At 60.4% G+C, this 55,713-nt stretch carries 54 protein-coding genes, 2 pseudogenes and 1 riboswitch (2 of these 57 cut by a window edge); of the genes and pseudogenes, 33 read left to right on the forward strand and 23 right to left on the reverse strand.

Features of this window, described 5'->3' with window-relative positions:
- Positions 1 to 94, forward strand: partial view of an inositol monophosphatase family protein gene (locus CPH57_RS08965; RefSeq protein ID WP_033643158.1) — the end only. It extends 752 nt beyond the left edge of the window; 94 of the gene's 846 nt are visible here — the last part of the coding sequence; its start codon lies off the left edge, out of view; the stop codon is at positions 92 to 94.
- Here CPH57_RS08965 and CPH57_RS08970 read toward each other — a convergent pair.
- The 6 genes from CPH57_RS08970 to CPH57_RS08990 all read right to left on the reverse strand — a co-directional run bounded on the left by CPH57_RS08970 (position 37) and on the right by CPH57_RS08990 (position 5,429).
- Positions 37 to 1,413 (reverse strand): cation diffusion facilitator family transporter, encoded by a 1,377-nt coding sequence (locus tag CPH57_RS08970; protein WP_033643159.1) that lies wholly within the window; start codon positions 1,411 to 1,413, stop codon positions 37 to 39. The two genes, CPH57_RS08965 and CPH57_RS08970, sit on opposite strands and share 58 nt — an antisense overlap.
- Before the next feature lie 26 nt (positions 1,414 to 1,439).
- Entirely contained in the window at positions 1,440 to 1,619 is a 180-nt protein-coding gene (locus CPH57_RS08975; RefSeq protein WP_004938106.1) for a hypothetical protein, read from the reverse strand.
- Positions 1,620 to 1,726: 107 nt separating this feature from the next.
- Positions 1,727 to 1,819 carry a protein MgtS gene (gene mgtS / locus CPH57_RS24320; RefSeq protein ID WP_004938109.1) on the reverse strand — a complete coding sequence of 31 codons (93 nt, stop codon included), beginning with the start codon at positions 1,817 to 1,819 and terminating at the stop codon, positions 1,727 to 1,729.
- A 132-nt stretch (positions 1,820 to 1,951) separates the two neighbouring features.
- On the reverse strand, positions 1,952 to 2,974 hold the full coding sequence (locus CPH57_RS08980) for a magnesium transporter (RefSeq protein ID WP_033643160.1): 1,023 nt from the start codon (positions 2,972 to 2,974) through the stop codon (positions 1,952 to 1,954).
- A 75-nt stretch (positions 2,975 to 3,049) separates the two neighbouring features.
- A riboswitch (M-box (ykoK) riboswitch) is annotated at positions 3,050 to 3,223 on the reverse strand.
- Between the two features lie 142 nt (positions 3,224 to 3,365).
- Positions 3,366 to 4,985, reverse strand: coding sequence for an ABC transporter substrate-binding protein (locus CPH57_RS08985; RefSeq protein ID WP_096242834.1), 1,620 nt, complete (start codon positions 4,983 to 4,985; stop codon positions 3,366 to 3,368).
- A gap of 174 nt (positions 4,986 to 5,159) precedes the next feature.
- The gene (locus CPH57_RS08990; RefSeq protein ID WP_096242276.1) at positions 5,160 to 5,429 is read right to left on the reverse strand and encodes a hypothetical protein; all 270 of its coding nucleotides are present in this window, start codon (positions 5,427 to 5,429) and stop codon (positions 5,160 to 5,162) included.
- Positions 5,430 to 6,137: 708 nt separating this feature from the next.
- Here CPH57_RS08990 and CPH57_RS08995 point away from each other — a divergent pair.
- The 5 genes from CPH57_RS08995 to CPH57_RS09015 all read left to right on the forward strand — a co-directional run bounded on the left by CPH57_RS08995 (position 6,138) and on the right by CPH57_RS09015 (position 11,420).
- On the forward strand, positions 6,138 to 6,713 hold the full coding sequence (locus tag CPH57_RS08995) for a hypothetical protein (protein ID WP_033643163.1): 576 nt from the start codon (positions 6,138 to 6,140) through the stop codon (positions 6,711 to 6,713).
- A 274-nt stretch (positions 6,714 to 6,987) separates the two neighbouring features.
- The gene (locus tag CPH57_RS09000; RefSeq protein WP_060660681.1) at positions 6,988 to 8,004 is read left to right on the forward strand and encodes an iron ABC transporter substrate-binding protein; all 1,017 of its coding nucleotides are present in this window, start codon (positions 6,988 to 6,990) and stop codon (positions 8,002 to 8,004) included.
- Positions 8,005 to 8,037: 33 nt separating this feature from the next.
- Positions 8,038 to 9,621, forward strand: coding sequence for an iron ABC transporter permease (locus tag CPH57_RS09005; protein WP_060660680.1), 1,584 nt, complete (start codon positions 8,038 to 8,040; stop codon positions 9,619 to 9,621).
- Entirely contained in the window at positions 9,618 to 10,655 is a 1,038-nt protein-coding gene (locus CPH57_RS09010) for an ABC transporter ATP-binding protein (protein WP_047575113.1), read from the forward strand. The genes CPH57_RS09005 and CPH57_RS09010 overlap by 4 nt, the downstream gene beginning before the upstream one ends.
- 219 nt (positions 10,656 to 10,874) lie before the next feature.
- Positions 10,875 to 11,420, forward strand: coding sequence for a cysteine hydrolase family protein (locus CPH57_RS09015; RefSeq protein ID WP_096242277.1), 546 nt, complete (start codon positions 10,875 to 10,877; stop codon positions 11,418 to 11,420).
- Between the two features lie 45 nt (positions 11,421 to 11,465).
- On the opposite strand, the gene CPH57_RS09020 is transcribed toward CPH57_RS09015, so the two are convergent.
- Positions 11,466 to 12,962, reverse strand: a complete 1,497-nt coding sequence (locus tag CPH57_RS09020) for an alpha/beta hydrolase (protein WP_033643169.1) — start codon at positions 12,960 to 12,962, stop codon at positions 11,466 to 11,468.
- A gap of 221 nt (positions 12,963 to 13,183) precedes the next feature.
- Here CPH57_RS09020 and CPH57_RS09025 point away from each other — a divergent pair, with 221 nt between their 5' ends.
- Positions 13,184 to 13,432, forward strand: a complete 249-nt coding sequence (locus tag CPH57_RS09025; RefSeq protein ID WP_004938127.1) for a DUF883 family protein — start codon at positions 13,184 to 13,186, stop codon at positions 13,430 to 13,432.
- Between the two features lie 248 nt (positions 13,433 to 13,680).
- Positions 13,681 to 15,786, forward strand: a complete 2,106-nt coding sequence (gene fusA, locus CPH57_RS09030) for an elongation factor G (protein ID WP_033643170.1) — start codon at positions 13,681 to 13,683, stop codon at positions 15,784 to 15,786.
- Between the two features lie 27 nt (positions 15,787 to 15,813).
- Here the strand turns inward: fusA and CPH57_RS09035 are convergent, their stop codons facing one another.
- A complete protein-coding gene (locus tag CPH57_RS09035; RefSeq protein ID WP_096242278.1) occupies positions 15,814 to 16,782 on the reverse strand; it encodes a DMT family transporter in 969 nt (322 codons plus the stop codon).
- 98 nt (positions 16,783 to 16,880) lie between these two features.
- A complete protein-coding gene (locus CPH57_RS09040) occupies positions 16,881 to 17,708 on the reverse strand; it encodes an AraC family transcriptional regulator (protein WP_096242279.1) in 828 nt (275 codons plus the stop codon).
- A 196-nt stretch (positions 17,709 to 17,904) separates the two neighbouring features.
- On the opposite strand from CPH57_RS09040, the gene CPH57_RS09045 reads away from it, so the two are divergent.
- Positions 17,905 to 19,338, forward strand: a complete 1,434-nt coding sequence (locus CPH57_RS09045) for an NAD-dependent succinate-semialdehyde dehydrogenase (protein WP_033643173.1) — start codon at positions 17,905 to 17,907, stop codon at positions 19,336 to 19,338.
- 428 nt (positions 19,339 to 19,766) lie between these two features.
- Here the strand turns inward: CPH57_RS09045 and CPH57_RS09050 are convergent, their stop codons facing one another.
- The 3 genes from CPH57_RS09050 to CPH57_RS09060 are packed head-to-tail and all read right to left on the reverse strand — an operon-like array spanning position 19,767 to position 22,634.
- A complete protein-coding gene (locus CPH57_RS09050) occupies positions 19,767 to 20,669 on the reverse strand; it encodes an alpha/beta hydrolase (protein ID WP_096242280.1) in 903 nt (300 codons plus the stop codon).
- A complete protein-coding gene (locus tag CPH57_RS09055) occupies positions 20,656 to 21,552 on the reverse strand; it encodes an alpha/beta fold hydrolase (RefSeq protein ID WP_096242281.1) in 897 nt (298 codons plus the stop codon). Before CPH57_RS09055 ends, CPH57_RS09050 begins: the two co-directional genes overlap by 14 nt.
- A 26-nt stretch (positions 21,553 to 21,578) precedes the next feature.
- Positions 21,579 to 22,634 (reverse strand): sugar phosphate isomerase/epimerase, encoded by a 1,056-nt coding sequence (locus CPH57_RS09060; RefSeq protein ID WP_033643176.1) that lies wholly within the window; start codon positions 22,632 to 22,634, stop codon positions 21,579 to 21,581.
- A 140-nt stretch (positions 22,635 to 22,774) separates the two neighbouring features.
- Here CPH57_RS09060 and CPH57_RS09065 point away from each other — a divergent pair, with 140 nt between their 5' ends.
- Positions 22,775 to 23,368 (forward strand): TetR/AcrR family transcriptional regulator, encoded by a 594-nt coding sequence (locus tag CPH57_RS09065; protein ID WP_096242282.1) that lies wholly within the window; start codon positions 22,775 to 22,777, stop codon positions 23,366 to 23,368.
- Positions 23,369 to 23,407: 39 nt separating this feature from the next.
- On the opposite strand, the gene CPH57_RS09070 is transcribed toward CPH57_RS09065, so the two are convergent.
- Positions 23,408 to 24,301 carry a LysR family transcriptional regulator gene (locus tag CPH57_RS09070; RefSeq protein WP_046687103.1) on the reverse strand — a complete coding sequence of 298 codons (894 nt, stop codon included), beginning with the start codon at positions 24,299 to 24,301 and terminating at the stop codon, positions 23,408 to 23,410.
- Between the two features lie 64 nt (positions 24,302 to 24,365).
- Between CPH57_RS09070 and CPH57_RS09075 the strand changes: the two genes are divergently transcribed.
- Positions 24,366 to 25,523: an alpha/beta fold hydrolase gene (locus CPH57_RS09075; protein ID WP_197705153.1), complete on the forward strand. Its 1,158-nt coding sequence runs from the start codon at positions 24,366 to 24,368 to the stop codon at positions 25,521 to 25,523.
- On the opposite strand, the pseudogene CPH57_RS09080 reads toward CPH57_RS09075, so the two are convergent.
- The 4 genes and pseudogenes from CPH57_RS09080 to CPH57_RS09095 form a co-directional block, all read right to left on the reverse strand.
- Positions 25,502 to 25,821 (reverse strand): annotated as a pseudogene (locus CPH57_RS09080) (cupin domain-containing protein). The gene CPH57_RS09075 and the pseudogene CPH57_RS09080 sit on opposite strands and share 22 nt — an antisense overlap.
- Before the next feature lie 118 nt (positions 25,822 to 25,939).
- Positions 25,940 to 26,659, reverse strand: a complete 720-nt coding sequence (locus CPH57_RS09085; protein ID WP_033643180.1) for a glucosamine-6-phosphate deaminase — start codon at positions 26,657 to 26,659, stop codon at positions 25,940 to 25,942.
- A 191-nt stretch (positions 26,660 to 26,850) separates the two neighbouring features.
- On the reverse strand, positions 26,851 to 28,731 hold the full coding sequence (locus CPH57_RS09090) for a potassium transporter Kup (RefSeq protein ID WP_096242283.1): 1,881 nt from the start codon (positions 28,729 to 28,731) through the stop codon (positions 26,851 to 26,853).
- A gap of 256 nt (positions 28,732 to 28,987) precedes the next feature.
- Positions 28,988 to 29,917 carry a LysR substrate-binding domain-containing protein gene (locus CPH57_RS09095; RefSeq protein ID WP_096242284.1) on the reverse strand — a complete coding sequence of 310 codons (930 nt, stop codon included), beginning with the start codon at positions 29,915 to 29,917 and terminating at the stop codon, positions 28,988 to 28,990.
- Between the two features lie 170 nt (positions 29,918 to 30,087).
- Here CPH57_RS09095 and CPH57_RS09100 point away from each other — a divergent pair, with 170 nt between their 5' ends.
- From CPH57_RS09100 to CPH57_RS09140, 9 genes are all read left to right on the forward strand, one after another.
- Positions 30,088 to 31,038 carry a branched-chain amino acid ABC transporter permease gene (locus tag CPH57_RS09100; protein ID WP_042784607.1) on the forward strand — a complete coding sequence of 317 codons (951 nt, stop codon included), beginning with the start codon at positions 30,088 to 30,090 and terminating at the stop codon, positions 31,036 to 31,038.
- Between the two features lie 10 nt (positions 31,039 to 31,048).
- Entirely contained in the window at positions 31,049 to 32,161 is a 1,113-nt protein-coding gene (locus CPH57_RS09105) for an ABC transporter ATP-binding protein (RefSeq protein ID WP_033643184.1), read from the forward strand.
- Positions 32,158 to 32,928: an ABC transporter ATP-binding protein gene (locus tag CPH57_RS09110; protein ID WP_096242285.1), complete on the forward strand. Its 771-nt coding sequence runs from the start codon at positions 32,158 to 32,160 to the stop codon at positions 32,926 to 32,928. Before CPH57_RS09105 ends, CPH57_RS09110 begins: the two co-directional genes overlap by 4 nt.
- Positions 32,921 to 33,634 (forward strand): ABC transporter ATP-binding protein, encoded by a 714-nt coding sequence (locus tag CPH57_RS09115; protein WP_033643186.1) that lies wholly within the window; start codon positions 32,921 to 32,923, stop codon positions 33,632 to 33,634. The genes CPH57_RS09110 and CPH57_RS09115 overlap by 8 nt, the downstream gene beginning before the upstream one ends.
- 76 nt (positions 33,635 to 33,710) lie before the next feature.
- Positions 33,711 to 34,820 carry a branched-chain amino acid ABC transporter substrate-binding protein gene (locus CPH57_RS09120; RefSeq protein ID WP_369825820.1) on the forward strand — a complete coding sequence of 370 codons (1,110 nt, stop codon included), beginning with the start codon at positions 33,711 to 33,713 and terminating at the stop codon, positions 34,818 to 34,820.
- 18 nt (positions 34,821 to 34,838) lie between these two features.
- Entirely contained in the window at positions 34,839 to 35,330 is a 492-nt protein-coding gene (locus CPH57_RS09125) for an L-2-amino-thiazoline-4-carboxylic acid hydrolase (RefSeq protein WP_033643188.1), read from the forward strand.
- Positions 35,327 to 36,553, forward strand: coding sequence for a Zn-dependent hydrolase (locus CPH57_RS09130; RefSeq protein ID WP_096242286.1), 1,227 nt, complete (start codon positions 35,327 to 35,329; stop codon positions 36,551 to 36,553). The genes CPH57_RS09125 and CPH57_RS09130 overlap by 4 nt, the downstream gene beginning before the upstream one ends.
- Before the next feature lie 82 nt (positions 36,554 to 36,635).
- The gene (locus tag CPH57_RS09135; RefSeq protein ID WP_004938187.1) at positions 36,636 to 36,983 is read left to right on the forward strand and encodes a helix-turn-helix transcriptional regulator; all 348 of its coding nucleotides are present in this window, start codon (positions 36,636 to 36,638) and stop codon (positions 36,981 to 36,983) included.
- A gap of 3 nt (positions 36,984 to 36,986) precedes the next feature.
- Positions 36,987 to 37,520, forward strand: a complete 534-nt coding sequence (locus CPH57_RS09140) for an SRPBCC family protein (protein ID WP_033643190.1) — start codon at positions 36,987 to 36,989, stop codon at positions 37,518 to 37,520.
- Here CPH57_RS09140 and CPH57_RS09145 read toward each other — a convergent pair whose 3' ends face one another.
- The gene (locus CPH57_RS09145) at positions 37,521 to 38,549 is read right to left on the reverse strand and encodes a transporter (protein ID WP_033643191.1); all 1,029 of its coding nucleotides are present in this window, start codon (positions 38,547 to 38,549) and stop codon (positions 37,521 to 37,523) included. It abuts the gene before it with no gap.
- A gap of 256 nt (positions 38,550 to 38,805) precedes the next feature.
- On the opposite strand from CPH57_RS09145, the gene CPH57_RS09150 reads away from it, so the two are divergent.
- On the forward strand, positions 38,806 to 39,558 hold the full coding sequence (locus CPH57_RS09150; RefSeq protein ID WP_096242287.1) for a hypothetical protein: 753 nt from the start codon (positions 38,806 to 38,808) through the stop codon (positions 39,556 to 39,558).
- A gap of 68 nt (positions 39,559 to 39,626) precedes the next feature.
- Here the strand turns inward: CPH57_RS09150 and CPH57_RS09155 are convergent, their stop codons facing one another.
- A complete protein-coding gene (locus tag CPH57_RS09155) occupies positions 39,627 to 41,057 on the reverse strand; it encodes an SH3 domain-containing C40 family peptidase (protein ID WP_096242288.1) in 1,431 nt (476 codons plus the stop codon).
- Positions 41,058 to 41,292: 235 nt separating this feature from the next.
- Here CPH57_RS09155 and nudI point away from each other — a divergent pair, with 235 nt between their 5' ends.
- The 3 genes from nudI to CPH57_RS09170 all read left to right on the forward strand — a co-directional run bounded on the left by nudI (position 41,293) and on the right by CPH57_RS09170 (position 43,774).
- Complete coding sequence (gene nudI, locus CPH57_RS09160) at positions 41,293 to 41,718, forward strand: nucleoside triphosphatase NudI (RefSeq protein WP_047575083.1); 426 nt, start codon at positions 41,293 to 41,295, stop codon at positions 41,716 to 41,718.
- 93 nt (positions 41,719 to 41,811) lie between these two features.
- Positions 41,812 to 42,648 (forward strand): D-alanyl-D-alanine endopeptidase, encoded by an 837-nt coding sequence (gene pbpG / locus CPH57_RS09165; RefSeq protein ID WP_069100962.1) that lies wholly within the window; start codon positions 41,812 to 41,814, stop codon positions 42,646 to 42,648.
- Between the two features lie 139 nt (positions 42,649 to 42,787).
- Positions 42,788 to 43,774: an MsnO8 family LLM class oxidoreductase gene (locus CPH57_RS09170; protein WP_096242289.1), complete on the forward strand. Its 987-nt coding sequence runs from the start codon at positions 42,788 to 42,790 to the stop codon at positions 43,772 to 43,774.
- Here CPH57_RS09170 and CPH57_RS09175 read toward each other — a convergent pair.
- Complete coding sequence (locus tag CPH57_RS09175) at positions 43,771 to 45,075, reverse strand: aminotransferase class I/II-fold pyridoxal phosphate-dependent enzyme (protein ID WP_096242290.1); 1,305 nt, start codon at positions 45,073 to 45,075, stop codon at positions 43,771 to 43,773. The two genes, CPH57_RS09170 and CPH57_RS09175, sit on opposite strands and share 4 nt — an antisense overlap.
- A gap of 66 nt (positions 45,076 to 45,141) precedes the next feature.
- On the opposite strand from CPH57_RS09175, the gene CPH57_RS09180 reads away from it, so the two are divergent.
- The 3 genes from CPH57_RS09180 to CPH57_RS09190 are packed head-to-tail and all read left to right on the forward strand — an operon-like array spanning position 45,142 to position 46,955.
- Positions 45,142 to 45,396: a hypothetical protein gene (locus CPH57_RS09180; RefSeq protein WP_046687116.1), complete on the forward strand. Its 255-nt coding sequence runs from the start codon at positions 45,142 to 45,144 to the stop codon at positions 45,394 to 45,396.
- Entirely contained in the window at positions 45,393 to 46,109 is a 717-nt protein-coding gene (locus CPH57_RS09185) for a glutamine amidotransferase (RefSeq protein WP_033643199.1), read from the forward strand. The genes CPH57_RS09180 and CPH57_RS09185 overlap by 4 nt, the downstream gene beginning before the upstream one ends.
- Before the next feature lie 3 nt (positions 46,110 to 46,112).
- Entirely contained in the window at positions 46,113 to 46,955 is an 843-nt protein-coding gene (locus CPH57_RS09190) for a PfkB family carbohydrate kinase (RefSeq protein ID WP_096242291.1), read from the forward strand.
- Between the two features lie 45 nt (positions 46,956 to 47,000).
- Here CPH57_RS09190 and CPH57_RS09195 read toward each other — a convergent pair whose 3' ends face one another.
- The 3 genes from CPH57_RS09195 to CPH57_RS09205 form a co-directional block, all read right to left on the reverse strand.
- Positions 47,001 to 47,714, reverse strand: a complete 714-nt coding sequence (locus CPH57_RS09195) for a flagellar brake protein (protein WP_033643201.1) — start codon at positions 47,712 to 47,714, stop codon at positions 47,001 to 47,003.
- A gap of 76 nt (positions 47,715 to 47,790) precedes the next feature.
- Complete coding sequence (locus tag CPH57_RS09200; RefSeq protein ID WP_042784616.1) at positions 47,791 to 48,573, reverse strand: N-formylglutamate amidohydrolase; 783 nt, start codon at positions 48,571 to 48,573, stop codon at positions 47,791 to 47,793.
- A 101-nt stretch (positions 48,574 to 48,674) separates the two neighbouring features.
- Complete coding sequence (locus tag CPH57_RS09205; RefSeq protein WP_033643203.1) at positions 48,675 to 50,396, reverse strand: lysophospholipid acyltransferase family protein; 1,722 nt, start codon at positions 50,394 to 50,396, stop codon at positions 48,675 to 48,677.
- A gap of 798 nt (positions 50,397 to 51,194) precedes the next feature.
- Here CPH57_RS09205 and CPH57_RS24830 point away from each other — a divergent pair.
- The 6 genes and pseudogenes from CPH57_RS24830 to CPH57_RS09235 form a co-directional block, all read left to right on the forward strand.
- Positions 51,195 to 51,346, forward strand: a pseudogene (locus tag CPH57_RS24830) (DeoR family transcriptional regulator); the annotation flags it as partial.
- Positions 51,347 to 51,372: 26 nt separating this feature from the next.
- Positions 51,373 to 52,539, forward strand: a complete 1,167-nt coding sequence (locus tag CPH57_RS09215) for an SIS domain-containing protein (protein ID WP_046687120.1) — start codon at positions 51,373 to 51,375, stop codon at positions 52,537 to 52,539.
- A 9-nt stretch (positions 52,540 to 52,548) separates the two neighbouring features.
- Complete coding sequence (locus tag CPH57_RS09220; protein WP_033650298.1) at positions 52,549 to 53,403, forward strand: tagatose bisphosphate family class II aldolase; 855 nt, start codon at positions 52,549 to 52,551, stop codon at positions 53,401 to 53,403.
- Between the two features lie 306 nt (positions 53,404 to 53,709).
- Positions 53,710 to 54,021, forward strand: coding sequence for a hypothetical protein (locus CPH57_RS09225; protein WP_033643206.1), 312 nt, complete (start codon positions 53,710 to 53,712; stop codon positions 54,019 to 54,021).
- A 219-nt stretch (positions 54,022 to 54,240) separates the two neighbouring features.
- Positions 54,241 to 54,765, forward strand: coding sequence for a methylated-DNA--[protein]-cysteine S-methyltransferase (gene ogt, locus CPH57_RS09230; RefSeq protein ID WP_004938274.1), 525 nt, complete (start codon positions 54,241 to 54,243; stop codon positions 54,763 to 54,765).
- 280 nt (positions 54,766 to 55,045) lie between these two features.
- Positions 55,046 to 55,713 carry the 5' portion of an FNR family transcription factor gene (locus CPH57_RS09235; protein ID WP_004938278.1) on the forward strand. It continues 97 nt past the right edge of the window, so only the first 668 of its 765 coding nucleotides appear in the window; the start codon lies at positions 55,046 to 55,048; its stop codon lies beyond the right edge, outside the window.

Here is a 55,713-nt window from a genome sequence, read left to right on the forward strand (position 1 = left end):
CAACGCGGCGCTCTATCCGCAATTGGCCGAGCTGATTCAAACGCCGGGCTTGATCGGCTCGACGTGCCCTATCGCGCGTGAGATGGCCGGATAAAGCGCGCGCAGCCGCCGCTCGACCCGATCGACCGCATCGTGCGCGGCGGCGATGGTTACCGCCGGCGACACCCGGCAGTGGAAGTTGACGATGATGCCGCCGTCGGTTCTGCGCGCCCGGATGTTGTGCACGTCTTGCACCTTATCCCCCTGCTCCAGCGCCGACTGCAAAATCAGCCGGATATCGGCCAGCTCGGCGGCGGAAACATCCTCGCTGGCCAGCCAGTGCGGCGTCTGCGGCTCCAGATGGGTCTCTATCTCGGTGTCCTCGCCGATCGCCTGACGCAGGATCCCTTCTATCTCCGTGGCGATATCATGCGCCTGCGCCACGCTGGCGTTGGCCGGCACCGCCAGATCCATGCCGATCGCCATGTGCGTCGGCAACTGCTGCAAGGTGACGTTCTGCACCTGCGCGCCGTGATTGGCGGCGATCGCCCGAATGCGCGTCGCCATGTCTTCGTCGCTGCGGGTCTGCGGCACCGCGATGACGGTAAACTCCGCCTTGGCATACTGCTGCCGCAGCCGTTCGACGATTTCTCGCTTCAACGCATCGATGCGCTCCAGCGGCAAGGTGCGGCACACCGCCACCGTGATCTCGACAAACAGTACGGCGCCGGCGTTGCGAATACGCACGCTGTCGCAGGCCAGCACCGCCGGGAAGCTGTCCAGCGTGGCGCGAATCGCCTCGGTGGCCCCGGCGGGCGCGGCATCCATCAGCGAGTCGAAGGAACGTTTACCCAGTTTGATTGCCGCGACAAAGATAAAACCGGCGACGATCAGCGCGGCGATGGCGTCCGCACGGCCAAAGCCCAGCAGCACAAACACCATGCCCAGCAGCACCACGCCGGACGAAAGCATGTCGGAGAAGAAATGCAGCGCATCCGCCTCCAGCGCCGCGCTGTCGGTCGCCTTGGCGACGCGGCTGAGCGCCCGCACGCGGAAAAAATCGACGCAGATGGAAATCAGCAGCACCGCGATCACCACCGGCGCCGCGACTATTTCATGCGGTTGTCCAAGCAGGCTGCCGCCCGCCTCGTAGACGATCCAACCGGCGGCGCCGAGCAACAGCAACACCTCGAACAGCGCCGCCAGGTTTTCCACCTTGCCGTGGCCGAAGTGGTGATCGTCATCGGCGGGTTTATCGCTGATGCGCACCGCCAGCCAGGTGATGCTGGTGGCGATAAAATCGGTGAAAGAGTGGATCCCTTCGGATATCAGGCCAATACTGCCGGTAAAAATGCCGGCGACGAATTTGCCCGTGGCCAGCAACCCGCTGGCGATCATCGAGTTTCTGGCCACGGCCTGTTTTTCATTTTGCATTATGCTGCTCACATTCGGACGGTGATTTATTTTTTTACTTTAGAGGATAATTGCCAGACAAAGGCGATCAGCAGCATACTGCCAGAGAAAGTCAGCATGAGGCTAGTAAGAAAATTGGATTTTCCGGTGGAATAAAAATAAATCTCATTCACCCCCACCGAAATCATTAAAATGGCATAGAGCAATCCCAGAATAAGAATCGTCATTATTATCAACTCCCGTATCAGGCCGCGCGTTCAGCGCGCCGCTAAATCCTCCCCATAATAAATAGCGGTTACGGGGAGGATGCATCTAGGCGGATCTTTAGCGTTCATCAATCATCCCATTTGGTGCTCATATAGGCCGCCAACAGGCCCAGTGAGCTGATCATTGCCAGGAATCCCATAAAAATAGTCATGTTTCCCATTGTTTTGTCCTCAGGTTAAATGTTATCGATAAAATCCCCTTGCGTTAAATATCGGGGTTGGTCGGTGTCCATGGTTTTTTAACGTCCTCCTCTTTTTTTCAACATTCCCGCACTTTCAAGCGCGGGACCCGTTTAAATTCCCAGGACGTGCTGGGCAATTTTGAAATAGATAATCAGGCCGGTGCCGTCGATAAAGGTGGCGATAAACGGCGCCGACACCACCGCCGGATCGATACCGAGCCGTTTCAGCAGCATCGGGATGATCGACGAAACAATGGCGCTCCATACGGTGATCGCCACCAGCGACAGGCTGACCACCAGCGTCACCTCCATGCCGACGCCCATGATCCAGGCGCGCACCCAGGCCGCCAGACCAATGGTGACGGCGATCAGCAGCGAGGTCGTGACCTCTTTGCGGATCACCGCGCCCAGATTGCGCAGGCTGACCTCGCCCAGCGCCATGGCGCGCACCAGCGTCGAGGTGATCTGGGTACCGCTGTTGCCGCCGGTGCCGATCAGCAGCGGGATGAAGAACGCCAGCGCAATCGCCGCTTCGAGCTGATCTTCAAACGCTTTCAGCACGTTGCCGGTGTATGCTTCGGCCACGAACAGCATCAGCAGCCACACCGAGCGTTTGCGCCACAGCGCCCACGGGCTGGTCTCCAGATAAGGCTTGTCCAGCGGCAGGCTCGCGCCCTGACGCTGCGCGTCTTCGGTGTTTTCATCTTCGACCAGCCGAGCGATCTCGCGCTCGCCCAGCACGCCGACCAGCGTGTTGTTCGCCACGACCGGCACCACGTCCAAACCGCCTTTGCCCAGCAGATGCGCCACGTCGTTGCGATCGTCGTCGGGTGAAACCTGGAAATAGCTGTAATCCATCATTACGCCGACCGCTTTATCCTGTTCTTCGCACTGCAGCAGTTTTTTCACCGACAGCGTGCCGCGCAAATGATAATCGTCTGCGGTAATAAAGACCCGGGTGGGAATTTCGTCCGTTTTTAGCTGTGAAAGTAAATATTCCCGGGCATGCGTGACCGTCATCGTCGCGGGAACGGTAATAAAATCGGCGTTCATATAACCGGCGACCGAAGTTTCATCGAGAGTTTCAGTCGCGCGCAGCGCCGGAGAAGAAGAGTATTGATGTGACTTGATCATTTTGTCAGTCCCTATTTCTGTTGTGAACTTCAACAGCGAATCGCATAGGGGCGTAACCACAGAGGGAGTGCAGACTGCCTATCTCCGCGTCCAGGTTTTAGCACTATACAACGTATCCGAATTGTTGCTCGGAAGTTACTTTGGGCTGAACCTTAATCCGATAAAGCCTGTCTTAACCTTGGGCATCTCTCGATGTCGTCAGATCAGTAACCTGTGTTTGTATAGGAGCCTCGCCAAACGAGATACTGCATATAAACTACCGGCGCAGTATAGGCGTTGTTTTATCCGGCGGGAAGAAAAGATTGCCCGTCGTTTATGGAGTATTTAGGATATTTTTATTAAACGCGAATCTATAAAAACGGCTGATATAAATCAGCCGTTTTTTTATTTATCAGTGCGCGAGAATGTAGACGTTTTTATCGTATAGGGCGCCCTGTCGGGTGAAGTCGATCCCCTTGACGTAGGGTTTGATGAGCGTGGCGTTGGCTTCGTAGTACACCGGCGCGACCGGCGTATCGACGGCCAGCACCGCCTCGGCCTGCTGGAAATACTGCTGCACCTGCTGCGGTGTCGGCGCCGCCGTCGCCTGATGCAGAATGCGATCGTATTCCGGGTTACGGTATTTGGGGCTGTTCTCGCTGCTGTCGGCGCGGAACACATTCAGGAAGGTAGAAGGATCGTCGTAATCCGCCAGCCAGCGGGTAAAGGCTACGCTGTACTGGCCGCGGTTGATATTATCCAGCGTCACTTTGCGCTCCTGGCTTTGCAAGCCGGCCTCCACCCCGAGGTTCTTTTTCCACATGGCGGCGGCGGCGATGACGATCTTCTTGATGGTGGCGTCATTGCTGTACAACACGGTAAAGCGCAGCGGATTCTCGGCGTTGAAACCGGCCTCCGCCAACAACTGTTTCGCCTGGGCGTGGCGTTGTTCCGGCGTCAAACCGGCCGCGGCGCCGGCCTGCAGGCGATAGCCGCCCGCCCCCGTTGGGGTAAAGGTCCAGGCCGGCTGCTGGCCGTATCCCAGCACCTTGCCGGCGATGATCTCTTTGTCCAGCGCCAGGTTCAGCGCCTGGCGCACCCGCACGTCGTTAAACGGCGTCTGGCGGTTGTTGAAGGCGAAATAGCTGGTGGAGAGCAGCGGATAGGTCACCAGCTGTTGATCCCCGAGCGTTTTTTTCAGCTGCTGATACAGTTCCGGCGGCGTGGTATAGCCCAACTCCACCTCGCCGGCGCGGAAACGCGCCACCTCCGGGAACCCCTGGATCGGCAGGAAGGTCACCTTGTTGAGCACGGTGTTGGCGTTATCCCAATACAGCGGATTGCGTTCCACCACCACTTTTTCGTTCACCACCCACTCGCTGAGACGAAACGCGCCGTTGCCGACAAAATGCGCCGGTTGAGTCCAGTTTTTGCCGTATTGCTCAACCACCTTGCGGTTGACCGGCAGAACCGGAAAATGCACCAGTTGTTTGAGCAGGTAGGCGTTGGGCTCAGACAGCGTCACCTGCAAGGTGTTCGCGTCCAGCGCTTTAACGCCCAGCTCGCTCGGCGGTTTGCTGCCGGCGTTGATCGCCGCCGCATTCAGCACATAGGCCGAGGCCAGATAGCTGCCGTACGGCGACGCGGTTTTCGGATCGGTGAGGCGCCGCCAGCTATAAACGAAATCGTCGGCGGTCACCGGATCGCCGTTCGACCATTTGGCCTGCGGCCGCAGATGGAAAATCCAGACGTTGCCCTGGTGCTCCCATTTCTGCGCCAGCGCCGGGATCGCTTCGCCGTCTTTCCCGACGCGCAGCAAACCTTCGAACAAATCGTTGAAGATGTAGAACTCCACATTGCTCTCGGCCAGGTTCGGATCCAGCGTCGCCGGTTCATACCCGTTGGCGCGCACCAATTCCTGTACCGGCGCCAGTTTAGCGCCCGCCGGTACGTCGGCAGCCTGAGCTGCCGTCGCGTTAAAAGCCAGGAGGATTAAACCAGCCAGTTTCTTGCCATTGAATGAATATTTCACGTCGATATCCCTGATGAGTGTTTTATCGCGTTCAATATGCAATGTGGCAGTGGAATAAATTAAATCATTAATCGCTATGAGTCATAACCAAAAGCGGTGTTGAATTTCTTTCATTATCAAAGGAATATCCCTCACCGCGCTTCCCGCTTTCAACACAATGCGCGTTGCCGTCCCCTACTTGATGTTCACGGTCGTGATACCAAACAGCGGCAGGCCTTTAACCGGTTCTGGGCCGGGCTCCCCCCACACCATTAATGATTTACCGCTCGCTTGCGCCTGGATCGCCAGATTCACCAGCAATTTCGGATAGGGTTCATTAGCCGCTACCGATAACGGAAATACGTTTTCGTATACTCCTCCATCGATCGCCATCTCCACATGCACGCAATCATTAGCTACATCGATAACCACGATCGGATTGGTATAAAACGGTCCATTAGACATAGACACCTCTCTCACTATTTTTTGGTGAATATAATTCTTAATTCGCGTTGGCGGCCCGTGTTATTAATGCCTGTGCGAAACGCTGAAGAACGACATGAAAAGACTGAAGAAAAAGATCGCCAGTGGATAACAAGTCGTCAATATTGAAACAGGTTAATAACCATTACAGATTCGACAAAGAACTGATATAAGTCAAATGCAAACCCGCGTTTACCCGTTACCTCAATGAATATATTAAGAATATTCACAAAAAAAGATAACTACAGTTTAACTTCATAAAAATCAATTAATTAAAAAACACCCTCACTTACCCTATATTAATTAATCGGTTACGAAAAAGGTTAAAATCAAAATAATGGACATGCCAAATAAGTTGCTTTTCAATGTAAAAATAACAGTAGGAAACCCACTTGATATCTCCGTGACACCTAACTACCTTTAAATGGCTTCGAGACTAACACGAGGCCGCCGTTGGTTATCAAACCAATAACTGGCGAATGATTTAATAAGAAATAATTACCAGAAGACAAATCCAAATATATAAACGCGTGCCGAAAGGATAGGATGTAACGGTTTGGTTGCCATACCGTTCTTCTGCCGACGGCAATAACTATTTCCATTCAGATGCAATTACCTGTCTGGTGGCTAACCGGATTCAGCGTGATATGCATTTCAGACTAACTCAGCAAAAATCATAGGGGTTTACATATGCCTTCACTGCAAGATATTACGCCTGAACAGGCTAACGCATTGAATAAACAATCACGTGACGCTTATAACGCGGAAGTGCAGAGCCGTCAGGCGCTGCTCAACCAACATCCGCAATTGAAACCGGCGTTCAACCAGCAAGTGCATCCGCAATCCTTGTGTGGATGCGGGTGCCAACAAAATATCTGCGGCTACTTCAGCTTCCAGGGCTGTGGCTGTGGGTGTGGCTGCGCGCCACATGCGGAGACCGTGCAAATTTCCGCGCAGCCTGCCAATATTGGTCCCAATGCCCCATCAAACGGTACATCGGTGCGTTTTGTCGGCCAGGCCACCGGCACTGGCTCAGACGGTAACATCAACATCCCGACGATTTATTTGCAAGGCACCGTACCCGATGCCGAAAATCTGATCGGCGTTCCGTTAACCCTACAATTGGCCATCAACCCCGGTTCGATCGTCCTGACGCTGCTGGAGAATGGCCGGGTGCTGGCCTCTTTGGTTCATCCGCCGCAGTGGGCGAGCAGCATCAACGGGCAGTTCTTCGGCGTTGGCAACGGTGAGTTTGTGCTGGCGTGACAAGAAGCAAGCCTGACGGGCGGCTGCCTGCGATGGCAGGTGGCCGCTCACTGTGAGGTAACGCGCCCCAATTCTATTCAGACAATCAAAACAGATTATTCCAGCCGAAACTTAACTTATCCTTAGGGCAATTCATTTTGTGAGCGATCGTCAAAAATAATTTAATACGAATCGTTTTCACTATCATTATGGATGTTCTTGGCTAAAATCGGGCTGCTTGCGCTTGCCAGGCGATATTCGTTTTCCTCATTCGAACGCTAAAAAGGATAACTGCATGAAGCTGCGTATTTCATCCCTCGGCCCCGTGGCCCTGCTCGCCTCCTCGATGATGCTGGCCTTCGGCGCTCAGGCGGCCCCCGCCGACCAGGGCATCGTTATTTACAACGCCCAGCACGAAAATCTGGTGAAATCCTGGGTCGACGGTTTTACCAAAGACACCGGCATCAAAGTCACGCTGCGCAACGGCGGCGACAGCGAACTGGGCAATCAGCTGGTGCAGGAAGGCAGCGCCTCGCCTGCCGACGTGTTCCTGACGGAAAACTCCCCGGCGATGGTGTTGGTGGATAACGCCAAGCTGTTCGCCCCGCTCGACGCCGCCACGCTGGCCCAGGTAGAGCCACAATATCGCCCAAGCCACGGCCGCTGGATCGGCATCGCCGCCCGCTCTACCGTATTCGTCTATAACCCGGCCAAACTGACCGACGCGCAGTTGCCGAAGTCGCTGCTGGATTTGGCCAAGCCGGAATGGAAAGGCCGCTGGGCCGCTTCGCCATCGGGCGCCGATTTCCAGGCGATCGTCAGCGCGCTGCTGGCGCTGAAAGGCGAGAAAGCAACGCTGGACTGGCTGAAAGCGATGAAAACCAACTTTACTGCCTATAAAGGCAACAGCACGGTGATGAAAGCGGTCAATGCCGGCCAGATCGACAGCGGCGTGATCTATCATTACTACCCGTTCGTCGACGGCGCTAAAACCGGCGAGAACAGCAAAAACATCAAGCTATATTACTTCAAACATCAGGATCCGGGCGCATTCGTCAGCATCTCCGGCGGCGGCGTGCTGGCTTCCAGCAAGCATCAGCAGCAGGCGCAGGCGTTCATCAAGTGGATCACCGGCAAACAGGGCCAGGAGATCCTGCGCACCAACAACGCCTTCGAATACGCCGTCGGCGTCGGTGCGGCCTCCAACCCGAAACTGGTGCCGCTGAAAGAGCTGGACGCGCCGAAGGTAGACGCCGCGCAGTTGAACAGTAAGAAAGTTGTCGAACTGATGACCGAGGCCGGCCTGCTGTAAGGCCCGCCGGCAAACCGAGAGTTTTTGATCGTTATGTCAAACCTGAGTACCCACGCCGCGCAGACCGCGCGGCGTTATTCCGCTATCCCTCGTCACCCGCGGCCGGGGCCGATCGTGGTGGCCTGCGCCGTGTTGCTGTCGTTGCTGGCGCTGCTGCCGCTGGGATTCGTTATCGGCGTGGCGTTTGAAACCGGCTGGCAAACGGTCAAAGCTCTGGTTTTCCGCCCGCGCGTGGCAGAGCTGCTGTTGAATACCCTGCTGTTGGTAGTGCTGACGCTGCCGATCTGCGCCGTGCTGGGGGTGGCCCTGGCCTGGTTGACCGAACGCACCACGCTGCCGGGCCGCCGTCTCTGGGCGGTATTGGCGACCGCGCCGCTGGCGGTGCCGGCCTTTGTGCAAAGCTATGCCTGGATCAGTCTGGTGCCGTCGATGCACGGCCTGGGCGCCGGCGTTTTCATCTCGGTGCTCGCCTATTTTCCGTTTATCTACCTGCCGGCCGCCGCGGTCTTGCGCCGTCTGGATCCCGGTATCGAAGACGTCGCCACCTCGCTCGGCTCCCGGCCGCCGGCGGTGTTTTTCCGCGTGGTGTTGCCGCAGCTGAAGCTGGCGGTCTGGGGCGGTTCGCTGCTGATCGCGCTGCACCTGATGGCGGAGTACGGCCTGTACGCCATGATCCGTTTCGATACCTTCACCACCGCCATCTTCGATCAGTTCCAGTCAACCTTCAACGGCCCGGCGGCCAACATGCTGGCCGGCGTATTGGTGCTGTGCTGCCTGGGGCTGCTGTTGCTTGAGGCGATAAGCCGCGGCCGCGCGCGCTATGCCCGCGTCGGTTCCGGCAGCGCCCGCAGCCAAACGCCGCGTCGCCTCTCAGCGCCGCTCGCCGCGCTGGCGCTGCTGCTGCCTATCGCGCTGACCGCGCTGGCGCTGGGCGTGCCTTTCATCACCCTGGTCCGCTGGCTATGGCTGGGCGGCCTCGACGTATGGCGCAACGCCGATCTGTGGCCCGCGCTGTGGCAAACGCTGTCGCTGTCCGCCTCTGGCGCGCTGCTGATTACGCTGTGCGCCATTCCGATGGCCTGGCTGTCGGTGCGCTATCCGGCCCGCCTGTACCGGGTGCTGGAAGGCTGCAACTACGTGACCAGTTCGCTGCCCGGCATCGTGGTGGCGCTGGCGCTGGTGACCATCACCATTCACAGCTTCCGGCCGATTTACCAAACCGAGATCACCCTGCTGCTGGCGTATCTGCTGATGTTTATGCCGCGAGCGTTGATCAACCTGCGCGCCGGCATCGCGCAGGCGCCGGTGGAATTGGAAAACGTGGCGCGCAGCCTGGGCAAGTCGCCGGCGCAGGCGCTGTGGAGCACCACGTTGCGGCTGGCGGCACCGGGCGCCGCCGCAGGCGCCGCGCTGGTGTTCCTGGCGATCGCCAATGAATTGACCGCCACGCTGCTGCTGGCGCCGAACGGCACCCGCACGCTGGCCACCGGTTTCTGGGCGCTGACCAGCGAGATAGACTATGTCGCCGCCGCGCCTTATGCGCTGATTATGGTGGCGCTGTCGCTGCCGCTCACCTGGCTTCTTTACTCTCAATCTAAACGTACGGCGGGACTATGAGCACGCTCGAACTGCACGGTATCGGAAAATCTTACAATGCCATCAGGGTGCTGGAACACATCGACCTGCAGGTTGCCGCCGGCAGCCGCACGGCGATCGTCGGCCCTTCCGGCTCCGGCAAAACCACCCTGCTGCGCATCATCGCCGGTTTTGAAATCCCCGACGGCGGACAAATTCTGCTGCAGGGGCAAGCGATGGGCAACGGCGGCGGCTGGGTGCCGGCGCACCTGCGCGGCATCGGCTTCGTCCCGCAGGATGGCGCGCTGTTCCCGCACTTTACCGTCGCCGGCAACATCGGTTTTGGCCTCAAAGGCAGCAAGCGCGAGAAACAGCGTCGCATCGAGGCGCTGATGGAGATGGTGGCGCTGGATCGTCGCCTGGCCGCCCTGTGGCCGCACGAGCTGTCCGGCGGACAGCAACAGCGGGTCGCATTGGCGCGAGCCTTGTCGCAGCAACCGCGGCTGATGTTGCTGGACGAACCGTTCTCGGCGCTGGATACCGGCCTGCGCGCCGCCACCCGCAAAGCGGTCGCCGAACTGCTGACGGAGGCCAAAGTCGCGTCGATCCTGGTCACCCACGATCAGAGCGAGGCGCTGTCGTTCGCCGATCAGGTGGCGGTCATGCGCAACGGTCGGCTGGCGCAGGTGGGCGCGCCGCAGGATCTTTATCTGCGCCCGGTCGATGAACCGACCGCCAGTTTCCTTGGCGAAACGCTGGTGCTGACCGCCGAGCTGGCGCACGGCTGGGCCGACTGCGCATTGGGGCGCATCGCCGTCGACGATCGCCAACGCAGCGGCTCGGCGCGCATCATGCTGCGTCCGGAGCAGATTCAAATCGGTTTGTCCGATCCGGCGCAGCGCGGCCAGGCGGTGATCACCGGCATCGATTTCGCCGGCTTCGTCTCCACCCTCAATCTGCAAATGGCCGCCGACGGCGCGCAGCTCGAAATCAAAACCGTCAGCCGCGAAGGCCTGCGGCCCGGGGCGCAGGTCAGTCTCAACGTGATGGGGCAAGCGCATATTTTCACCGGCTGAGAGTGTGGGGAGCGACCCTTGACGTTCCCCTCGCCACCGCGCATTATCAATGGCATGTATCGCATAGCGCACGCCCTCACCACCACCACCGCAACCGCCACGCAATGGCGGGCTGCACGGGTGCGCAACAGCTAACGACGTATCCCCAAGCCCCGCCAGCCATGGCCGGGGTTTTTTATTTCTCCGTGCCCGCCGGCAATTTCATTACGGAGAAGACCTATGCCAACTATCCCCGCACCGCGCAGCGCCCTGCTGGTTATCGACATGCAAGTCGGCCTGTTCGCCTCGCCGGACCATCCCCCGTTCGCCGCCGAAACCCTTCTGGCGAAGACCCATGCGTTGATACGCGCCGCACGCGTGGCGAATGCGCTCGTGGTGTTTATTCGCCACTCCGGCCCGGCAGGTTCACCTATCGCCGCAAACAGTCCACTGTGGCAAGTTCACCCCGATCTCGACACCGATGCGCAAGCCGACTGGTTCATCGATAAAACCCATCCCAGCTGTTTTTACCGGACTGGCCTGGCGGAGTGGCTTAAGCAAGCCGGCATCGGTCGGTTGGTGATTTCGGGAATGAAAACGCAATACTGCGTAGACACCGCGTGTCGGCGCGGCGCGGAGTTGGGATTTGACCTGGTGTTGGCCGCCGATGCCCATAGCTGTTCGGACACGGCGGCGCTCGGCGCCGACGCCATTATCCGTCACCATAACCAGACCCTGTCGGGGCCGTTCGTGACGCTGGCGCTGGCGGAAGAGGTGAAATTCTAAAACACGCGCGACTTGGCTGCCAGGCCGGGCCAACGCCCGGCCTCCTCAGCGGCAAACCTTGTCGCGGCGCGGCTTTTTCGGCGCCAGCAGATACTCCACCACGCTTTCGTCGACGCAGCTGTCGATGCCGTTCAGCGCCAACGTATGTCCGTCGCGTTCGCGGGTGATCAGCGGGCTTTTAAAGGCCGAGGCCATCACCTGGGCATTGCGGTACGGCGTAGTTGGATCGTAGCGCTGGGCGACGAACAGCAGCGGCGGCAGCGCGGCGGACGCCACCGGCATGTGCGGCCGATCTTTGCCGCGGTACGGCCACAGGTCGCACATTTCCAGCGGATACTCGTGCAGCGGCAGATAGTGGGCATATAAAGCGGCGGTATTGATCTCCTGCCGCTGCCTGCGCAACAGCTGCGGATCGGCCGTTGGGTTGGCGACGTCGGCGCAGGTGATGACGTTCAGGGCATCATCGGCATCCGGAGAATAGCTTTCGTCGATCAGATCGGAAACCTGTTGCCCGGCGATGCCGGCATCGAGCTGACGCAGTACGGTGGCCAGTTCATGCCAGCGCTCCGGCCACAACAGCAGCGAACGCGTCACCGTCAGCACATCGTCGGCGGAGATCTCATAGCCCGCCGCAGTGACGAACGGCTGCTCATGCAGCTTGCGCAGCAAAGCATGATAACGCTGAAGCGCCTGATTGGCACCGCCGCCAAGCTGGCAGCTGTCGGTTTTTCCGCAATAGGCGGCGAAACGCAGGAAACTTTGCTGGAAGCCTCGCTCCTGATTCATGCGCTGGGTGAAATCGTCCTCCGCCAGATCCACCACCCCGTCCAGCACCAGCGCGCGCGTTTTCTTCGGAAAACGTTCGGCATACAGCGCCGCCACCTTGGTGCCGTAAGAGTACGCCACCGCCGTCAGCCCCGGTTCGCCCAGCGCATGGCGGATCGCGTTCAGATCGTTGACCGCCTCGTCGGTGCCGATGTGTTGCAGCACGTCCGCGCCGGTCTGTTTGATGCAGGCGGCGATCAGGGTGCGCGTCTGGTTCTCCGCGCCGGCCACGTCGTTGTCGTCCGGTTCAGGGAGTTCGTCACCTTCGGCCACCTGGCAGGAAATTTTTGGCGTCGATTGACCGACGCCGCGCGGATCGTAACCGATGATGTCGTAGGATTTACGCAGTTTGGCGACGTGGGCGTCGTTGCCGAGATAAGGATTGATCCCCGGCAGGCCCGGCCCGCCGCTGATCACCACGACGCTGCCCTTTTTCGGCCCGGTGGCGGGCAGCAGGGTCAGCGCCAGACGCACGGTCGGTTCCCCCGCCTGCGCCGAATGGGCGGGAGGCGTAGCGTAAACCAACGGCACGTCGAGGTAGCCGCAGCGCAGCCCCGCCTGCGGCGCTTCATCGAACCAACGCTGAAAGCCGCTGTTGAGACAAGATTGCCAACGAACGCCGTTCTCGGGCGCCGCGCCGTGAGCCGCAGGTTTGGCCTGGGCGGGCAACGCGGCGGCGGTCGCGGCGAGCAGCGCCAGAATACGCAGTACTGACATGGGGAGTCCTTTCAACTCAACGAATCGGTCAAAGGGTAACGATACTCGGTTAAACCGCTAGCCAATAGAACATAAAAAAATGCGCGGGTGAAGCCGACGTCGTGCGTATGGAAAGACTTTTCTTTGCTCGGATTGATCTTATAACGCACAGAATGCTGCAAAAAACGCCGTTCACCTGCTAGGCTTAGAGTTCGTTAACCCACAAGGAACAGGAGAGCAGCATGTTTGGTAAAGCGGAAGACAAAGCCAATGAAGCCGCAGGCGCGGTAGAAGAAGCGTTCGGTAAAGCCGTCGATTCGCCGGAGCATCAGGTGCGCGGCGCGGCGCGCAAGTACGCCTCCCAGGCCAGCTATGCCGCCCGTGACGCAGCGGACAGCGTAAGAACGCAGGTGGAAGCCAACCCGCTGGCCGGCGTGGCCGTTGCGGCGGCAGTCGGCATCGTTTTCGGCTTCCTGCTGGGACGCAAATAAGCGGCGAATGCGCCCTACGACAATAGGCCCGTTACGGGCCTTTTTTTCGCCCTTTTCTGCGCCGGCGCCGTTGTGCGTGCAAACTTTCATCTATCACAACCATCGCTTAAAAAAACCAACGCCTTCAACTACGATTAGTTTGTGACCAGAGCAAGGCTCTGCGATCCGGCGGATAACCCTATGAGGATTATCATCATTATCCATGCTGTTTAAGCCGCTCTCCTTCACGCGGCTAAGAAAGGTTGATTATGGCTCGCACCACCCCTATCGAACGTTACCGCAATATCGGCATCTCCGCGCATATCGATGCCGGCAAGACCACCACCACCGAGCGGATTCTGTTTTACACCGGGGTCAGCCACAAGCTGGGCGAAGTGCATGACGGCGCGGCGACCATGGACTGGATGGCGCAGGAACAAGAGCGCGGCATCACCATCACCTCGGCGGCCACCACCTGCTTCTGGAACGGCATGCAGCATAATTATCCGCAGCACCGCATCAATATCATCGACACCCCCGGGCACGTCGATTTCACCATTGAAGTGGAGCGCTCAATGCGCGTGCTGGACGGCGCCGTCATGGTCTATGACTCGGTGGGCGGCGTCCAGCCGCAGTCGGAAACCGTCTGGCGCCAAGCCAACAAGTACAAAGTGCCGCGGCTGGCGTTCGTCAACAAGATGGACCGCATCGGCGCGGACTTTTTCCGCGTGCGCAAAATGATGATCGAGCGCCTCAAAGCCAACCCGGTGCCGATCGTTATTCCTATCGGCGCCGAAGACCGCTTCAGCGGCGTGGTGGATCTGGTGCGGATGAAAGCCATTCTGTGGGACGAAGCCTCGCAGGGCATGAACTTCAGTTTCGAAGAGATCCCGGCCGACCTGCGCGAATCGGCGCAGGAGTGGCGTGAAAACATGATTGAAGCGGCCGCCGAAGCGTCGGAAGAACTGATGGAGAAATACCTCAATCAGGTGCCGCTGAGCGAAGAGGAGATCGTTCACGGGCTGCGGGTGCGCACCGTCGCCGGCGAAATCCAACCGATGCTGTGCGGATCGGCGTTCCGCAACAAAGGCGTGCAGCGCATGCTGGACGCGGTGATCGAGCTGATGCCCTCGCCGCTCGACGTGCCGCCGATGGAGGGCCACGGCGAACACGATGAAATCATCACTCGCAAAGCCGACGACAACGAAAAATTCTCGGCGCTGGCGTTTAAGCTGATGACCGACCCGTTCGTCGGCCAACTCACCTTCGTGCGCGTCTATTCCGGGGTGCTGGCCAAAGGCAGCAGCGTTTATAACCCAATCAAGGGCAAAAAGGAGCGTATCGGCCGCATCGTGCAGATGCACGCCAACGATCGTAAGGACATCGACGAACTGCACGCCGGCGACATTGCCGCCTGCGTCGGCCTGAAGGACGTCACCACCGGCGATACGCTGTGCGATCCCGGCGCCATCATTACGCTGGAGCGCATGACCTTCCCCGAACCGGTGATCGCCCAGGCGATCGAGCCGAAGACCAAGGGCGACCAGGAGAAAATGGGCATCGCGCTGCAGCGGCTCTCTTCGGAAGATCCGTCGTTCCGCGTGCGCACCGATGAAGAATCCGGCCAAACCATTATCTACGGCATGGGCGAGCTGCACCTGGAGATTATCGTCGATCGCATGCGCCGCGAGTTCGGGGTGGAGACCACCACCGGCAAACCGCAGGTGTCTTACCGCGAAACCATCCGCAAACGGGTGGCCGACGTGGAAGGCAAGTTCGTGCGCCAATCCGGCGGTAAAGGGCAATACGGCCACGTGGTGCTGACCGTCGAGCCGAACGAACCCGGCAAAGGCTTCGAGTTCTTCGATGAGATCAAGGGCGGCGTCATTCCCGGCGAGTTTATCCCGGCGGTGAAAAAAGGCGTGCTCGAGGCGCTGAATAACGGCGTGCTGGCCGGTTATCAGGTGGTGGACGTCAAGGTGCACCTGACCTTCGGTTCTTACCATGACGTCGACTCGTCGGAACAGGCGTTCCGCATGGCGGCGATCTTCGGCTTCAAGGACGCCTGCCGCCTGGCGGATCCGGTGATCCTCGAGCCGATCATGTCGGTGGAAGTAGAAACGCCGGAGGATTATGCCGGCAACGTGATGGGCGATCTCTCCTCACGCCGCGGTCTGGTGCAGGGTATGGAAGATATCCCGGGCGGCGGCGGCAAGGAAATTCGCGCCAAGGTGCCGCTGTCCGAGATGTTCGGCTACTCGACCACCCTGCGTTCGATGTCGCAGGGCCGCGCCACCTACACCATGGAATTCAGCCACTACGCCGAAGCGCCGCGCAACGTGGCCGAAGAGATCATTCACCACAGCAAGCGTTAACCCTCACGCCCGCCGCCACGGCGGGCGTCACCTCGGCTTGTCCTCCAGCGCCACCACCACTGGCTGCGGTTTGATGCGCATGGCGTACACCACGCCGGCGATCAGACAGACGATGCCCGCCAGCGTCAGCAGCGGCGGCCAGGCCTGGCGCAACAGAAAGGTATACGCCAACCCCGCCAGAATTTCGAACACGATGAGCGGCCCCACCAACACCGTCGGCAGCCGCTGGCTGGCTTCGTTCCAGCACAGCGCCCCCAGCCAGGAGCAGAACACGCCGATGATCAGCATCAGAGGGATAAACACCTCAGGGCGCGGGCCGAACGGCAAGGCGAACGCCGGCTCGCTCAGCGCCAACTGACCGCAGACCGCCAGATAGCCTAGCAGCGCCAGCGGCAGCGTCACCAGCCCTTGGGCCGTGGCCCAGGTGGCCGGACGCTGCGTCGGATTCTCCCGCAGCCAGCGTGAATTGCGCAGCGGGAACCAGGTCCAGCACGCCACCGCCAACACGGCCAGCCCAAGACCGCTGAGATAGCGCCAGCCGTCGATCGGCACCGCATTGCCGCGCAGCTCGGCGACGTTCACACACGCCAATCCACAGACGATCAACAGCAGTGCGGGCGCCAGTTTGCCCCAGGCCAGGCGCCCGTCGTGCCGGCCGTAAAACAGATTGGCGCAAATGGCGATCACGACCGGCAAGGTGCCAATGATCATGGTCGACACCGGCGCACCGGTGCGCTGAATGGCGCTGGCCAGGCACAGGTAGTACAGCAGATTGCCGATAGCCGTCAGCTTGAGCGCTTCCCACCAATCCTGGCGCTGCAGCTTACGCAGGCGGCGACGATCGAACCACGCCAGCGGCAAGGCGATCAGCCCGAAGGCCAGATAGCGCCCGGTGGACTGCAGCGCGGCGGGATAGTCCGGTACCAGCAACGGACCGACGAAAATCAATCCCCACATCAGCCCGGCGGCCAGGGCAAACACAACGCCAATGAACATAACAACTCCGACAAACGGCCGGTGCGGCCAACCCGCCCGACAAGACAGCGGCAGAGTAACGAAAACGCGGGGAGGAATTATTGTAGCAGGTTGCTGTTTTAGCCCAATTTCACCTGTTTCTGGAAACGCACTGGCGTGACGCCGTAACGGTTGGCGAAGGCGCGCGTCAGGTGCGCCTGATCGGTCAGCCCCGCCGCCGCCGCCACCTGTGCGGCGGGCATGCCGCGCTCCAGCATGCGTTTGGCCTGCGACAGCCGGATCGCCATCAGCATCTGCTGCGGCGAGACGTGATATTCGGCCTTGAACTTGCGCAGGAAATGGTACGGGCTGAGCGACACCAGCTCGGCCAGTTGGTTGAGCGTTATAGCCTCGGCGAAGTTATCGTGCAGGTAGCTTTTCACCACCTCGAAACGGTGCGCCGACTCGGCTTTCTCCCGGCGCCCTGTGCGGATGTGCGGTTGCAGCAACGCCACCGCTTCCAACAGCAGGCCGTCGAGCGTAAGCGGATCGTCGGTTTGCCACAGCGCGGCGAGAATGGCGGACAGGCGCTGCGCCGCCCGCGGATCGTGGCGCACCGCATCGGTAAACCACTGGCTCCGATCGCCGGACAGCTGCTCCAGCGCCTCGGGCGCCAGATAGAGCATGCGATAACACCAGCCGCCCGGCGTTTCAGCTTCGCCGGTATGCAGCTCGTCAGGATTCATCAGCACCAGCGCGCCCGGCGCCGCCAGGTGCTGTGCCCCGCGATAGCGGAAGCGCTCCGCCCCGGTGTCCACGGTGCCGATGGCGAAGGCGTCGTGGGTATGCGGCTCGAAGGCATAGCGTTCGATATGCGCCTGATAGAGTTCGACGCCGGGCAGATGCGACAAATGCCGGAACTGCGCGCAGTCCTTCTCGAACGGAAACTGTTGTGGAACCCCTTGCACCCGACCTCCTCATCCGTGCTGACAATCTGCTCAGCATAGCCAAAACATCGCCGGTTGAGTAGCCGCCCTGGTCCTTTCGTGCCCCTCGCCTGGACGATCGGCGCCATTCGGCGTAGGGTTAAGGTCCCTGTCCCTTTCAGACGGGCCGCATCGCGAAGCTCATCGGCCCCTGACACTCCGCAAACAAGAGGCAACAATGTATCCGGATACTCAACTGTATATCGATGGACAATGGCGCAGCGCGCTGGCCGGAAAAACCCTGCCGGTCTCCAACCCCGCTACCGACGAGATCATCGGTCAAGTGGCGCACGCCGCCGCAGAGGATCTCGATCTGGCGCTGGCCGCCACCGAACGCGGGTTTAACGTTTGGCGAAACACCGCCGCACACCAGCGCGCCAACCTGATGCGCAAAGCCGCTGCGCTGCTGCGCGAACGCGCCGACGCCGTCGCCGCCATCATGACGCAGGAACAGGGTAAGCCAGTGGCGCAGGCCAAAATCGAAATTCTCAACGCCGCCGACGTGATCGAGTGGTTCGCCGGCGAAGCCACCCGCACCTACGGGCAGATTATTCCGTCCCGCGCTCGCGACGTGCAGCAGCAAACCCTGAAACTGCCGGTCGGCCCGGTGGCCGCCTTCACGCCGTGGAACTTCCCGATCAACCAGATCGTGCGCAAGCTGTCCGCCGCGCTGGCGGCGGGTTGTTCAATCATCGTCAAAGGCCCGGAAGAAACGCCGGCCTCACCGGCTGAGCTGATCAAAGCCTTCGCCGACGCCGGCATTCCGGCCGGGGTGATCGCGCTGGTGTACGGCACCCCGGCGGAAATCTCGGAATACCTGATCCCGCATCCGACCATTCGCAAGATCTCCTTCACCGGCTCCACCCGCGTGGGCAAACATCTGGCTGCGCTGGCCGGCCAGCATATGAAAAAGGCCACCATGGAGCTGGGCGGCCACGCGCCGGTGCTGATCTTCGACGACGCCGATCTCGACGCGGCGGCCAAAGAGCTGGCGCAATCCAAGTTCCGCAACGCCGGCCAGGTCTGTATCGCCCCGACCCGCTTCCTGATCCAGCAAGGCGTTTATGAAGCCTTCGTGGAGAAATTCACCGCCGCGGTGCGTGAACTCAAGCTCGGCAACGGGCTAGAAGACGGCGTGACGATGGGGCCGATGGTGCTGGGCCGCAGCGTCGACAATATCGAGGCGCTGGTGCAAGACGCTATCGCCCACGGGGCGAAGGCCAGCACCGGCGGCAAACGCGTGGCGGGCAAAGGCAACTTCTTCGAGCCGACGGTGCTGCGTGACGTGCCGCTGAGCGCGCGCGCCATGTCGGAAGAGCCGTTTGGCCCGGTCGCCCTGCTACGCCCGTTCGCCACCTACGACGAGGCGATCGCCGAAGCCAATCGCCTGCCGTACGGGCTGGCCGCCTACGCTTACAGCCGCAACATCGCCACCGTCAATGCGCTGGGGCGCGACGTGGAGAGCGGCATGCTGAGCATCAACCACATCGGTTTCGGCCTGCCGGAAACGCCGTTTGGCGGCGTGAAGGACTCCGGCCACGGCACCGAAGGCGGCAGCGAAGCGATCGAGTCCTACCTGGAAACGCGTTTTGTCACCGTCGCCGGCCGTTAATCGCACGTCGGATGAATAGCCAGAAGCCCCGCAATGCGGGTAATCCTGGTTAGTTAGCGTTTTTCTGAACGTATTTGTGCAGTTTTCGGTCGATAAAGGTGAGATGCGCCATGAAGCTCATACGCTTCGACCGAGCCAGGGGCCGAAGGCGCGGCCCCTGGCAACCCGCGCCTTTGCCCTATCAGACGGTTGGCTTTGCCAACTTCCCTCTCTCCGCCATACCGCATTGAGGCCGGTTGCGACAGGCGTCCCTGCCTGTCTCACCTGAAACCGCCGTCCATGGCGGTTTCTCCTAATGCGCTATGCCTGCGTTCGGCGTCTTCAAGGGCGCCCAACACCCTGCTTATCTCACTATTTTCATTGCCTTTCATAACACAACATCAAACGAATGGGATAAGAATGGTTCATCGCGTCTTAGCGTGAACTTTTTACTCGCGAGCCAGCTCGAACAGGCGCCGCGCCGCCGGGGCCAGCCCCAACATGTGAATGCAGGCATGCACCATGCCCGGCAACCGTTCACAGCGTACCGCCACACCCGCCTCACGCAGCCGCTGCGCATACAGTTCGGCCTCATCGCGCAGCGGATCATATTCGCAGCTCAGGATAGTGGCCGGCGGTAACCCGCGTAGCGTGGCGGCATGCAGCGGCTCGGCGCTCGGATCGCGTCGCTGGGCCAGGTACTGCTGCCAACAAAACACCATCGCGTCGCGCGTCAAAAAATGCCCCTCGGCGAATTCGCGATAGCTCTTCGTCGCCATTTCGCGGCTGAGCGCCGGGTACAGCAGCAGTTGACGTTCAATGTGCGGGCCGCCGCGATCCCGCGCCAACAGCGCGACCGCCGCCGCCAGATTGCCTCCGGCGCTGTCACCACCCACCGCCAGACGGTCAGCGTCAATCCCTAACTGCGGCGCCTGTTGCGCCGCCCAACAGAGCGCCTGATAGACATCTTCCAGCGGCTGTGGAAAAGGAAACTCCGGCGCCAGTCGATAATCGACCGACAGGATCACCCGATCAGTGGCGTTAGCCAGCGCCTGACAGGGCTGGTCATACAGCGACAGCGAACCGAGGCACCAGCCGCCGCCGTGGGCGAACAGCATCGCCGGTTGTGCGGTAGCGCGCCTTTCCCCCGCCGGTAGATAGGCGCGCAGCGCAATCCGGTGCCCATCGGTGGCGACCAGCGTAAAATCCCTGACGCCGCCGCTCGGTTCCGCCTCGCCCTGCAGCCGGCGTAAACCGGTTTCCGTGGCCGCGCGCATTTCCGCCAGCGACGCGGGGGGCGACGCATCGGCCGACGCCGTCAAAAAGGCGACGATGCGTTCATCGAGCGGCATGGGGTTCTCCTGCCAGGAACGGCGTAATCAGGGCAATAAATTCCTCATGACACTCCTCGGTAATGAAATGCCCGCAGCCGGCGACCGTTTCGCCCCGCAGATCGTGCGCATTGCCCCGCAGCGTCGTCAGCGGCGCGTCGCCGGTGGCGTGCTCCGCCCCTACCGTCAACACCGGCATCATCAGGGGCGTGGCGGCGCGCAGCCGGTTCTGCCGCACGGTCTCCGGGATTGCCCGGTAATAGTCGAATCCGGCGCGCAGGCCGCCCGGCGCCGAATAGGCGGTGATATACACCTGCGCCGCCACCCGATCGCGCCGATAGGACCAACGGTTAAAGATATAGCCAAGATACTCCCGCTCGCGCCCTTGGGTCAGGGTCTCCGGCAAATCAGCCAGTTGGTTGAACATGAAGTGCCACAGGAAGATGTTCTCCTCCGGCGCGACGAAGATCGGCGGCGGCGGCGCCAGCCCGGGTATCACCGCCTCCGTCAGCACCAGACGTTCCACCGCCTGCGGGAAATCGCTCGCCATGGCGTAACCGATCCACATGCCGATATCGTGGCCGACCAGTTGGTAACGTTGATGGCCCAGCTGCGCCATCATCGCGTGCAACGCCGCACCGATGCTGCCGGTGTCGTAGCCGCCGGCGGGCTTGTCAGAGTCGCCGATGCCCGGCGGATCGACGGCGATCGCCTGAAAACCGGCCGCCGCCAAGGCGCGCATCACATAACGCCAGGTGTACCAGGTTTGCGGCCAGCCGGGGATCAGCAGCACCGGCCGCCCTTCGCCGGCCACCACGCAGTGAAGGCGCCGGCCGTTGACCTGGGTATAGACGTGTTCCGCCGCGAGATCCTGCAACAGGATCTCGTTTTGAGTGTGTTTCATGGGGTTAACTCCCTGTGGGGTCAGGCTCAGCGAATGCCGAGCAAGGCATTGATCTGCTGAGGATTGACCGGCGCACCGGCGAAGTCATCAAACACTTTGTCGGTGACACGGATAATGCGATCGCGAATGAAGGCCGCGCCTTCGCGAGCGCCGTCCTGCGGATTTTTCAGGCAGCATTCCCACTCCAGCGTCGCCCAGCCCGGATAGCCATACTGCGTCAAACGGGAGAAAATGCCGTTGAAATCGACCTGGCCGTCGCCCAGCGAGCGGAAACGGCCGGCGCGATCGATCCAGGACTGATAACCGCCGTATATGCCCTGACGACCGGTCGGATTGAACTCGGCGTCCTTAACGTGGAACATGCCGATAACGTCCTTATAGATATCGATAAACTCCAGATAGTTAAGCTGCTGCAGCACCATGTGGCTCGGATCGAACAACACCCGGCAACGCGGATGGTTGCCGACGCGCTGCAGAAACATCTCAAACGTCACGCCGTCGTGCAGATCCTCACTCGGGTGAATTTCATAACACAGATTGATGCCCTGCTCCTCGCAGGCGTCGAGCACCGGCAGCCAGCGTTTGGCGAGCTCGTTGAACGCGGTGTCGATCAATCCTTCAGGGCGCTGCGGGAACGGGAACAGATAGGGCCAGGCCAGCGAACCGGAAAAGGTGCCCAGTTCGCTGAGCCCGAGCCGCGCCGACGCCTTCACCGCCAACAGCATTTGCTGCAGCGCCCACTCGCCGCGGGCCTTGGGATCGCCCTGCAGCGCCGGCGGCGCAAAGCTGTCGCACAGCGCATCGTAAGCCGGGTGCACCGCCATCAGCTGGCCGAAGATATGGCTGGTCAGTTCGCTGACCACCAACCCCTGCTCCGCCAACATGCCGGTCAAATCGTCGCAGTAGGTTTGGCTTTCCGCAGCGGTGGCCACGTCGAATAAACGCCGATCCCAGGCCGGGATCTGCAAGGCGGTAAAACCGGTCCGCGCCGCCCACTCGGCAATGGCGGGCAAGCTGTTGAACGGCGCCGCGTCATCGCTGAATTGCGCGAGATGCAGGCTTGGACCTTTGAGGGTTTTCATCGTAAACTCCTATTGGTTGTCGATTGACAAACAATAGGAGCAAAGCGCGGCGACCGCAAGCGAAATTTATAAAGGCATTGGTATTCCCGCCGATTTAAGCGATCCTATGTCGCTGAATGGCAGGTAAATTGGAGCAGCGAATGGCAGGCAGACCGCGCGAGTTCGATCGCGAACAGGCGCTATTGAGGGCGCGAAACTTATTCTGGCGGCAAGGTTACGAAGGCACTTCGATGTCGGATCTGGTGGCGGAGTTGGGCATCGCTTCCGCACGCATCTACAAAGCGTTCGGCTCCAAAGAGCAGCTGTTCCGCGAGGCGATCGCCTGTTATGAAACCGCCGAAGGGGGCTTCGCCGATCGCGCCTTCGCGACGGAAAGCGGCATTCGCCCGGCGCTCAAACGCCTGCTGGAAGACGCCGTGCGGCTCTATAGCCGGCCCGATCTGCCGCAAGGCTGCATGGTGGTCTCCTCCGCCGCCAGCGTCAGTGCGGAGAACGACGGGCTCAAAACCTGGCTGGCTGAGCATCGGCTGCAGCGCACGCAGCAGATCGTCGAACGGCTGCGGCAGGCGGTGCAAACCGGCGAATTGCCGGCCGACACCGATGCCGACAGCCTGGGTGACTATTTCGCCGTCTTCCTGCACGGCCTGTCGATTCAGGCGCGTGACGGCGTCACCGAGGCGCGGTTATTGGCGGCGGTAAACGTGGCGCTGACGGCGTTGGGCGACCGCGCCTAATCGATTCTTGAATGCGGTTCAAACTCAGGCGCGTTTTACCTATGGCTGTGGAGGAACTGCGTTTTTGACAAAATCCGCGACGTGGGGATTGATATTTTCCGCCTTGTGAATCAGAGCAACCTGATACGGGATCTGTTCTCCACTAAGCCGACAAAAAGAAACGTTTGCCCAGCCGCTTTTTTGCATGAATTCAGGGACCAGACTGACTCCTAATCCCGAAGCAACAAGGCCGACTATCGTTTCCATCTGCACGGCTCGCTGAACAACCTCAGGAGCAAATCCTGCCTTTTCGCAGGCCTCAATGATAGCGCGATAGAGACCTGGCCCTTCTTGCCCAGGAAACAATACCCACGGCTCCGTGGCCAAGGCAGAAAGCGAAAGAACGCCGCTTGTTCCGGCAGGATGTTTACTCGGCAAAACGGCAATCAGCGGGCAGCTAAAAAATGGATGGCAAGACAGTTTCGGTATGGCGTATTCAGGAACAGGTAAAACCGCAATGCCAATATCAATCGTGTCTTCCAAAAGGCTCGCAACCTGTCGCGCCGTCGTCATTTCTTTCAATTCAAGAACAACCTGCGGACAGGAAAAGTGAAAACGGGCGACCATTTCGGGAAGCAGATGTCTGACGGCGGAAGCGACAAAACCGATGCGCAAAGCCCCCGTCATTCCCTGGCCAGCGCGTCGTGTCAGTAACATCGACCGTTCCATCTGCATGAGCGTCGTAACCGCTTCCTTCTGCAACACTGCCCCTGCGGGAGTCAATGCCGTTATTCGATTGGTTCGCTCAAAAAGCCGGGTGCCCAAAACCTCTTCCATTTGACGGATCGCTTTTGTCAGCGGGGGTTGAGCCATATGCAAACGCTCGGCCGCTTTCCGGACATTCATTGTTTCCGCGACCACAAGAAATTGGCGGAGCTGACGCAGAGTAAGCATGTCGTGATACCTAAAATATATTAAGAAAGCGCCACAATAGTATTAGACACGTCAAGGGGAGCACATGAAGATGCTTCCTGTATATATTCGTGGAGCAGAAATAACAATGAACATACTCAGATCGTTGTCACTGACTTATCGAAACCTAAATACGTTGCTAGCCCTCCTTATCATGTCAGCGTCGTCAACGCTGGCTGCATCAAAAGAAAATGAAATCCCCACACCGGTAAATCGAACAGACAGATACATTTTGCTTGCGGGCGGAGAGCAACTGCACGTCAGGGAAGTCAGCCTGAAATCTGAGGGCAAACCTGTACTGCTGATTCATGGCGCACGGGTTCCCGGCCTGGCCTCTTTTGATTTGCCCGTCAAGGGCGGCTCTTTGGCTGCAGATCTGGCGTTAGCCGGTTTTCGGGTATATATCCTCGATCTGCGGGGATATGGGTTATCCAGCCGGCCGGCCGCGATGGACAGCCCTCCTAACCAGTCAGCGCCGTTGATCCGCACTGCGGACGCCATAACCGATATCGATCGCGCCGTGCAGGCTATTCAGGCATGGAGTCGAGCGCCCCGCATTAATATCCTGGGATGGGCGACGGGAGGGCACTGGGCGGGCGCTTATGCAACCCAATATCCACAGAATGTGGAACGGCTGGTGCTCTATAACACGCTTTATGGCGGAACCGCCCACCACCCGCTGCTGGGCCAGGGATCGCCGCTGGACGATCCTCAAAATCCCGGGCACTTCAACGCCGCCAAATTTGGCGGCTGGAGCCTCAACACGCGAGACAGTCTGTTTGTCGCCTGGGATAACAGCATTCCCGTGGCGGATAAAACACAGTGGCGTGATGAAACAGTTAAACGCGCTTACGGTGATGCCGCACTGGCATCGGACAATACCTCGCAGCGCAGAACGCCACACAGCTTCCGCGCACCGACCGGTGCAATGGCTGACAGCTTTGAACTGGCGATGGGCAGAAAACAGTGGTCCGCAACAGCCTTAACAACCGTTCCCGTATTGGTTGTTCGCTCGGGGCGGGATTTCTGGAGCCGGCCCGAGGATGTTGACGCCATCATGAAAGATGCCCCTTCAGCCGAAAAGCTGGTCATTCCTGAAGCGACACATTTTGTCCATCTCGATAGAGATAACGCCGGCAGACAACGCTTTCTCCAGGGCGTTGTCAGATTTCTGGCGCAGCCTCAGCCCAACGACGGCACTTGATCTTCCGGCAAATCGACAATCACCAGCGTGCCTTCGCTGCCCGGCAACACGCGGTGCGGCACGCCGGCCGCGGCCTGATACAGCTGACCGGCCCGCACCACCACTTCTTCCCCCGCCACCTGCAGCCGCAGGTGGCCGCTGATCACCAGCAACCCTTCGCTGTAATCATGCACTTCATCCGCAATGCTGCGCGCGTCCATCGCAGCACTTTGATATTGGCCGCACCGACGCGGCCCAGCACGGCAGAGCGCCAGGCCTCAGGCAGTTCGGCCGCCTGCTGGTTTAAATCGAACAGCATCGGAATCCCCCAGGCGCATGAAAAAAAGCACTCTAGCCCGATTCTGCGCCGCAGGGAAAGACGCTTTGGTTGCAGGTTATGACCGTTGGTTCTGAGGCGAGATGCGCCGGATGAACGCTTAAGGCAGCAGCGCCGCGGCCTCCCGATCGGCGATAATCAACAGGTCCGGATGCAGCATCAAAATGCTGGCGGGCACCCCGCTCTCCACCGGCCCGCTGACAATGCGCCGCAAAATGTCCGCTTTGTGCGAACCGTTGACGAGCAGCACCAGCTTTTTGGCGGCCATCACGCTTGCAGGCCCCAGGGTGACGTAATGATCGGGCAGCCATTCAGTGCGGCCGCCCACCTCTTTGAGCAAAATGTCCGCCAGATCCGGCCTGGCGGAAACCGGCACCCGACAGGTGCGGTCTTCGAAGGCGGTGGTGCCCGGCAGATTGCCGCAGAAATGCCCGTCCGCCCCGACGCCCATCACGATCGCATCCAGCCCGCCATCTTCGGCGATACGCCGATCGTGCTGCAGGTAGTTGTCCGAATTCAAGACGTGCAGTTGCCGCTCGGGGATCGCCGCCGGGCCAAAGAACATACGGTGCAGATTCTCCATGGTGACGCCATAGCCCGATCGGCCGGCGTAAGGAATTTCATCGAAATTATAGTAATGCGCGTTGGCGAATTCCGCGTGGCCCTTGACGCGCGGAGCCAACAACTCATACATCCGTTTAGGCGTCGAGCCGGCGGTGATAGCCAGATTGACGCGCTGCGGGCGCAGCATGTAACTCAACAACAGGCTGGCGGCCAGCTCACTCATTTCCTGGTAGTCATTAGCGACGACAAGTTTCATTCCCTTCTCCTTTTGCAAAAAAAAAAAACCTAACCGCCCATCCGGCCATGTTCGATGCCGGGAGAGAAGTTAGGTTTTGCCTGATCGCGTCAGTAACAATCCGTTTCTTGTCAGGTTATGGCGGCCAGGAATGAAATGCAAACCGCGTTGTGTGATGCAAGCCGCAATTGCGGCGATGCCTTTTTCGCGCCCTATACCGGCACGCGGCGGCTAATCTCCACCACCTGATCGCTGGGCAGGTAGTAATAATCCGTGACGTGCATGCCGTTGCGCACCATCAGCGCGAACAAGTTGCGCTGCCAGGATGGCAACCGGTCGTTCGCTTCGCGGCGCACCACGGTCTCGTGCCCGAGATAGTAGGTCGCCTCGTCGAAGTTCAGACCGGATTTCTGCGCCTCGACGTGCTGCAACAGCTGCGGGATGTTAGGCCGCTCCATAAAGCCATAGCTGGCCACGCCGCACCAAAAGCCCGGCGACAGCTCGCGCATCACCAAACGTTCAGCATTCGAGACCCGCGGCTCATTGACGATGGCAATGGTGAGCGCCAGCACGTTGGCGTGCAGCGAACCGTTACGCTTGACCTGCCATTTCATCACCGGCGGCGTCCCTTGCAGGCTGCGAGTCAGGAATACCGCGGTGCCCGGCACGCGCGGCACGGATTCGCGGCGGATTTTCTCCAGGAAATCCTCTACCGGCACTGTCGTTTCACCGAGGGTGCGCGCGGCCGCCAGCACCCCGCGATGCCAGATCAGCATCACGGTATAGACCGCGGCGGCCAACAGCAGCGGGATATAACCGCCCTGCAGTACTTTAGTCATGTTGGCCGTCAGGAAGCTCAAATCGACCACGAAGAAACCGCCCGCCGCCAACAGGCTGGCGATCGGCCCCCAGCGCCACACCTCGCGCATGGCGACGAACAGCAGGCCGGTGGTCATGATCATGGTCAACGAGACGGCGATGCCGTAGGCGGCGGCCAGATTGTCCGACGATTTAAAGAACACGGTCAGGAACAGCGTCACCACCATCAGCAGCCAGTTGATGGCGCCAATGTAGATCTGCCCGTAACTTTCCTCGGTGGTTTGCCTGACCCGCAGCCGCGGCAGCCACCCCAGTTGGATCGCCTGCCGGGTCATGGAAAACGCACCGCTGATGATCGCCTGGCTGGCGATGATCGTCGCCAGCGTGGCCAGGATCACCAGCGGGATCAGCAGCGCCGGCGGGCATAAACGGAAGAAGATGTTCTGCGTGACATCGGCGCCGCTCAGGATCAGCGCGGCCTGACCGGCGTAGTTAAGCAACAGGCTGGGAAAAACGATGCCGAACCAGGCCAGCCAAATCGGCCGTTTGCCGAAATGCCCCATGTCGGCATACAGCGCTTCGGCGCCGGTGACGCACAAAAACACGCCGCCCAGCACCAGGAAGCTGGTCAGTCCGTTGGAGAACAGGAAGTGAATGCCGTAGAGCGGGTTCAGCGCCAGCAAAACCGCCGGATGCTGGATGATACCCCACACGCCCAACGCAGCGATCGACAGGAACCACAGCGCCATGATCGGCCCGAACACGCGGCCGATGCGCGCGGTACCCAGCGGCTGAATGGCGAACAGACTGAGCAAAATCACCACCGCCGCCGGCAGAATATAGGGCTGCGACGCCGGCAGCACGATGTTCAGCCCTTCGAGGGCCGAGAGCACCGAAATGGCCGGCGTGATGGCGCCGTCGCCGTAAATGAGCGCGGCGCCGAACAGGCCGGCGAACAACACCAGCGGCCGGGATTTTCGCTTGCTGACCAGCAGCGACATCAGCGCCATGATGCCGCCCTCGCCGCGGTTGCCGATGCGCATGGCGAACATGGCGTATTTGAGAGAAGTGACGATCACCAGCGTCCAGAATATCAGCGACAGCAGGCCAAGGATCACCGGCGCTGAAGGCGCGTCGCCGGAGAGAAACAGCACGGTTTTCAGGGTGTACAGCGGGCTGGTGCCGATATCGCCGAACACCACGCCCAATGCGCCCAACGCCAGCGGCGCCAGCCCCGTCTTATTCACGGTTTCCGTATCATTGCCGACAGACATCTGCTCGCTCCTTGACGTTGCGCTGAGAGTGGGAATTATTGTCACTTTGTGGCCGTCGCGCCACGTGATCGGCAAGTTAAGCATAGCCGTCATCTTCGCCAGTGACAGCATCGCGCGTTGAAGCTTCAGCAATCATCGCCGGTGAGCAACGGTTTAAAAACGCCCACCCCGGAGGGCCTATTACTTTCCTGTTGGCGTGGCGTGCGTCGTGGGAAAGTGAAATGAACGTCCGGCTCCCCCCTGTTTCCGCCCGGCGTTACGCGAGCCGGCTCTCATCGGCTTCGCGGCGCAGCCACTGCCGCAGATTTTCGCCTTCCTGCGACAGCTCGCTATCCAGTCGAGCGCACAGGTAATAATCGCGGCCGTCGTCGATCGACAGCTCGAACATTTTGATCAACTCACCGCTTTCAAGGTACTGGGCGATTAACGGTTCACGCATCAACGCGCACCCTAACCCCGCCTGCACCGCCGCCAACGTCAACAATCCGTCCTCAAACATCGGGCCGATACTGCGCAGCGGACGCTTGACGCCGGCCTGCTGAAACCATTGCATCCAGGTATTGCGCTCCTCGTCGTGCAGCAGCGGCAGCGTCGCCAGCTGCTCCGGCGTATCGAGCAAACCATGCAGTTTACTGAATGCCCGGCTGCACACCGGCACCATTTTGCCGGACATCAGCTTCTCGCTGCGATAGCCGGTCCACTGCCCGACCCCAAAGCGGATCGACAGGTCGGCGGCGTCGCTCAGGTAATTGCGGTGGTTGGCGTAGACCACATTGATGTCGATATCCGGATTTTCGCGCAGGAAACCGCGCAGCCGCGGAATGAACCAACCCATGCCGAACAGCGGGATCAGGCTGATGGTCACCTGCCGCGACGCGGATTGCTCGCGCACGTGTTCGGTCGCCTGGCGCAGCACGTTGAACGCCGAGCGAATCGAACGGTAATACTCCCGCCCCTCGCTGCGCAGCACCAGGTTACGCCCCTGCCGTTCGGTCAACGGCATTTGCAAAAATGCCTCCAACGTTTTGAGTTGATGACTGACCGCCGAAGGCGAAATCATCAGCTCGTTAGCCGCCGCGCTGATGCCCCCCAGGCGCGCGATGGCTTCGAACGCCCGCACGGCGCGCAGCGGCGGATCGTTCGGCAGCATCGGCAATGGCTCATCGTACTGTTCTGTTTTTTTCATATATTGACTGTTTTTGGGAAATCGACACTGAAGGAATGGATTCAATATACATAAAAATCAACGCATTAAAATCACTCGTTTTTTGTATAAGAAAGTATTTTTCCGTATTTTACAATTTTTTTAAATTCTCTACTGTGACCCTCCTGACTCATTATCTCCGGACTCTCTCTATGGATACGCTGGTACAGCAAACCGTCAACGGTTTGATGCTCGGCAGCATCTATGCGCTGATCGCGCTCGGTTACACCATGGTGTACGGCATCCTGCGCATCATCAATTTCGCGCACGGCGACGTGCTGATGGTCGGTGCGCTGAGCGCGTTGTCGGCGATAAGCGTGTTGCAACACCACTTTCCCGCGTTACCACCGTACGCCACGCTGCTGCTGGCGGCCCTGTTCGCCATGGCGGTCTGCGCCATCACCTCGATGGCGATCGAGCGTCTCGCCTACCGCCGGTTGCGCAATGCACCGCGCCTGGCCCCGCTGATCAGCGGTATCGGCGTCTCGCTGCTGCTGCAAACCCTGGCGATGCTGATCTGGTCACGCAATCCCCTGATGTTTCCGCAGCTGCTGCCAATGACCCCCATCGCCCTGACCGCAGGCAGCGGCGGGCATGCGCCGGCGGTGATCACCGGCACGGCGATCGTCACGCTGGCGGTGGCCGTCGCGGTCATGGCCGGCTTATGGCTGCTGGTCGAACACAGCCGTTTCGGCCGCGCCATGCGCGCCACGGCGGAAAACCCGCAGGTCGCCGGCCTGATGGGCATCAGTCCTGACCGCATCATCGTTCTGACCTTCGCGCTCGGCGGCGCGCTGGCGGCGGTGGCCGGCATCATGATGGCCAGCAACTACGGCAACGCCGGTTTCTCGATGGGCTTTCTGCCGGGCATCAAGGCGTTTACCGCCGCCGTGCTCGGCGGCATCGGCAACCTGCGCGGCGCGATGCTCGGCGGATTGCTGCTGGGCCTGTTCGAATCGCTGGGCACCGGCTATCTCGGCGAGCTGACCGGCGGCGTGTTCGGCAGCAACTACCAGGACGTGTTCGCGTTTCTGGTGCTGATCGCCGTGCTGGTCTTCCGCCCCTCCGGGCTCTTGGGCGAACGCATCGCCACGCGCGCATAAGGACATCACCATGACCGTTTTGACTCCTCCCGTTCCTCTGGCCACGCCGCGCCGCGCCAGGCTGGGGCTGACGCTGTTCATTCTCGCGCTGCTGCTGGCGCCCTGGGTGGCGGGCGCCGCCGGGGGCAACTACTGGGTGCGGGTCGTCGACTTCGCCCTGCTGTACCTGATGCTGGCGCTCGGGCTGAACATCGTGGTGGGCATGACCGGGTTGTTGGACATGGGCTTTATCGCCTTTTACGCCGTCGGCGCCTATTTGGCCGCGCTGCTGTCGTCACCGCATCTGACACAGCAATTCCCGCTGCTGCTGCAGTGGTTCCCCGACGGGCTGCACCTGTCGATGCTGGGTCTGATCCCGCTGGCGGCGCTGCTGGCGGCGGCGTGCGGCATCCTGCTCGGCGCGCCGACGCTGCGGCTGCGCGGCGATTATCTGGCGATCGTCACGCTCGGTTTCGGCGAAATCGTGCGCATTCTGATGCGCAATCTGGATCGCCCGGTCAACCTCACCAACGGCCCCAAAGGCATTTCCGGCATTGACCCGGTCAGCCTGTTCGGCCTGAAGTTTTCCGGCATGCATGAGTGGTTCGGCGTGCGTTTTTCCGGCCTGTATCTCTATTACTACCTGTTCGCCGCCCTGCTGCTGGCGATCCTGTTTATCAGCCTGCGGCTGCAGAACTCGCGCATCGGCCGCGCGTGGACGGCGATCCGCGAAGACGAGGACGCCGCGCGGGCGATGGGCATCAACACCCGCAACTTCAAGCTGCTGGCCTTCGCCATCGGCGCCACCTTTGGCGGCGTGGCCGGCGCGCTGTTCGCCGCGTTTCAGGGCTTCGTGTCGCCGGAATCGTTCACCCTGCAGGAATCGATCGCCGTACTGGCGATGGTGGTGCTCGGCGGCATGGGGCACATCCCCGGCGTGATCCTGGGCGCGCTGCTGCTGGCCGCCCTGCCGGAGCTGCTGCGCAGCAGCATGGGGCCGCTGCAGCAGGCGCTGTTCGGCCAAGTGCTGATCGACCCGGAAATCATCCGCCAACTGTTTTACGGCCTGGCGCTGATCCTGGTGATGCTGTATCGCCCGGCGGGCCTGTGGCCGGCCCGCCACGCACGGGGGAACGCCGCATGACGCCGCTGCTCGCTTTACACCATATCAGCAAACGCTTCGGCGGCCTGACGGCGGTGGATGACGTCAGCATGAGCATCCGCCAGGGGGAAATCTACGGCCTGATTGGGCCGAACGGCGCCGGTAAGACCACCTGCTTCAACCTGATCACCGGCTTGTATCGCGCCGACGCGGGCGAGTTCCGCCTGGCGGGCCAGCGCTATAAGCCCCAGGCGATCGACAAAGTGGCGCAGGCCGGCATTGCCCGCACCTTCCAAAACCTGCGGTTGTTCAATGAAATGAGCGTGCTGGAAAACGTGATGGTCGGCTGCCACGTGCGCACCCGCAACGGCCTGTGGGCAGCGATCGCCCGGCACCGGCGCGCGAAAGAGGAGGAACAGGCGGTGCGCGATAAATCTCATGCGCTGCTGGAGTACGTCGGCATCAGCCAATTCGCCCATTACCGCGCCGGCGATCTCGCCTACGGCCATCAGCGGCGGCTGGAGATCGCCCGCGCGCTGGCGACCGAGCCCCGGTTGCTGGCGCTGGACGAACCGGCGGCCGGCATGAACGCCGGAGAAAAAGTGGCGCTGCGCGAACTGCTGCTGCGCATCCGCGACAGCGGCAAAACGCTGCTGCTGATCGAACACGACGTCAAGCTGGTGATGGGTCTGTGCGATCGGCTGACGGTGCTGGATTACGGCAAAGCGATCGCCGAAGGCGAACCGGCTCAGGTGCGGCGCGAACCGGCGGTCATTCAAGCCTATCTGGGAGGCGGCGCGCATGTCTGAAGCCCTGCTGAGCGTTAAACGACTCAAAGTGTCTTATGGCGGCATTCATGCGGTCAAAGGCATCGATTTCACGGTGAGCGCCGGCGAACAGGTGACGCTGATCGGCGCCAATGGCGCGGGCAAAACCTCGAGCCTGCGGGCGCTGACCGGCCTGCAGCCGTTTGAGGGCGACATCCTGTTCGACGGCCGTTCGATTCGCGGCATGCCGCCGCACCGCTTGCTGCAACAAGGGCTGGTGATGGTGCCGGAGGGACGCGGCATTTTCACCCGCCTGACGGTGCGAGAAAACCTGCAGCTGGGCGCCTATGCGCGGCGTGACGCATCGGCGGTGCGGCAAGATTTTGAACGCGTGTGCGCCACCTTCCCACGGCTGAGCGAGCGCCTGCATCAACCGGCCGGGCTGCTTTCCGGCGGTGAACAACAGATGGTGGCGATGGGCCGCGCGCTGCTCAGCCGCCCGCGGCTGCTGATATTGGACGAACCGTCGATGGGGCTGGCGCCGATTGTGGTGGAGGCCATTTTCTCGGTCATCAAGCAGTTAGCCCGTGACGGCGTCACGCTGCTGTTGGTCGAGCAGAACGCCCGCCTGGCGCTGGCGTCCACCGATCGCGCCTACGTATTGGACAGCGGCAGCCTGAGCCACAGCGGCCGCTCCGCCGACATGCTGGACGATGAAAAAATCAAACGGATCTATTTGGGTGAATAACCGTTGTTACCTTTAACCGCACCAGGAGTATGACATGCAGCAGAACATTCGCATCAAGCCGTTGGCGCTGGCCGCCATGACAATGATCCTGAGCCTCCCGGCGCTGGCGGACGACACCGTGTTGATCGGTCTTGCCGGGCCGCTGACCGGCCCTTCCGCGCGCATCGGCAAAGATCTCGAAAACGGCGCACGGCTGGCGATCGCCGACGCTAACGCACAGAAACCGACGCTGAACGGCAAACCGGTCACCTTCAAGCTGGTGTCCGAGGACGATCAGTCCGACCCGCGCACCGCCGTGGCCGTGGCGCAGCGTTTGGTCGACGAAGGCGTCGCCGGCGTGGTCGGCCACTGGAACACCGGCACCAGCATCCCGGCGGCGCGCATCTATCACGACGCCGGCATCGCTCAGGTGGCGCCGGTGGCGACCGGTCACGGCTACACGCAGCAAGGTTTTGACACCAGCTTTCGCGTGATGGGCCACGACGACGACGGCGGCAACTACGCCGGGCAATATGCGGTGAAGACGCTGAAAGCCAAGCGCATCGCAGTGATAGACGATCGCACCGCTTTCGGCCAGGGGCTGGCGGACGAGTTTATCAAATCGCTACAGGCCCAGGGCGTGCAGCCGGTCACCCGTGAGTATGTGGATGACAAGACCGTTGATTTCAGCGCCGTACTGACCACCGTCCGCAGTAAAAACGCCGATCTGATCTTCTTCGGCGGCGTGGATTCGCAGGCGGCGCCGCTGGCGCGCAAACTGAAACAGCTGGGCATGAACGCGCAGCTGATGGGCGCCGGCGGCTTCGTCAGCCAAACCTTCCTGACGCTGGCGCAGCGGGAAGGCGAAGGCGTCGTCGCGCTGGAGCCGGGGCTACCGCTGGAACAGATGCCGGGCGGCAAGGCGTTTGAACAAGCCTACCGCGATCGTTATCACACCCACATCGAACTGCATGCGCCCTTCGCCTACGACGCCACCCGGGTGCTGATCGCCGCCATTGAGCAAGCCGATTCGGCCAATCCGGCCGATTATCTGCCGAAACTGCGCGCCATACATTACCAGGGCGTCACCGGCGACATCGCCTTCGATGCGCAAGGCAACCTGCAACAGCCGAGCTTCACCCTGTACCGGGTGGTTGACGGCAAATGGCAGCCGCAAACCGTGTTGGGCGGCGCCAAACCACAATAAATCAAGAGGAGCAAGGCGATGAGCTGTGCAAAAAACGAATTGGGCATTTTAGCCCGCAGAAAGATCGAGGCGGAGATCATCAAGCCGATCTACCAGATTCTGGTGCGTGAAATCGGCAAGGCGCGCGCTCAGGCGGTGATCGGCGAAGCCATCGAGAATGCCGCCATCGAGGCGGGCAAACAGTTCGCCGCCCAGGAACCGAACGGCGCGGATCTGCGCAGCTTCGCCGCCTTGCAGTACCTGTGGGAAAAAGACGATGCGCTGCGCGTCGAAGTGATCAATCAGGACGCGCAGCACTTCGACTATAACGTCACCCGCTGCCGCTACGCCGAGATGTATCACGAGATGGGGTTGGGGGAGATCGGCCACCTGCTCTCCTGCGCTCGCGACAGTCAGTTTATCGTTGGCTATGCCCCTGACGTCGACCTGCAGCGCAGCCAGACCATCATGTCCGGCGCCCCCTGCTGCGATTTCCGCTACACCGCTAAAACGCCGGGAGAAGATCAATGACGTATCGAGTCAACGGCGAGCGCCTGTGGCAAAGCCTGCAGACGATGGCGCAGTTCGGCGCCATCGCCAATAACGGCGTCACCCGGCTGGCGCTGAGTGAAGAAGATCGGCAAGCGCGCGATCAGCTGCGCGCCTGGGCGCTGGAGGCGGGTTGCAGCGTACGCGTCGACAAAATGGGCAACATGTTCCTGCGGCGTGAAGGCGCTCGCCCCGAGCTGGCGCCGGTCGTCACCGGCTCGCACGGTGATTCGCAGCCCCGCGGCGGCCGTTTCGACGGCATCTACGGCGTGCTGGCCGGATTAGAGGTTATTCGTACCCTTAACGATCGGCAGATCGTCACCGAACGCCCGATCGAAGTGATCAACTGGACCAACGAAGAAGGCGCGCGCTTCGCGCCGGCGATGATCGCCTCGGGCGTGTTCGCCGGGGTATTCGACCTGGAATACGGCCTGACGCGCCGCGACGAGCACGGCGTCAGCCTCGGCGACGCGCTGGAGCGCATCGGCTACGCCGGCGAGTATCCGGTGGGCGGTACGCCGATCCATGCCGCCTTCGAGTTGCACATCGAACAGGGGCCGATTCTGGAAGCGGAGCATCTCGACATCGGCGTAGTCACCGCCGCACAAGGGCAGCGCTGGTATGAACTGGAGGTCGTCGGCTTCAGCGCCCATGCCGGCACCACGCCGATGGATCGGCGCCGCGACGCCCTGCTCGGCTTTGCGGCGCTGGTCACGGCGGTCAACCGCATCGGTTGGGATTTCGCGCCCGACGCTCGCGCCACGGTGGGCATGGCGCAAATCACCCCCAATTCGCGTAACGTGGTGCCGGGGCGCGTCTTTTTCAGCGTCGAATTCCGCCATCCGCAGGAGGCTATTCTGGCGCAGATGGAGCAGCGCCTACTGGCGGCGGTAAACGAGGTCAACGGCGGCGGCCTGGCCGCCCGGGCCGAGCGCATCTTCCAGTATCCCCCGGTCGCTTTCGATCGGGGCTGCATCGACAGCGTGCGTCACGCCGCGCAGGCATTGGGCTATCGCCATCGCGACATGATTTCCGGCGCCGGCCACGACGCCTGTTACCTTAATCGCGTCGCCCCGACCGCCATGATCTTCATTCCCTGCGTGGACGGCATCAGCCACAACGAGCGGGAAGATATCACCCCCGCCTGGGCCGCCGCCGGCGCCGATGTGTTGCTCAACGCCCTGCTGGCGCACGCCGACGCCTGATCCTCGCCCCGGTTTGGCGCCGGGGCAAAAAATATTCAACAAAACGGTTGAATATTAGCCTGCCTGATCTATATTCAACCATATGGTTGAATTATCTTCCTCACAGCTGGACGCCATTTTTCATGCGCTGGCCGATCCGACCCGCCGCTCGATGTTACGCGCGTTGGCCGGCGGTGAACGCAGCATCGGCGAACTGGCCGCGCCGTTGCAGATGTCGTTCGCCGGCGCCTCCAAGCACGTGAAAGCACTGGAACATGCGGGCCTGGTGCAACGCACCGTGCAAGGAAGAAACCATATCTGCCGGCTCGAACCCGAGCCTATGGCGCAGGCCATGCACTGGCTGCAAACCTATGAACATTTCTGGACTGAACGGCTGGATGCGCTCGAACAGGCGCTGCTGCAGCCCGAACAGCTTCCTCCCAAGGAGTGAACCATGAATGATTACGGCATGATTATCGAACCCGGCACGCTGCGCATCCAGCGGTTGCTGCCCGGCCCCATCGAGCGGGTGTGGGCTTACCTGACCGAATCCGACAAGCGCGCCACCTGGCTGGCGGCCGGCGCCATGAAGTTGGAAAACGGCGCGCCGCTGGAGCTGGAGTTTCGCAACTCCGATCTGGCGGGCGAGCACGAGCAACCGCCGGCCAAGTACAAACAGCATGGCGGCTGCGTCAGCAACCGCGGCCACATCACCTGCCTGTTCCCGCCGCGCCTGCTGAGCTTTACCTGGGCCGAACAGGAGCAGGGGCGCCCTTCCGAAGTGACCTTCGAGTTGACGGAACAGGGAAACGCGGTGCTGCTGACGGTCACCCACCGGCGCCTGGCTAACCGCGACGAGATGCTCAGCGTCGCCGGCGGCTGGCATACCCATCTGGATATTCTGCTGGATCGCCTGCACGATCGGGCGCCGCAGCCGTTCTGGAGCACCCATGCCCGGCTGGAAGAAGAGTACCGCGCCCGCCTGTAATTACGACTCGTCCCTGCGCCTGAACGCCAGATAACCGGCGATCAGCGTGAAACTGCCGACCAGCAACACCAGCAGGATAAAACCGTGGTGATTGCTGGCCAGCGGTATCCCTCCGACGTTCATGCCGAAAAAACCGGCGACGATGTTGATCGGCAACGCCAGCACGGTGATCACCGTCAGGGTGTAAAGCGTGCGGTTATTCTGCTCCATCAGTTTGGCGCCCAGCTCTTCCTGCAGCAGCCGAATGCGTTCGGTCAGGCTGGCGAGATCGTTCAACACCACGGTGAACTCTTCGGTAAACTGCCGCAGATCCTGCACCACCTCACGGCTCAGCCAGCTCGGCGGCCGGTTCAACAGGCGAAACAGCGCGGCCGGCTCCGGCGCCAACAGGCGCTGAAAGCGCAATAGCATGCGGCGCATGCGCCCCAGCTCGGCGCGGTTGCGTTTAACGCGGCTCGTCAGCAGACGATCCTCGATGGTATCGACATACTGGTTGGCCTGCCGCACCACCTGCTCCAGCACATCCTCCTGCTCTTCCAGCAGGTGCGCCAGCAGTTCGGTGGACGACGCCAGCTGCAGCGCCGTCAGGCGGCCCAGCAACCGCTCGATCAATCGCACCGGTTTATGACGCACGGTCACCACCAGCCCACGGCGGCAATACAGCCACAGCGTCGCCGTTTCCGGGTTGTTGTCTTCAGGGTGGAAGATCACGTCGTTGAGCACGGCGAACAGATCGTCGCCCTGCCGCTCGATGCGAGTAGTGTGGGAACCGTGGCGAATTTCGTGAAAGAAAAAATCGGAAATGGCGAAATGGTTTTTCAGCCACTTCTCCGCCGCCGCGTGGTTGAGATTGAGGTGCAGCCAGATAAAACCGTCGCCGGGCGACAACGTTTGGTAAGCCAGGCAAACCTGCTGCGAGTTCAGGCGCGCCGGCGGCTCGCCGGAGCGAAACGCATGGCCGTAGATCAGCCCGGTCACTTCATCATCAAAATCCAGCTTGTGCATCTTTTCCGCTGCCCTTTGCACCATAACGCCTTATCCTGCCTATTGCCGTTAGCCCAGATCGTCCACGCTGTTATAACAATCTTTATCGCTCGGCGTTAATGATTTTCAACGCTCTTGCTCATTAATATTTCCGTCATAAAAACGTCATTTCATTTTAAAAAGTTTTCATCCCTTGCCCGTTCAGCAACCGCACAATGGCTAAATGAATATAGCGGCTGATACCCTCCATCATGCAAGACACATTCATTTAAGGAACACGCTCAATAAGGAGACAACGACAATGAACAAGTTTATTACGGGCGGATGGAGCCAGTCTCTGGCTGGCCAACCGCATAAAGCGTTCGATGTCATGATGTACGGCATGGTAACCAACCTTGATGGATTAACCACAGGTACCTCAGCCCAGCCAGGATGGAGCCCGGAAAAACAAAGCAAACCCGATACGCTTCCCGGCTTTAACGGAAAGACGCTATGGGTTTACGGCGGCGGCGGATGCTCCCCGCAGCAAAAGCCGGCCAATGAGGATGAAGTGTTGAGGATCGTCGCGGCCACGGTCGATCGGGGCTGGGATGGCGTCGATTTTGATGACGAATGCAATATGAACACCGAACGGGTCATCGAAGCCATGAAACGGCTAAAAGAGGCCGGGAAAGAGACCAGCTTTGGTTTTATTGCCGGTTATTCTTACAACCACCCCAATACGGGAAATGGCAACAAGCTCAACGAGAAAGTCAGAAAAATCATTCAATCAGACCAATGCGACCGCTTTATCCATTACTGTTATGCGGCAGCGATGTGGAGCAATGACGATATTCTCGCTAATGTGATCCCGGCATTAAAACAATCGTTGGCGAACGGGGCCGAAAATAAAAAATGCATTCTGGCCCTGACGACCAAAGGATTGACCGACTGGAATTTAAATTACTTTATCGATCAGGTTTTGGACTTTAACCTTGGCGGATTATTTATTTGGAATTACGCTAACCTGACGGATGAGCACGATAAAATTATCCAGCGCCGGCTAGGCAATTAGCGCAGTTCGATTTGTCGCCGCACAACAAGCGGCCGCATTCGCGGTCGCTTTATCAGCTAAAGAAAGGGCTATTCAATAAATCCCAGTTTAAACTGCGCCTTGCCCCCCAGCGACATCAGGCTCGCATCTTCAGGATAGGTCGCCAGCAGCGGGAAAAAGACTGCGCCGCCGATAATGCTGCGGCGCTTTGAATCTGCCGGGCGCAGCCCCCAGATATTCTGGTACGTCATCGGCACAACCTGGCCGTCAATGAGCGCATTACCGATATACAGCATGATATGGCCCGGAATGTAAACCAGCGTGGTGAAGGGTTTGCCGTGATCTTTGAGATAGCGCAGCCGTTCACTGGTGTTCGCTTGAGCAAGATCAACCACGCGGGTGGCCGCCTGTATCTGCGCGGCGGAATTTCTGGGAAGAAAGAGGCCAAAAGGCATCAACAGACTGCGCAGTTCGGCGGAGCAGTCATTATTGAAGTTATAGTTCCCCCAGCCATAAGGCCTGCCGCTCATTGACCGCATCAGTACGGCAAGATGTTCGGGCGTCATTTTCCACGGCATGGCGGCAAATTCCCCCTTCTTGACAACGACCCGGTGCATCTGTGCGCCGCCATCCTCTCGGCGTACCGGCACGGCGACCACAAAAAGGCCCTGTCGGTGACGGTAAAATGGCAGAATCGTGCCGTGGCGCGCCGTAAAATAAAACTGGCCGCCCGTTTGCACCGAAACCGGCTGTTTAATGAATGCCCCCAGATTTTTCCCCGCCAGCGCCAGCCATTCGGAGACAAACCCCTGCTCCGCCGCCGCGATGTCTTCGCTATGCACCCAACCGATCACCGTAGGCGACATGACGTATTTCCAGCGTTTATCGCGGCTTTGCGTAATAACGTATACCGGAGTGCCGGGGCGGATAGACGAATCCTGCAGATTATCAAAGGGATAACCTTGTCCAGCCAGGCGAGGGTCGTCATAAGCCGGATCGTCCGTCGGCAGGATCCTGACCAGCGTCTCCCTGACCGCAATGCCTCGGGCCGAAGAATGATAAACCTGGCTAATGTCCGTAGACGCGTTATCTCTGACTTGCTGTTTCCAGCGGTCGGTGTGAGTCCTGAAGTTTTCCCCCCAGGAGACACTTCCACGGCCAAGGTATTTATCCATTGCGGCATCACGGTGGCTTTCCGCTTCGCGGTTCAGGACGGCAGCGATGTAATGCGGATTCCAGGGGGATTCATCGTTCGGCCCCATGCCAAAATAGTGAGATTTGAGGGCGGAAAAATGACGTTTCTGCGTGGCGGCATCCATCACGGACACCCGCCGCTGCGGACCGGGCGGCAACCATTTATCGACAGACTGCGAATAGTTCCCCAGCGGGAACAGCGATTTGGTGGCATCGATAGGGGCTGTCGCCGTGGCGTCTTGAGGGGGCTGGCTGACCGGCGCGCTGTGGCAGGCCGACAGCAGCAGAAGAGTCATCAGGCACAGCGGTTTTATTCCATTAGGCATACGTTATCAACTCCATGATAGGTTAAAATCCCTGCTTTATCCTGACGCGAAATTATTCGAATTGATACTTAATAACATCTGCGATTGATTTCCCGTTGAAGAAAACAAAGCCGGAGGCAACCCCATGACAAATGCCGACCGGATTTCCCGCCGCCGCACAGAATGCGATCGACCTTCCCGCCCTGCGCCGCCAAATCTGCTATCCTGCGGCTTTGCTTTCTGACAGGAGTCCTCCATGCGCCAACGCATCATTGTCTGCCCGCTGATTGAAAACGATAACGCCTTCCTGCTGTGCAAAATGGCCGCGCACAAGGGCGTATTTCCCGGCCAGTGGGCGCTGTCCGGCGGCGGCGTCGAGCCGGGTGAGCGGATAGAGCAAGCGCTGCGGCGCGAAGTGCGCGAAGAGCTGGGCCCCGCACTGATCCTCGAGCGCATCACGCCCTGGACCTTCCGCGACGACGTGCGCATCAAAACCTACGCCGACGGCAGCCGGGAACAAATCTACATGATTTACTTGATTTTCGACTGCCACGCCGCCAACCGCGACGTGACGATCAACGATGAATTCGACGACTACGCCTGGGTGCCGCGCGAACGCCTGGCGGACTACGATCTGAACGAAGCCACCCGCTTCACGCTGCGGCAAAAGGGATTGCTGTAACAGTTTGAGCGATTATCACCCTATTTCCTTCACATTTGCCGGGCAGACTCTTTTGATATTTTTTAATCACTTAGGGTCACTATTGCCGTCGCTATGCTTTTATTTCTCCCTGTTCTCCGTCTGTCCGTCCGGCGCTTCGGCGCCGCCGCCCTGTTCAGCCTGCTGTTCGTTTTGGCACCCGCCCATGCCGCCGCGCCGCCATTGGTGTTGAATGCCAAATCGGTGCTGGTCGTCAATCAGCGTACCGGAAAAACGCTCTATCAGAAGCAACCGAACCGCGTGCTGCCGATCGCGTCTCTGTCCAAGCTGATGACCGCCATGGTCGCCCTGGACAGCAAACGCCCCATGGGCAGTCAACTCAAAGTCACCGCCGCCGATCGCGATCTGCTGAAAAAAACCCATTCGCGGCTGACCATCGGCTCGGTGCTCAGCCGCCGCGACATGCTGCACATCGCCCTGATGTCTTCGGAGAACCGCGCCGCCGCGGCGCTGAGCCGCAGTTATCCCGGCGGGCGCAAGGCCTTCGTGGCGAAAATGAATCAGAAAGCGCGCGCCATCGGCATGAAACGCACCCGTTTCTACGATCCAACCGGGCTAACACCGCGCAACGTAGCCACCGCCAGCGATCTGCTGAAAATGGTCAATCACGCCTATCGCTATCCATTGATTCGCCGCTTCAGCACCGACAAGCAGCAGATCGTGCGTCCTGGCCGCGGCCAGCTCGTCTATCGCAGTTCCAACGGTCTGATCAACAACCCGGCCTGGAAGATCCAGCTGCAGAAAACCGGCTTTACCGACGAGGCCGGTCACTGCCTGGTGATGCGCACCACCATCAAAGGGCAGCCGGTGGTGATGATCTTGCTTGGCGCGCAGCCGCGCTACGGCCACTACCGTGACGCCATTCGTCTGAAGGCCTGGCTGGAGCGGTAAAATCGCGGCGCTTTACCGTTCTGCGCATATCCAAATCCGTTTTGGATCAATGGAATATCCTATCGCCAATCAGTATTAAGCCGCGCGCCGCCCGCATGGTATTTGTCAGGCATATCTGATGATGAAAGGAGCGGGAAAAATGGCTTATGCCTTGAGCATATTGGAAAAAAGTCCGATCGCCGACGGGGAAAGCGCCGCGCAGGCGCTGGCGCGCACGCTGCAGCTGGCGCAACGGGTGGAACGCTGGGGGTATCGGCGTTTCTGGCTGGCGGAGCACCACAACACGCCGCAGCTCGCCTGCCCGTCGCCGGAAGTGCTGATCGGCTACCTGCTCGGCCAGACGACGCGCATTCGCATCGGCTCCGGCGGCGTGATGCTGCAGCACTACAGCGCCTACAAGGTGGCCGAAAACTTCAACCTGCTGGCGGCGCTGGCGCCGGGACGCGTCGATCTCGGGGTGGGCAAAGCGCCCGGCGGGCTGCCGCTCGCAACCCAGGCGCTGCAGGCGGCCCACGATCGGCAACGCAAGCCGGACTTTCCTCAGCAGCTGTCGCAGTTGACCGCCTATCTGAACGACGACGCCGAGCCCGGCCTGAGCGCCACACCGCTGCCGCCGCAGGGCGCGCAGCGTTTTCTGCTCGGCGCCAGTAAAGAAAGCGCGACGCTGGCGGCCGAGTCCGGCTGGGCCTTCGTGTTCGCCGCGCATTTGAACGGCAATCCGCAGGATATCCGCGACGCGCTGGAGCACTACGCCGCACACAGCGGCGGCCGCAAGGCGCTGCTGGCGGTGGCGGCGATCGTGGCCCCCAGCGAGGAACAGGCCGCGGCATTGGCGGCCGACATTCGGCAATACCGCGTGCACATTGCCGGTGAGCAGAGTGTGACCGTCGGCAGCCTGGCGCAGGCGGAGAGTTTCGTGCAGCAGGCCGGCGCCACCGACTACCGCATCGAGCCGCGGGAAAGCCATATTCTGCTCGGCACCGCGCAGCAGGTGCATCAGCAACTGGCGCAGCTGCAGCAACAGTACGGCGTGGAAGAGTTCATCATCGACACGCCGATCGCCGAACCGGCCGCCCGGTTAGCCTCGCTGCAGTTACTGGCGGAGGAGAGTTTGACGCCGGCTTAGTTGATCGCCGCCGCCGCCCGCATGGCTTCGGACAGATCCTGCGCCAGCGGCGCCAACTGCGACGGCGTGACGTTCGCCAGGCTGACGCGGAGCGCCGGACCGCACTTCAGGCGGAAAGGTTCACCGCCCTGCACCAGCCATCCCCGCTGCGCCATCAGCTGCGCGGCGGCGGTTTCCGAACGCACCGGCACCCACAGATGCAGCCCTTCACCTACCGCCAGCGCCGTGTGATTCAACGCATTGAGCCGCTGGACCAGCTCGTCCCGTCTGGCCTGATACGCCTGTTGCGCCCGCTGCAATTGCCCTTCCTGCAAGGCTTGTTCCCACAGTCTGGCGGCGATCTGCTGCAAGATATGGCTGACCCAGCGTTCGCTGATGTACTGATCGGCGCGCATCGCCTGCAGCAAGGTCGGGCTGCCGCAGGCCAACGCGATGCGCAGATCCGGGCTGAGAAACTTGCTGAGCGACAGCACGTACAGGCCGCGATCGCCGTCGAACGGCAGATGCAGCGGCTGTTGCGACAACGGCCCCCAGAAATCGTCGACGATCGCCAGACACTGCGGATGGCCGCGCAGAAAACCTCGCCACTGCTGCGCACGTTGCGCTGAAAGCGAAGCGCCGGTCGGATTATGGGCGCGCGGCGTCAGGATCACCGCGTCGGCCGCGCCACTCTCCGGCAGCCGACAGCCCTGTTCATCCACCGCCAGCGGCAACGGCCGCAGGCGCAGGTGACGCAGCAGCGTCAATAGCGGCGGCCAGCAGGGATCTTCCACCCACACCGCCGCCCCAGGCTGGGCATGACAGCGCAGCGCCTTTTCCATCGCGTCCAACGCACCGGAAAACACCGCCGGTTCCCCCAGGGCCACGCCCTGGCGCCCGAGCCACTCACGCCCGAGACCGGTCAATACCGGCAGGTCGCCGCTGATGTCATAGCCGTTTTGCTGCGGGAACACCTCCGCCGCGCCAAGCCTCAGCGCCGGCAGCAAAGCGGCATCCAGGTTGCCGCTGGCCAGATCGCACATCCCCGCCGGCACCTGGCGCGGCGCATAGGCCGCACTCACCGCCGCCAGCGGCCGCTCCAGCACCACCGTACCCGCCCGCCCGCGCGTCGCCACCAGGGCGGCATCGCGCAATCTGGCGTATGCACTAGCCACGGTATTCGGATTGACCTCCAGCTCCGCCGCCAGCTGGCGTACCGGCGGCAACAGTTCGCCCGGCCGCAGCGCGCCGTTTTTGATGCGTGCGGCGATCTGCTCGGCAATCTGGACAGCGCCGCCGCCTTTTGCATACAATGAAGTCATACATAAATCCTTTTGTACTAGTTCAAATAAGATTAGCAGCTTCTGCGGCCAAAAGTAAGGGGTTCCATGGATAAACATTACGTGCTCGACATTCAGTATGCAGGAAAAGCCTTTGCCCGCCTGCAGCTGTTCACCCCGTGGGCAGCCGAGCAGCTGGAGCAGGCCTGCGCGCTGTTCCCGGCCGCACAGGGTTATCAGGTGCAGCTCAGCCAGGTCAGCGAACGCCGCATCGTCTACCAGAGCGGCGCGCAGGGCATCACGGTGCTGGGCGAGTCGCTGGCGCTGATCCCCTTCACTCACGCTAGCGAGGTTAAACAATGAAAAAAGCCGTCGCCATTCGGCACGTCAACTTTGAAAACCTGGGCATCCTCGGTTCCCTGCTGTCACTGCGCGGCTATCAGATCGATTATTACGATGCCGGCCGCGATGATATTCGTGCTATCAATAATGAAGAGACCGATCTGTTGGTGGTGCTCGGCGGGCCGATCAGCGCCGCTCAGCACTTTTCCGGCGAGCAGCGGTATGATTTTCTCGACCATGAATTCGCGCTGGTCAAACAGCGCCTGGCGCAGCGGCGGCCGACCCTCGGGGTTTGCCTCGGCGCACAAGTGATCGCCCAGGCGCTGGGCGCTGAGGTTATTTCGCTCGGCGTGAAAGAGATAGGCTTCGCCCCGCTGACCACGCCGCCGGCGGAAGAGGAGTCGGTGCTGGCGCCGCTGGCCGACACGCCGGTACTGCACTGGCACGGGGATATGTTCATGATCCCGGACGGCGCCCGCTGCCTGGCCGGCACGGCGGTATGCCCGCATCAGGCCTTCGACTATCAGGGGTTCGCGCTCGGCCTGCAGTTCCATTTAGAGGCGGATTATCGCGATATCGAACGCTGGCTGATTGGCCATGCCTGCGAGCTGGAACTGGCCGGCATCGCGCCCCAGACCCTGCGCGACCAGGCCGCGCGCCACGGCGCGCAGCTGGAACAGCGCGCGCGGCAGGTGTTCGCGCGCTGGCTGGATAACAACGAACCAAGGAAGTAACTCATGCAACAGGCTTCACCTTTGCGGTCACCGTCTATCGACGTGATCAGCATTCAATCTCAGGTGGTCTACGGCAGCGTCGGCAACGGCATCGCCTACCGCGCTCTGCTGAAAAAGGGACTGGAGGCGCTGCAGGTGCCCAGCGTGCTGTTCGGCTGCCCGCCCTATTACGGCAAACCGCACGGCGGCGTCATCTCCGGCGATTGGTTCGGCGGTTTTCTCGACGACCTGATCGCCCGCGGCGTCATGAAGCGCGCACGGGCGGTGATCGTCGGCTACCTGGGCGACGTGATGCAGTGCCATATTCTGGCCAACTGGCTGCAGCGGGTGCGCTCGCTCAATCCGCAGATAAACATCTATATCGATCCGGTGATGGGCGATTACGGTGAGGGGATCTACGTGGATGAGCGCATCGTCAACTGCTATCGCTCGCCGTTCCTGCGGCTGGCCAACGGCCTGACGCCGAACGGTTTCGAACTGGAGCAGCTGTGCGGCCGGCAACTGAGCAACCGCGAGCAGACGCAACACGCCGCGCAGGCGCTGTTGAACGACACCACCGAATGGGTGTTGGTCACCAGCGCACCGGGCGTAGCGCAACACGAAGACGAAGTGGGATTGATGCTGGTCACCCGGCAGGAAACGCAGTGCTTTACTCATCCGAAGGTCAAATCGGCGGTCAAAGGCACCGGCGATTTGTTCACCGCGTTGCTGGTCAGCCATCTGCTGCAGGGCGCTGCGCTCGACGCGGCAGTGGTTGCCGCCGGCGATGAAGTGTGCGGCGTACTGGCCGAAGCGGCGCATTTCGGTTGGGAAGAGATCGGCAGCCTGCGGGCGCTTAACCCCTAAGGCCGCGGGCGAGTCAGAGGGGCAGCGCACTGCCCCTGATAACTATCAGCGTTTTTTCTTTTTGTTGAAATCCAGCTCGAAGGCGAACACCGCGCTCTGAATTTTGCGCTCCATCGCCAATCCGAGCTTAAGAAAGCGGCATGACAGGCGCGAGAAGTGCACCACCTGGTCGTTATCGTCGGTTTCCTGATCGTCGTTGACCACCACCAGCTCCATGTTGACCTTGAAGCTGCCGTAGCTGCCCAGATCCAGCTCCGCTTTCTTGAACTGCAAGCCTGGCTGGAAGAAATCCGGCAGCGGGCCGTCGAAGCGTAAACCGACGCCGCCGGCGGAGAGATCGTGGATCCGCAGCTCGTACGGCGTGCCGTCCGGGTATTCGCCGGTACAAAAGAATTGGCGCCAGTGCGGCGTAGTGATGCGGAATTGACGGCGACGCTGGATATAGACCAGCTCCTGCGGCAGCCGGGTCGAACAGGCCTGTACGCCCTGATGTTCGGTCAGCTCCGCCTGGGGGACGGAAAACTCGATTTTGGCGTCGTTGCTTTCAATCACGATGGTGCAAGCGCCGTCGATGGCGCTCGAGGCTTCCTCACCGCTAAACACGATATTGTCCGGCCCGACGCTCAATAACAGACTTTGAAACCGGTGCTGCTGATTTTCTACGCGCAGCGGCGTGCGTTGTTTGCAAATTTCTCGCAGAATCGCCAGAACTTCAAAACGCTCCCGTTTGATAAACAGTCCGTTATCGCTGTGCTCCACACGTGTCTCCTGACTTTTTTTCTAATGACGTCTTACGTATTCCTTACGGTTATCATCTCTGGGAATATTCCTAAAGTCAAATTTGCCAGCGTTGCCAGGCCTGCGGCAGCAGGCGCGCGAAACGTTTCGCCCATGCCTGTTGCCCGCGTTCGTCAGCGACCAAATCCTGGCGAATTTCGATGCCGACGTAAGGCAAACCGCGGCGCTCCGCGTGCACCGGCAACGTGTAATCGGTGGCGTCCGTCATCGCATAAGGTTCGTTAATACCCACCTGCAGATCCCCCTCTTCACGCAGCAGTTCAGCCAACAGCAGCGCAAATTCCGGGTAGCGGTTAAACAGCAGCCCCACCTGCCAGGGGCGCGATTGCCCCTTGAACACCGGCGTGAAGCTGTGCATGGCGATCACCGCCGTCGGCAGTTCGCGCAGTTGGCGTTGCCCCAGATGCTCGTCGATGGCGTGGTGATACGGCAAAAATACCTCGCGCTCACGCGCCAGCGCGTGTTCGGCGTCGATGCCGATATTGCCGGGGATCGGCGTCAGTTCAGACAAATGCGGGATCGAGCTGGCGATGCCGGGCGCCCGGTTGCAGTCGATCACCAACCGTGAGTAACGCTGATGAATCAGCGTGGCGTCCAGTTGGCGGCTCAGATGGCGCGATACGCCCAGCGCGCCGATATCCCAGCCGATGTGGCGCTCGATCTCCCCCGGCGGTAAGCCGAGATCCCCGAGGGATTGCGGTATCGCCTTGCCGGCGTGATCGCACAGCAGCAAAAATGGCGCTTTGCCGCGCGGGGTTTCAACGGCGGCGGCGGGCGGTTCATCGGCGGACAATAACGGCGGGATAAACGAATGAGGCATGAAAGGCTCCGGCGGTGGAAAGCAAAACGTTTATCGTAGCGCTATCCCGTCGCCGGCCCCAAGGTCGTACTTAGATCAAAAAGGCATGAGTCAGACGCCGATCATGCCGTCTCGGCTTCCTGCGGCTGATGCACCGCAATATAACGTTGATAACGCGACGGCTTGAGCCGCGAGGTATCCACCAGCACCAGGCCGTCGATGCAGTTGTTGAAGGCCGGATCGGTGCCAAAGTCGATAAACTGCACCCCGCCCGGTTCGCACAGCTCGGTGTACTGTTTGTACAGCGTCGGGATCGAGCAGCCGATGTTGCTGAGCAGGCTCTTCAGCCGCACCAGATCTTCCTGGTAGTTATCCCCGGCAAACTGCGCCAGCACCTGCGGCAACGACGCCGGATAAGGACGACGCGACTGCGCGAAGGCGTGGTCCGGCGAGAAATAGAGTCGATAGAAGGCGATCAACAGATCCCGCGCCGCCAGCGGCATGCCGCCGGAAATGGATACCGGGCCGAACAGATAGCGATACTGCGGGTATTTCGACAGATAGGCGCCGATGCCCAGCCACAAATAATCCAGCCCGCGCTTGCCCCAATAGGCCGGCTGAATGAAGCTGCGCCCCAGTTCGATGCCCTGCGCCAGGATCGGTTCCATATCGCGGTCATAGTGGAACAGGCTGTTGCTGTAGATGCTCTCCAGGCCCTTACGCGCGATTTGTTCGGCGGTGGGGATAAAACGATAGGCGCCGACGATCTCCAGCTCCTCTTCATCCCACAGCACCAGGTGATAATAATCGTCGTCGTAGCTGTCCAGATCGCGGCGGCGGCCGGATCCTTCCCCCACCGCGCGGAAAGCGATCTCGCGCAGGCGCCCCAGCTCGCGCAGGATCGGCGTGCGCGCTTCATCGTGACGGCGATAGAGATAGATGGTTTTGCCGTCCGGTGTCACCCCCAGTCTTTCGCAGTTCGCCAGCGCCTTTTTCAGCTCCAGACGCTCTTCCGGCAACGCGATCGGCGATTCGCTGGCGAACAGCCCCGGTTTGCCCTGGCCCAGGCGATACACGTGGCGGCGAAAGCGCTCCGCCAGATCCTTGGCGCTGGTGTGGCCATCGTGCCAGTTGGCGAACGGCACGCGGCCGCCGATGCGGATCCTGATGCGCCCGCCCCGCTGCTGGAACATTTCACGCACCAGCAGCAGCGTCGACAGCGGACGATAGACCAGCGAGGTAAAGTAGAACAGGTTGCTGTTGCGCGCGCTGATATGAATCGGCACGATCGGCGCGCGCGCCTTGGCGGCCAGACGCAGAAAACCGGTATGCCAGTGGCCGTCGCGGATGCCTTTCGGGCTCATGCGCGACACTTCGCCGGCCGGGAACAGGATCAGCGCGCCCTGATTGTCCAGCTGCTGCTGCATGCCTTCTATCTGTTTGCGGCTGGTTTTATAAGCGACGTTATCCACCGGCACGAACAGGTTGCGCAGCGGTTCGATGTAAGTCAGCAGTTGGCTGGCCACCACTTTCACATCCGGACGCACCGCCGCGACGGCGCGCAACAGCACCAGTCCGTCGAGCGAGCCGATCGGGTGATTGGCCACGAGCACCACCGGCCCCTGGCTGGGGATGTTTTCCAGATCGCCGTCCACCAGCTCGCAGCTGAGGTTAAAGTAGTCCACCACCTGCTCGATCAGATCGAGCCCTTTCAGGTGGGGATAGTCGGCGGCGAACTGTTTGAATTCTTTTTCGAAGAGAAGGGTTCTTAGCAGGCTGCGCTGCCAGGCAGGGGTATTGCGGTGTGGAAATGCATCTTGCAACAGAGAATCCAGGCTGAACATCGCGTTATCTCCTGACGTAGTCGCTGCAAACTTAAGCCAGAGCCATGACTCTGACATGTCAGTCACATGACAATAAAATGAATCCATCGACTATCAGGTATAGCAAAGTAATGGCGATTTGGGAGCGAAAGACGCATTTTCGCCCCCACTTCCCCTCACATCGGCGCCAGCAACGCTTCAATGCGGCGGTTCACCGCCTCACGCAGGCGCTATCGGCTGCAGATCCTCGCCGGGATGGGCCACGAACGGATCGCCGGAGGGAAACGCATGGCCGCTGTCGTTCACCCTCACCCGCTGCAATGCGGCGCTATTACACGCGCCGGCATAAAAAAACAGTGAAAGCCCGGCGGCTGCCGAATTATCGCTGCGGCTTTCGGCCTCGACGGACTGAATAATTAAATGCCGGGAATTGTCGACTGAAAAATAACGAATTTGCCGTTTTCACTTTGCGTTGACGCTGCTTTCGGTTGGCGCTCAAACGAAAGCAAAATCAAATATAACCAACTGATAGATATAGATATTTTAAAATTAATCGATTGCATTTCAGTGTTTCGTTTGCTGTAATTCGCCACGAACAACTGAAAGCGCTCCGGTCGGTATCGCTGCGGCTTATTAAGCCGCGGTCGGGCACGGCTACAGGTAAATCAGGAGTCTGCGTTAATGATCACTACCGCAAAACGCCGGGAATTAATTATCGACCCGCTGTGCCGCGAAGGCGCGTCGCGCGTGGAACCGCTCAGCCAGCTGCTTTCGGTCTCCAGCGTCACCATCCACATCAATCGCGACGTCAAACACACCCTCGCCGACGCCAGCAAATTCGGCCGCACAAGTTTTTGCACGATCGCGACATCGGCCAGATCCACCGCCTGGTCACCGACAGCCGCATTCCGGAACACTGTCTGCAGGCGCTACACCCTTTAGGGATCGACGTGATTATCGCCGACCGTTAACCGAGGCTTTTTAAGGAGCTGTCATCATGAACGCGTATTTCTCTTACGAGGCGAATTGGCTGAAGCAGCGCAACGCCTGGCACACCGCCGCAGAAATTTGGCAACAGCCGGATCTGTGGGCGGCGCTGCACCGGCAGCTGCAGGATAAACAGGCGCAATGGCAGCCGTTTCTGGCGCCGCTGCTGGCCAATCCGCGCCTGCAGATCGTGCTGTGCGGCGCCGGCAGCTCGGCGTTCGCCGGCCGCGCCCTGGCCCCCTGGCTGCGCGAACGCACCGGCCGCGACGTGGTGGCCTACGGCACCACCGATATCGTCGCCAACCCGCTGCAGTATCTCGACCCTGAGCGGCCGACGCTGCTGGTCTCCTTCGCCCGCTCAGGCAACAGCCCGGAGAGCGTGGCGACGGTGGAGCTGGCCGACCAACTGCTGCCGGAAAGCTACCACCTGATGCTGGTGTGCAACCCGGACAGCAAGCTGGCGCAGTATGCGCATCGGCGCGACAATGTCTGTTCGCTGGTGATGCCGCAAGGTTCTAACGATCAAAGCTTCGCCATGACCTCCAGCTTCAGCTGCATGATGCTGAGCGCCGCGCTGCTGCTCGGCCCCCTGTCGCTCGAGGCCGCCCAGGCGCCGCTGCACGCCATGGTGCAGCGCTGCCGCGCTCTGCGAGAAACGTTGCCGCCGCAGGTGAAGGCGCTGGCCGCCGGCGGTTTCCGCCGCTACATCACCCTTGGCGGCAGCTGCTTTACCGGCCTTGCCGAAGAGGCCTCGCTCAAGATGCTGGAGCTGACCGCCGGGCGCATCGTTACGCGCTACGACTCGCCGCTCGGCCTGCGTCATGGTCCGAAATTCATGGTCGACGGCCAGACGCTGGTGGTGTTGATGTTCTCGCGCGACGACTACGCCCGCCAGTATGACCGCGATCTGTGGAACGAGCTGCAGCGCGATGGGCAGGCGATGCAGCTGGTCGGATTGACCGGCGGGCGCCAACCCCTCGCCGATACCCTGCTGCATATGCACGATGCGGCAGACGATATCTGGCTGCTGTTCCCGTATCTGCTGTTCACCCAGATGCTGGCCTTCGAGAGTTCGCTGGCGCTGGGGCTGACCCCGGATAACCCCTGCCCGACCGGCGAGGTTAACCGGGTGGTGAAAGGCGTGACGATTTACCGTTTTCCTTCCCCCGTGCAGTAAGGAGATCCCATGTATCTGATAGCCAACCGAGACATGCTGCTCAAGGCGCAGCGCCAGGGTTACGCCGTTCCGGCGTTTAACGTTCACAATCTGGAAACCGTGCAGGTGGTGGCGGAGACCGCCGCCGAGCTGCGCTCGCCGGTGATCATGGCCGGCACGCCCGGCACCTTCAGCTATGCCGGCACCGACTACCTGATCGGTATCTGTCAGGCGGCCGCGCACCGCTACGATCTGCCGCTGGCGCTGCATCTGGATCATCACGAAGAGCTCGATGACATCGAGCACAAGGTGAAAAGCGGCATCCGCTCGGTCATGATCGACGGCTCCCATTTGCCGTTCGAGCAGAATATCGCCAAGGTGGCCGCCGCAGTGGCCCTGTGCCATCGCTACGGCGCCAGCGTGGAGGCGGAGCTGGGCCGCCTGGGCGGGCAAGAGGACGATCTGATCGTCGATACGGCGGACAGCTTCTATACCGACCCGGTGGCGGCACGCGAGTTTGTCGCCGCCACCGGCATCGATTCGCTGGCGGTGGCGATCGGTTCCGCCCACGGCCTGTATCACGGCGAACCGAAGCTGGACTTCGAACGCCTGGCGCTGATCCGCGAACAGGTGGACGTGCCGTTGGTGCTGCATGGCGCCTCCGGCATTCCGGAAGCAATGGTCAAGCGCGCGATCTCGCTCGGCGTTTGCAAGGTCAACGTCGCCACCGAATTGAAAATCGCCTTCGCCGATGCGGTAAAAAGCTACTTTTCACAGCACCCGGATGCCAACGATCCGCGCAAATACATCGTCCCCGGCAAGCTGGCGATGAAAGAAGTGGTGGCGGAAAAGATCCGCATCTGCGGCAGCAGCGGCATGCTGTAACCCCACGCCCGCCCCCGGTTTCAGTGGCTGCACCACGGGGGCGAAAACATCCCGCCATTTTCCGCTTTCCTGAGAGAACGATCACAGCCTGTTATCCCGCCCGCGCCTGAAACCATTAACCGGTCTTCACTATGATCCAAATCATGGTTTTACTCATCCTACCTCTCTATTATCAAATTCATTGAATGCAGGCAGTAGGATTTTTGCCCATTCGTTTTTATTTCGCCAAGCGAAATAGCTTATTTGATGAAAACAAGCGCGCTTGTTTTTTAATTGGCAGTGTTTTTACTCTGAAAGGAACAGCGTATGAACCATTACTTAGCCGTATTAAGCGCATTGGTCATTCTGCCCTTCGCTCTGCAAGCAAAACCGCTTTCCGGCAGCCAGGTCGCCTCTGGCGTCGTCCGCTTCACCGGCGCCATTACCACGCCTGCATGCACCGTCAAACATCAGGATGAAAAGCTTATCTCCAGCTGCTTCGGTAAAGTGACGGAATATCAGAACGGGTATATATCCTCTTCGTTAAAAGCGATGCCAAAAGAATTAGTTTCCGCCGTCAGCAGTGAGATGGTGAATAACGATCCCCATTTAAAACGCGTGACCATCAGCTATAAGTAACCACAAAGCGTTACTGCCTGCTGAAATAATAAACAAGACACAACTTGTCTTGATGACTTATAAATTTATTTTATAAATTTATCACACAATAACTCCCCGACTTACCGTAAGCCGGCTATTCGGGCGACCCTGCGGTCGCCCATCAGCATGTCCGAAATCCGCCATCGCTCCCTTGCGTTTCATGCGATAATCGCCCTACCAAACCGAGGAGTGATCCAGATGCAGACTTTTTTGATTGATCGTACCGCCACGCCGGTGGGAGAACTGGTGCTGATTGCCGATGAACAGGGGCGCCTGCGGGCGATTGACTGGACCGATCACGAAGCGCGCCTGATGAAGCTGCTGAATACCCACTACCGCGCCGATCGGTTCACCCTGCGCGAACAGCGCGATCCCAGCGGGCTGACCGACGCCATGCAGCGCTATTTCGCCGGTGAACTGAGCATTATCGATCGGTTGCCGGTGATGACCGCCGGCACCGAGTTCCAACGCACCGTCTGGCAACAGCTGCGCCAAATCCCCTGCGGCGAGATCCTGACCTACGGCCAGCTCGCGCAACGCATCGGCCGTCCGACCGCCTCGCGCGCAGTCGGCATGGCCAACGGTTCAAATCCGATCAGCATCGTCGTGCCCTGCCACCGAGTGATCGGTTCGCAAGGCGCACTGACCGGCTATGCCGGCGGCGTACAGCGCAAACAATGGCTGCTGCAGCACGAAGGCTACCTGCCTAAAAGCCTGCTGTAGCCGCGCCAGGCGATTATCCGGCGCCATTGTTTGGCGACGCTTAATAAAGCCCATTGCTCAACGCCACGCTCGCAGGCCGCTGGGCCCTATGAATAACTTGTGTGAATAAAACGCATAAGTCACAAATAATACTCATAACTTCAGTCCCCTACAGAATAATCGGCGGCATGTGTGCGTAAAATTCGCACACAATGCCCCTATTCAGACTAATGCTACCCTTATCAGCTGCGGCAAAAGATGTTAAAATTGACTCATATCAATTATTGAATGAGCGTAATCTATGATCCCGGAAAAACGCGTGATTCGTCGTATCCAGTCTGGTGGTTGTGCGATCCATTGCCAGGACTGCAGCATCAGCCAGCTGTGCATTCCTTTCACCCTTAATGCCCACGAGCTGGATCAGCTCGACAACATTATCGAGAGGAAAAAGCCTATTCAGAAAGGCCAGACCCTGTTCAAGGCCGGCGACGAGCTGAAATCGCTGTACGCGATCCGTTCCGGGACCATCAAGAGCTACACCATCACCGAGCAAGGCGACGAGCAGATCACCGGCTTCCACCTGGCGGGTGACCTGGTGGGCTTTGACGCCATCGGTGGCCTGAAGCACCCAAGCTTCGCCCAGGCGCTGGAAACCTCGATGGTGTGCGAAATTCCGTTCGAGACCCTCGACGATCTGTCCGGCAAAATGCCAAACCTGCGTCAGCAGATCATGCGGTTGATGAGCGGCGAGATCAAAGGCGACCAGGACATGATCCTGCTGTTGTCGAAGAAAAACGCCGAAGAGCGCCTGGCGGCGTTCGTTTACAACCTGTCGCGCCGCTTTGCGGAGCGCGGTTTCTCTCCGCGCGAGTTCCGTTTGACCATGACCCGCGGCGATATCGGCAACTATCTCGGCCTGACGGTGGAAACCATCAGCCGGCTGCTGGGCCGCTTCCAGAAAAGCGAAAT

The sequence above is a fragment of the Serratia sp. JKS000199 genome (genome assembly GCF_900215455.1).
GTDB lineage: Bacteria > Pseudomonadota > Gammaproteobacteria > Enterobacterales > Enterobacteriaceae > Serratia > Serratia ureilytica.

What these genes read in the sequence shown, in the direction of transcription:
- CPH57_RS09065 (WP_096242282.1), top strand. Translation starts at nt 22,775, where the DNA reads ATGGCAGGCAGACCGCGCGAGTTCGATCGCGAACAGGCGCTATTGAGG.
- CPH57_RS09115 (WP_033643186.1), top strand. Translation starts at nt 32,921, where the DNA reads ATGTCTGAAGCCCTGCTGAGCGTTAAACGACTCAAAGTGTCTTATGGC.
- CPH57_RS09070 (WP_046687103.1), bottom strand. Translation starts at nt 24,301, where the DNA reads ATGCTTACTCTGCGTCAGCTCCGCCAATTTCTTGTGGTCGCGGAAACA.
- CPH57_RS09100 (WP_042784607.1), top strand. Translation starts at nt 30,088, where the DNA reads ATGGATACGCTGGTACAGCAAACCGTCAACGGTTTGATGCTCGGCAGC.
- CPH57_RS09045 (WP_033643173.1), top strand. Translation starts at nt 17,905, where the DNA reads ATGTATCCGGATACTCAACTGTATATCGATGGACAATGGCGCAGCGCG.
- CPH57_RS08990 (WP_096242276.1), bottom strand. Translation starts at nt 5,429, where the DNA reads ATGTCTAATGGACCGTTTTATACCAATCCGATCGTGGTTATCGATGTA.
- CPH57_RS09055 (WP_096242281.1), bottom strand. Translation starts at nt 21,552, where the DNA reads ATGAAACACACTCAAAACGAGATCCTGTTGCAGGATCTCGCGGCGGAA.
- CPH57_RS09145 (WP_033643191.1), bottom strand. Translation starts at nt 38,549, where the DNA reads ATGGTGCAAAGGGCAGCGGAAAAGATGCACAAGCTGGATTTTGATGAT.
- CPH57_RS09050 (WP_096242280.1), bottom strand. Translation starts at nt 20,669, where the DNA reads ATGCCGCTCGATGAACGCATCGTCGCCTTTTTGACGGCGTCGGCCGAT.
- CPH57_RS09035 (WP_096242278.1), bottom strand. Translation starts at nt 16,782, where the DNA reads ATGTTCATTGGCGTTGTGTTTGCCCTGGCCGCCGGGCTGATGTGGGGA.
- pbpG (WP_069100962.1), top strand. Translation starts at nt 41,812, where the DNA reads ATGCTTTTATTTCTCCCTGTTCTCCGTCTGTCCGTCCGGCGCTTCGGC.
- CPH57_RS09135 (WP_004938187.1), top strand. Translation starts at nt 36,636, where the DNA reads ATGGTTGAATTATCTTCCTCACAGCTGGACGCCATTTTTCATGCGCTG.
- CPH57_RS09200 (WP_042784616.1), bottom strand. Translation starts at nt 48,573, where the DNA reads ATGCCTCATTCGTTTATCCCGCCGTTATTGTCCGCCGATGAACCGCCC.
- CPH57_RS09175 (WP_096242290.1), bottom strand. Translation starts at nt 45,075, where the DNA reads ATGACTTCATTGTATGCAAAAGGCGGCGGCGCTGTCCAGATTGCCGAG.
- CPH57_RS09120 (WP_369825820.1), top strand. Translation starts at nt 33,711, where the DNA reads ATGACAATGATCCTGAGCCTCCCGGCGCTGGCGGACGACACCGTGTTG.
- fusA (WP_033643170.1), top strand. Translation starts at nt 13,681, where the DNA reads ATGGCTCGCACCACCCCTATCGAACGTTACCGCAATATCGGCATCTCC.
- CPH57_RS09085 (WP_033643180.1), bottom strand. Translation starts at nt 26,659, where the DNA reads ATGAAACTTGTCGTCGCTAATGACTACCAGGAAATGAGTGAGCTGGCC.
- CPH57_RS09000 (WP_060660681.1), top strand. Translation starts at nt 6,988, where the DNA reads ATGAAGCTGCGTATTTCATCCCTCGGCCCCGTGGCCCTGCTCGCCTCC.
- CPH57_RS08975 (WP_004938106.1), bottom strand. Translation starts at nt 1,619, where the DNA reads ATGACGATTCTTATTCTGGGATTGCTCTATGCCATTTTAATGATTTCG.
- CPH57_RS09185 (WP_033643199.1), top strand. Translation starts at nt 45,393, where the DNA reads ATGAAAAAAGCCGTCGCCATTCGGCACGTCAACTTTGAAAACCTGGGC.
- CPH57_RS09170 (WP_096242289.1), top strand. Translation starts at nt 42,788, where the DNA reads ATGGCTTATGCCTTGAGCATATTGGAAAAAAGTCCGATCGCCGACGGG.
- CPH57_RS09090 (WP_096242283.1), bottom strand. Translation starts at nt 28,731, where the DNA reads ATGTCTGTCGGCAATGATACGGAAACCGTGAATAAGACGGGGCTGGCG.
- CPH57_RS09015 (WP_096242277.1), top strand. Translation starts at nt 10,875, where the DNA reads ATGCCAACTATCCCCGCACCGCGCAGCGCCCTGCTGGTTATCGACATG.
- CPH57_RS09150 (WP_096242287.1), top strand. Translation starts at nt 38,806, where the DNA reads ATGAACAAGTTTATTACGGGCGGATGGAGCCAGTCTCTGGCTGGCCAA.
- CPH57_RS09180 (WP_046687116.1), top strand. Translation starts at nt 45,142, where the DNA reads ATGGATAAACATTACGTGCTCGACATTCAGTATGCAGGAAAAGCCTTT.
- CPH57_RS09155 (WP_096242288.1), bottom strand. Translation starts at nt 41,057, where the DNA reads ATGCCTAATGGAATAAAACCGCTGTGCCTGATGACTCTTCTGCTGCTG.
- CPH57_RS09060 (WP_033643176.1), bottom strand. Translation starts at nt 22,634, where the DNA reads ATGAAAACCCTCAAAGGTCCAAGCCTGCATCTCGCGCAATTCAGCGAT.
- CPH57_RS09190 (WP_096242291.1), top strand. Translation starts at nt 46,113, where the DNA reads ATGCAACAGGCTTCACCTTTGCGGTCACCGTCTATCGACGTGATCAGC.
- CPH57_RS09105 (WP_033643184.1), top strand. Translation starts at nt 31,049, where the DNA reads ATGACCGTTTTGACTCCTCCCGTTCCTCTGGCCACGCCGCGCCGCGCC.
- CPH57_RS09005 (WP_060660680.1), top strand. Translation starts at nt 8,038, where the DNA reads ATGTCAAACCTGAGTACCCACGCCGCGCAGACCGCGCGGCGTTATTCC.
- CPH57_RS08980 (WP_033643160.1), bottom strand. Translation starts at nt 2,974, where the DNA reads ATGATCAAGTCACATCAATACTCTTCTTCTCCGGCGCTGCGCGCGACT.
- CPH57_RS09215 (WP_046687120.1), top strand. Translation starts at nt 51,373, where the DNA reads ATGAACGCGTATTTCTCTTACGAGGCGAATTGGCTGAAGCAGCGCAAC.
- CPH57_RS09220 (WP_033650298.1), top strand. Translation starts at nt 52,549, where the DNA reads ATGTATCTGATAGCCAACCGAGACATGCTGCTCAAGGCGCAGCGCCAG.
- CPH57_RS09095 (WP_096242284.1), bottom strand. Translation starts at nt 29,917, where the DNA reads ATGAAAAAAACAGAACAGTACGATGAGCCATTGCCGATGCTGCCGAAC.
- CPH57_RS09025 (WP_004938127.1), top strand. Translation starts at nt 13,184, where the DNA reads ATGTTTGGTAAAGCGGAAGACAAAGCCAATGAAGCCGCAGGCGCGGTA.
- mgtS (WP_004938109.1), bottom strand. Translation starts at nt 1,819, where the DNA reads ATGGGAAACATGACTATTTTTATGGGATTCCTGGCAATGATCAGCTCA.
- CPH57_RS09130 (WP_096242286.1), top strand. Translation starts at nt 35,327, where the DNA reads ATGACGTATCGAGTCAACGGCGAGCGCCTGTGGCAAAGCCTGCAGACG.
- CPH57_RS09205 (WP_033643203.1), bottom strand. Translation starts at nt 50,396, where the DNA reads ATGTTCAGCCTGGATTCTCTGTTGCAAGATGCATTTCCACACCGCAAT.
- nudI (WP_047575083.1), top strand. Translation starts at nt 41,293, where the DNA reads ATGCGCCAACGCATCATTGTCTGCCCGCTGATTGAAAACGATAACGCC.
- CPH57_RS09020 (WP_033643169.1), bottom strand. Translation starts at nt 12,962, where the DNA reads ATGTCAGTACTGCGTATTCTGGCGCTGCTCGCCGCGACCGCCGCCGCG.
- CPH57_RS09125 (WP_033643188.1), top strand. Translation starts at nt 34,839, where the DNA reads ATGAGCTGTGCAAAAAACGAATTGGGCATTTTAGCCCGCAGAAAGATC.
- CPH57_RS09010 (WP_047575113.1), top strand. Translation starts at nt 9,618, where the DNA reads ATGAGCACGCTCGAACTGCACGGTATCGGAAAATCTTACAATGCCATC.
- CPH57_RS08995 (WP_033643163.1), top strand. Translation starts at nt 6,138, where the DNA reads ATGCCTTCACTGCAAGATATTACGCCTGAACAGGCTAACGCATTGAAT.
- CPH57_RS09140 (WP_033643190.1), top strand. Translation starts at nt 36,987, where the DNA reads ATGAATGATTACGGCATGATTATCGAACCCGGCACGCTGCGCATCCAG.
- CPH57_RS09110 (WP_096242285.1), top strand. Translation starts at nt 32,158, where the DNA reads ATGACGCCGCTGCTCGCTTTACACCATATCAGCAAACGCTTCGGCGGC.
- CPH57_RS08970 (WP_033643159.1), bottom strand. Translation starts at nt 1,413, where the DNA reads ATGCAAAATGAAAAACAGGCCGTGGCCAGAAACTCGATGATCGCCAGC.
- CPH57_RS09225 (WP_033643206.1), top strand. Translation starts at nt 53,710, where the DNA reads ATGAACCATTACTTAGCCGTATTAAGCGCATTGGTCATTCTGCCCTTC.
- CPH57_RS09075 (WP_197705153.1), top strand. Translation starts at nt 24,366, where the DNA reads ATGAAGATGCTTCCTGTATATATTCGTGGAGCAGAAATAACAATGAAC.
- ogt (WP_004938274.1), top strand. Translation starts at nt 54,241, where the DNA reads ATGCAGACTTTTTTGATTGATCGTACCGCCACGCCGGTGGGAGAACTG.